The organism is Spongiivirga sp. MCCC 1A20706, assembly GCF_046524175.1.
Lineage (GTDB): Bacteria > Bacteroidota > Bacteroidia > Flavobacteriales > Flavobacteriaceae > Spongiivirga.
This window is the reverse complement of the sequence record NZ_JBEFZF010000001.1, coordinates 576,714-634,384: the sequence shown is the minus strand read 5'-3', so window position 1 is coordinate 634,384 and position 57,671 is coordinate 576,714. Positions and strand designations below refer to the sequence as shown.

58 protein-coding genes (1 of these 58 only partly in view) are annotated in these 57,671 nt (G+C 35.4%); 28 read left to right on the top strand and 30 right to left on the bottom strand.

Annotated features, from left to right (window positions below):
• Positions 1 to 131: 131 nt before the first annotated feature.
• The 5 genes from ABN763_RS02940 to ABN763_RS02920 are packed head-to-tail and all read right to left on the bottom strand — an operon-like array spanning position 132 to position 5,536.
• Entirely contained in the window at positions 132 to 1,157 is a 1,026-nt protein-coding gene (locus ABN763_RS02940; protein ID WP_410483920.1) for a DNA cytosine methyltransferase, read from the bottom strand.
• A gap of 2 nt (positions 1,158 to 1,159) precedes the next feature.
• Complete coding sequence (locus tag ABN763_RS02935) at positions 1,160 to 1,690, bottom strand: hypothetical protein (protein ID WP_410483919.1); 531 nt, start codon at positions 1,688 to 1,690, stop codon at positions 1,160 to 1,162.
• A 6-nt stretch (positions 1,691 to 1,696) separates the two neighbouring features.
• Entirely contained in the window at positions 1,697 to 2,557 is an 861-nt protein-coding gene (locus ABN763_RS02930) for a hypothetical protein (protein ID WP_410483918.1), read from the bottom strand.
• A complete protein-coding gene (locus tag ABN763_RS02925) occupies positions 2,554 to 5,319 on the bottom strand; it encodes a sensor histidine kinase (protein ID WP_410483917.1) in 2,766 nt (921 codons plus the stop codon). Before ABN763_RS02925 ends, ABN763_RS02930 begins: the two co-directional genes overlap by 4 nt.
• Positions 5,309 to 5,536 (bottom strand): helix-turn-helix transcriptional regulator, encoded by a 228-nt coding sequence (locus tag ABN763_RS02920; RefSeq protein WP_410483916.1) that lies wholly within the window; start codon positions 5,534 to 5,536, stop codon positions 5,309 to 5,311. Before ABN763_RS02920 ends, ABN763_RS02925 begins: the two co-directional genes overlap by 11 nt.
• Positions 5,537 to 5,734: 198 nt before the next feature.
• Here ABN763_RS02920 and ABN763_RS02915 point away from each other — a divergent pair, with 198 nt between their 5' ends.
• Entirely contained in the window at positions 5,735 to 5,956 is a 222-nt protein-coding gene (locus ABN763_RS02915; RefSeq protein WP_410483915.1) for a hypothetical protein, read from the top strand.
• A gap of 27 nt (positions 5,957 to 5,983) precedes the next feature.
• Here the strand turns inward: ABN763_RS02915 and ABN763_RS02910 are convergent, their stop codons facing one another.
• Positions 5,984 to 6,820 (bottom strand): tyrosine-type recombinase/integrase, encoded by an 837-nt coding sequence (locus ABN763_RS02910; RefSeq protein ID WP_410483914.1) that lies wholly within the window; start codon positions 6,818 to 6,820, stop codon positions 5,984 to 5,986.
• A gap of 445 nt (positions 6,821 to 7,265) precedes the next feature.
• On the opposite strand from ABN763_RS02910, the gene ABN763_RS02905 reads away from it, so the two are divergent.
• Both ABN763_RS02905 and ABN763_RS02900 read left to right on the top strand, forming a co-directional pair.
• Complete coding sequence (locus tag ABN763_RS02905) at positions 7,266 to 7,556, top strand: hypothetical protein (RefSeq protein WP_410483913.1); 291 nt, start codon at positions 7,266 to 7,268, stop codon at positions 7,554 to 7,556.
• A 1-nt stretch (position 7,557) separates the two neighbouring features.
• Positions 7,558 to 8,694, top strand: coding sequence for a radical SAM protein (locus ABN763_RS02900; RefSeq protein ID WP_410483912.1), 1,137 nt, complete (start codon positions 7,558 to 7,560; stop codon positions 8,692 to 8,694).
• 419 nt (positions 8,695 to 9,113) lie between these two features.
• On the opposite strand, the gene ABN763_RS02895 is transcribed toward ABN763_RS02900, so the two are convergent.
• Entirely contained in the window at positions 9,114 to 9,461 is a 348-nt protein-coding gene (locus ABN763_RS02895; protein WP_410483911.1) for a hypothetical protein, read from the bottom strand.
• A gap of 368 nt (positions 9,462 to 9,829) precedes the next feature.
• Here ABN763_RS02895 and ABN763_RS02890 point away from each other — a divergent pair, with 368 nt between their 5' ends.
• From ABN763_RS02890 to ABN763_RS02880, 3 genes are read left to right on the top strand one after another with little or no spacing between them, the layout of a single operon-like run.
• Positions 9,830 to 11,296, top strand: a complete 1,467-nt coding sequence (locus ABN763_RS02890; protein ID WP_410483910.1) for an ankyrin repeat domain-containing protein — start codon at positions 9,830 to 9,832, stop codon at positions 11,294 to 11,296.
• Between the two features lie 31 nt (positions 11,297 to 11,327).
• Positions 11,328 to 12,377, top strand: coding sequence for a sensor histidine kinase (locus ABN763_RS02885; protein ID WP_410483909.1), 1,050 nt, complete (start codon positions 11,328 to 11,330; stop codon positions 12,375 to 12,377).
• Positions 12,374 to 13,150 (top strand): LytR/AlgR family response regulator transcription factor, encoded by a 777-nt coding sequence (locus ABN763_RS02880; protein WP_410483908.1) that lies wholly within the window; start codon positions 12,374 to 12,376, stop codon positions 13,148 to 13,150. Before ABN763_RS02885 ends, ABN763_RS02880 begins: the two co-directional genes overlap by 4 nt.
• A 232-nt stretch (positions 13,151 to 13,382) precedes the next feature.
• On the opposite strand, the gene ABN763_RS02875 is transcribed toward ABN763_RS02880, so the two are convergent.
• The 3 genes from ABN763_RS02875 to ABN763_RS02865 all read right to left on the bottom strand — a co-directional run bounded on the left by ABN763_RS02875 (position 13,383) and on the right by ABN763_RS02865 (position 16,110).
• On the bottom strand, positions 13,383 to 14,519 hold the full coding sequence (locus ABN763_RS02875; RefSeq protein ID WP_410483907.1) for a serine hydrolase domain-containing protein: 1,137 nt from the start codon (positions 14,517 to 14,519) through the stop codon (positions 13,383 to 13,385).
• 63 nt (positions 14,520 to 14,582) lie between these two features.
• Entirely contained in the window at positions 14,583 to 15,098 is a 516-nt protein-coding gene (locus ABN763_RS02870) for a Crp/Fnr family transcriptional regulator (protein ID WP_410483906.1), read from the bottom strand.
• A gap of 181 nt (positions 15,099 to 15,279) precedes the next feature.
• Positions 15,280 to 16,110, bottom strand: coding sequence for a helix-turn-helix domain-containing protein (locus ABN763_RS02865; RefSeq protein WP_410483905.1), 831 nt, complete (start codon positions 16,108 to 16,110; stop codon positions 15,280 to 15,282).
• Positions 16,111 to 16,217: 107 nt separating this feature from the next.
• On the opposite strand from ABN763_RS02865, the gene ABN763_RS02860 reads away from it, so the two are divergent.
• From ABN763_RS02860 to ABN763_RS02840, 5 genes are all read left to right on the top strand, one after another.
• Positions 16,218 to 16,661, top strand: coding sequence for an SRPBCC family protein (locus ABN763_RS02860; protein ID WP_410483904.1), 444 nt, complete (start codon positions 16,218 to 16,220; stop codon positions 16,659 to 16,661).
• Positions 16,662 to 16,676: 15 nt separating this feature from the next.
• Positions 16,677 to 17,105 carry an SRPBCC family protein gene (locus ABN763_RS02855; RefSeq protein ID WP_410483903.1) on the top strand — a complete coding sequence of 143 codons (429 nt, stop codon included), beginning with the start codon at positions 16,677 to 16,679 and terminating at the stop codon, positions 17,103 to 17,105.
• A gap of 169 nt (positions 17,106 to 17,274) precedes the next feature.
• Positions 17,275 to 17,631 carry a VOC family protein gene (locus ABN763_RS02850; protein WP_410483902.1) on the top strand — a complete coding sequence of 119 codons (357 nt, stop codon included), beginning with the start codon at positions 17,275 to 17,277 and terminating at the stop codon, positions 17,629 to 17,631.
• The gene (locus ABN763_RS02845) at positions 17,628 to 18,056 is read left to right on the top strand and encodes a DUF3052 domain-containing protein (protein WP_410483901.1); all 429 of its coding nucleotides are present in this window, start codon (positions 17,628 to 17,630) and stop codon (positions 18,054 to 18,056) included. Before ABN763_RS02850 ends, ABN763_RS02845 begins: the two co-directional genes overlap by 4 nt.
• An 8-nt stretch (positions 18,057 to 18,064) precedes the next feature.
• Positions 18,065 to 18,547 carry a hypothetical protein gene (locus ABN763_RS02840; protein ID WP_410483900.1) on the top strand — a complete coding sequence of 161 codons (483 nt, stop codon included), beginning with the start codon at positions 18,065 to 18,067 and terminating at the stop codon, positions 18,545 to 18,547.
• Positions 18,548 to 18,778: 231 nt separating this feature from the next.
• Here ABN763_RS02840 and ABN763_RS02835 read toward each other — a convergent pair whose 3' ends face one another.
• Positions 18,779 to 19,204, bottom strand: coding sequence for a hypothetical protein (locus ABN763_RS02835; protein WP_410483899.1), 426 nt, complete (start codon positions 19,202 to 19,204; stop codon positions 18,779 to 18,781).
• 23 nt (positions 19,205 to 19,227) lie between these two features.
• Complete coding sequence (locus ABN763_RS02830; protein ID WP_410483898.1) at positions 19,228 to 19,593, bottom strand: DUF2237 family protein; 366 nt, start codon at positions 19,591 to 19,593, stop codon at positions 19,228 to 19,230.
• Between the two features lie 251 nt (positions 19,594 to 19,844).
• On the opposite strand from ABN763_RS02830, the gene ABN763_RS02825 reads away from it, so the two are divergent.
• A complete protein-coding gene (locus tag ABN763_RS02825) occupies positions 19,845 to 20,297 on the top strand; it encodes a DUF4199 domain-containing protein (protein WP_410483897.1) in 453 nt (150 codons plus the stop codon).
• A gap of 88 nt (positions 20,298 to 20,385) precedes the next feature.
• Positions 20,386 to 20,751: a DoxX family protein gene (locus tag ABN763_RS02820; RefSeq protein ID WP_410483896.1), complete on the top strand. Its 366-nt coding sequence runs from the start codon at positions 20,386 to 20,388 to the stop codon at positions 20,749 to 20,751.
• Here ABN763_RS02820 and ABN763_RS02815 read toward each other — a convergent pair.
• The 3 genes from ABN763_RS02815 to ABN763_RS02805 form a co-directional block, all read right to left on the bottom strand.
• Positions 20,748 to 21,104, bottom strand: coding sequence for a DoxX family protein (locus ABN763_RS02815; RefSeq protein ID WP_410483895.1), 357 nt, complete (start codon positions 21,102 to 21,104; stop codon positions 20,748 to 20,750). The genes ABN763_RS02820 and ABN763_RS02815 overlap by 4 nt on opposite strands.
• Positions 21,105 to 21,420: 316 nt before the next feature.
• A complete protein-coding gene (locus tag ABN763_RS02810; protein ID WP_410483894.1) occupies positions 21,421 to 21,984 on the bottom strand; it encodes a DUF664 domain-containing protein in 564 nt (187 codons plus the stop codon).
• Positions 21,985 to 22,143: 159 nt separating this feature from the next.
• Positions 22,144 to 23,448 carry a hypothetical protein gene (locus ABN763_RS02805; protein WP_410483893.1) on the bottom strand — a complete coding sequence of 435 codons (1,305 nt, stop codon included), beginning with the start codon at positions 23,446 to 23,448 and terminating at the stop codon, positions 22,144 to 22,146.
• 122 nt (positions 23,449 to 23,570) lie between these two features.
• On the opposite strand from ABN763_RS02805, the gene ABN763_RS02800 reads away from it, so the two are divergent.
• Positions 23,571 to 24,677: a hypothetical protein gene (locus tag ABN763_RS02800; protein WP_410483892.1), complete on the top strand. Its 1,107-nt coding sequence runs from the start codon at positions 23,571 to 23,573 to the stop codon at positions 24,675 to 24,677.
• A gap of 133 nt (positions 24,678 to 24,810) precedes the next feature.
• Here the strand turns inward: ABN763_RS02800 and ABN763_RS02795 are convergent, their stop codons facing one another.
• Complete coding sequence (locus ABN763_RS02795) at positions 24,811 to 28,098, bottom strand: M1 family aminopeptidase (protein ID WP_410483891.1); 3,288 nt, start codon at positions 28,096 to 28,098, stop codon at positions 24,811 to 24,813.
• A gap of 14 nt (positions 28,099 to 28,112) precedes the next feature.
• Positions 28,113 to 28,976, bottom strand: a complete 864-nt coding sequence (locus tag ABN763_RS02790) for an ABC transporter ATP-binding protein (protein WP_410483890.1) — start codon at positions 28,974 to 28,976, stop codon at positions 28,113 to 28,115.
• A gap of 203 nt (positions 28,977 to 29,179) precedes the next feature.
• Between ABN763_RS02790 and ABN763_RS02785 the strand changes: the two genes are divergently transcribed.
• Both ABN763_RS02785 and ABN763_RS02780 read left to right on the top strand, forming a co-directional pair.
• A complete protein-coding gene (locus ABN763_RS02785; RefSeq protein WP_410483889.1) occupies positions 29,180 to 29,974 on the top strand; it encodes a sensor histidine kinase in 795 nt (264 codons plus the stop codon).
• Positions 29,971 to 30,657, top strand: a complete 687-nt coding sequence (locus ABN763_RS02780) for a LytR/AlgR family response regulator transcription factor (protein ID WP_410483888.1) — start codon at positions 29,971 to 29,973, stop codon at positions 30,655 to 30,657. The genes ABN763_RS02785 and ABN763_RS02780 overlap by 4 nt, the downstream gene beginning before the upstream one ends.
• 205 nt (positions 30,658 to 30,862) lie before the next feature.
• Here ABN763_RS02780 and ABN763_RS02775 read toward each other — a convergent pair whose 3' ends face one another.
• Together ABN763_RS02775 and ABN763_RS02770 are read right to left on the bottom strand one after the other, a co-directional pair.
• Positions 30,863 to 31,705, bottom strand: coding sequence for a LamG-like jellyroll fold domain-containing protein (locus ABN763_RS02775; protein WP_410483887.1), 843 nt, complete (start codon positions 31,703 to 31,705; stop codon positions 30,863 to 30,865).
• A gap of 58 nt (positions 31,706 to 31,763) precedes the next feature.
• Positions 31,764 to 32,480 (bottom strand): aspartate/glutamate racemase family protein, encoded by a 717-nt coding sequence (locus ABN763_RS02770; protein ID WP_410483886.1) that lies wholly within the window; start codon positions 32,478 to 32,480, stop codon positions 31,764 to 31,766.
• A gap of 128 nt (positions 32,481 to 32,608) precedes the next feature.
• Here ABN763_RS02770 and ABN763_RS02765 point away from each other — a divergent pair, with 128 nt between their 5' ends.
• On the top strand, positions 32,609 to 33,499 hold the full coding sequence (locus tag ABN763_RS02765; RefSeq protein WP_410483885.1) for a LysR family transcriptional regulator: 891 nt from the start codon (positions 32,609 to 32,611) through the stop codon (positions 33,497 to 33,499).
• Positions 33,500 to 33,835: 336 nt separating this feature from the next.
• Positions 33,836 to 34,540, top strand: a complete 705-nt coding sequence (folE, locus tag ABN763_RS02760; RefSeq protein WP_410483884.1) for a GTP cyclohydrolase I FolE — start codon at positions 33,836 to 33,838, stop codon at positions 34,538 to 34,540.
• A gap of 146 nt (positions 34,541 to 34,686) precedes the next feature.
• Here folE and ABN763_RS02755 read toward each other — a convergent pair whose 3' ends face one another.
• Entirely contained in the window at positions 34,687 to 37,503 is a 2,817-nt protein-coding gene (locus ABN763_RS02755) for an alpha/beta hydrolase family protein (protein ID WP_410483883.1), read from the bottom strand.
• 246 nt (positions 37,504 to 37,749) lie between these two features.
• On the opposite strand from ABN763_RS02755, the gene ABN763_RS02750 reads away from it, so the two are divergent.
• A complete protein-coding gene (locus tag ABN763_RS02750; protein WP_410483882.1) occupies positions 37,750 to 39,081 on the top strand; it encodes an alkaline phosphatase D family protein in 1,332 nt (443 codons plus the stop codon).
• 19 nt (positions 39,082 to 39,100) lie between these two features.
• Here ABN763_RS02750 and ABN763_RS02745 read toward each other — a convergent pair whose 3' ends face one another.
• The 6 genes from ABN763_RS02745 to ABN763_RS02720 form a co-directional block, all read right to left on the bottom strand.
• Positions 39,101 to 39,928 (bottom strand): dienelactone hydrolase family protein, encoded by an 828-nt coding sequence (locus ABN763_RS02745; protein ID WP_410483881.1) that lies wholly within the window; start codon positions 39,926 to 39,928, stop codon positions 39,101 to 39,103.
• A 129-nt stretch (positions 39,929 to 40,057) separates the two neighbouring features.
• Complete coding sequence (locus ABN763_RS02740; protein WP_410483880.1) at positions 40,058 to 40,225, bottom strand: hypothetical protein; 168 nt, start codon at positions 40,223 to 40,225, stop codon at positions 40,058 to 40,060.
• Positions 40,226 to 40,237: 12 nt separating this feature from the next.
• Positions 40,238 to 40,912, bottom strand: coding sequence for a DUF6624 domain-containing protein (locus ABN763_RS02735; RefSeq protein ID WP_410483879.1), 675 nt, complete (start codon positions 40,910 to 40,912; stop codon positions 40,238 to 40,240).
• On the bottom strand, positions 40,909 to 41,772 hold the full coding sequence (locus tag ABN763_RS02730) for an alpha/beta hydrolase (RefSeq protein WP_410483878.1): 864 nt from the start codon (positions 41,770 to 41,772) through the stop codon (positions 40,909 to 40,911). The genes ABN763_RS02735 and ABN763_RS02730 overlap by 4 nt, the downstream gene beginning before the upstream one ends.
• Before the next feature lie 185 nt (positions 41,773 to 41,957).
• Positions 41,958 to 42,152 (bottom strand): hypothetical protein, encoded by a 195-nt coding sequence (locus ABN763_RS02725; protein ID WP_410483877.1) that lies wholly within the window; start codon positions 42,150 to 42,152, stop codon positions 41,958 to 41,960.
• Between the two features lie 120 nt (positions 42,153 to 42,272).
• Entirely contained in the window at positions 42,273 to 44,309 is a 2,037-nt protein-coding gene (locus ABN763_RS02720; protein ID WP_410483876.1) for a serine hydrolase, read from the bottom strand.
• Between the two features lie 153 nt (positions 44,310 to 44,462).
• Here ABN763_RS02720 and ABN763_RS02715 point away from each other — a divergent pair, with 153 nt between their 5' ends.
• Both ABN763_RS02715 and ABN763_RS02710 read left to right on the top strand, forming a co-directional pair.
• Positions 44,463 to 46,145, top strand: a complete 1,683-nt coding sequence (locus ABN763_RS02715) for a histidine kinase (protein ID WP_410483875.1) — start codon at positions 44,463 to 44,465, stop codon at positions 46,143 to 46,145.
• A 4-nt stretch (positions 46,146 to 46,149) separates the two neighbouring features.
• Positions 46,150 to 46,848, top strand: a complete 699-nt coding sequence (locus tag ABN763_RS02710) for a LytR/AlgR family response regulator transcription factor (RefSeq protein ID WP_410483874.1) — start codon at positions 46,150 to 46,152, stop codon at positions 46,846 to 46,848.
• An 18-nt stretch (positions 46,849 to 46,866) separates the two neighbouring features.
• Here ABN763_RS02710 and ABN763_RS02705 read toward each other — a convergent pair whose 3' ends face one another.
• Together ABN763_RS02705 and ABN763_RS02700 are read right to left on the bottom strand one after the other, a co-directional pair.
• Positions 46,867 to 47,427, bottom strand: coding sequence for a hypothetical protein (locus ABN763_RS02705; protein ID WP_410483873.1), 561 nt, complete (start codon positions 47,425 to 47,427; stop codon positions 46,867 to 46,869).
• Between the two features lie 19 nt (positions 47,428 to 47,446).
• Positions 47,447 to 49,843 (bottom strand): TIM-barrel domain-containing protein, encoded by a 2,397-nt coding sequence (locus ABN763_RS02700; RefSeq protein WP_410483872.1) that lies wholly within the window; start codon positions 49,841 to 49,843, stop codon positions 47,447 to 47,449.
• Positions 49,844 to 50,005: 162 nt separating this feature from the next.
• On the opposite strand from ABN763_RS02700, the gene ABN763_RS02695 reads away from it, so the two are divergent.
• From ABN763_RS02695 to ABN763_RS02680, 4 genes are all read left to right on the top strand, one after another.
• Positions 50,006 to 51,097 (top strand): helix-turn-helix domain-containing protein, encoded by a 1,092-nt coding sequence (locus ABN763_RS02695; RefSeq protein WP_410483871.1) that lies wholly within the window; start codon positions 50,006 to 50,008, stop codon positions 51,095 to 51,097.
• A gap of 297 nt (positions 51,098 to 51,394) precedes the next feature.
• Positions 51,395 to 52,039, top strand: a complete 645-nt coding sequence (locus ABN763_RS02690; protein WP_410483870.1) for a hypothetical protein — start codon at positions 51,395 to 51,397, stop codon at positions 52,037 to 52,039.
• On the top strand, positions 52,039 to 53,085 hold the full coding sequence (locus tag ABN763_RS02685; protein ID WP_410483869.1) for an alpha/beta fold hydrolase: 1,047 nt from the start codon (positions 52,039 to 52,041) through the stop codon (positions 53,083 to 53,085). The genes ABN763_RS02690 and ABN763_RS02685 overlap by 1 nt, the downstream gene beginning before the upstream one ends.
• On the top strand, positions 53,085 to 54,128 hold the full coding sequence (locus tag ABN763_RS02680) for an alpha/beta fold hydrolase (RefSeq protein WP_410483868.1): 1,044 nt from the start codon (positions 53,085 to 53,087) through the stop codon (positions 54,126 to 54,128). Before ABN763_RS02685 ends, ABN763_RS02680 begins: the two co-directional genes overlap by 1 nt.
• An 83-nt stretch (positions 54,129 to 54,211) precedes the next feature.
• Here ABN763_RS02680 and ABN763_RS02675 read toward each other — a convergent pair whose 3' ends face one another.
• Together ABN763_RS02675 and ABN763_RS02670 are read right to left on the bottom strand one after the other, a co-directional pair.
• Positions 54,212 to 54,910, bottom strand: a complete 699-nt coding sequence (locus ABN763_RS02675) for a LytR/AlgR family response regulator transcription factor (protein WP_410483867.1) — start codon at positions 54,908 to 54,910, stop codon at positions 54,212 to 54,214.
• Position 54,911: 1 nt separating this feature from the next.
• Positions 54,912 to 55,889: a sensor histidine kinase gene (locus ABN763_RS02670; RefSeq protein ID WP_410483866.1), complete on the bottom strand. Its 978-nt coding sequence runs from the start codon at positions 55,887 to 55,889 to the stop codon at positions 54,912 to 54,914.
• Between the two features lie 213 nt (positions 55,890 to 56,102).
• Between ABN763_RS02670 and ABN763_RS02665 the strand changes: the two genes are divergently transcribed.
• The 3 genes in view from ABN763_RS02665 to ABN763_RS02655 are tightly spaced (at most 1 nt apart) and all read left to right on the top strand, a layout consistent with a single transcriptional unit that may run on beyond the window.
• Positions 56,103 to 56,480 (top strand): hypothetical protein, encoded by a 378-nt coding sequence (locus ABN763_RS02665; RefSeq protein ID WP_410483865.1) that lies wholly within the window; start codon positions 56,103 to 56,105, stop codon positions 56,478 to 56,480.
• A complete protein-coding gene (locus tag ABN763_RS02660; protein ID WP_410483864.1) occupies positions 56,437 to 57,348 on the top strand; it encodes an ATP-binding cassette domain-containing protein in 912 nt (303 codons plus the stop codon). The genes ABN763_RS02665 and ABN763_RS02660 overlap by 44 nt, the downstream gene beginning before the upstream one ends.
• Position 57,349: 1 nt before the next feature.
• Positions 57,350 to 57,671: the beginning of a hypothetical protein gene (locus ABN763_RS02655; protein ID WP_410483863.1), read on the top strand. Its footprint extends 1,229 nt past the window's final position; 322 of the gene's 1,551 nt are visible here — the first part of the coding sequence; its start codon is at positions 57,350 to 57,352; its stop codon lies off the right edge, out of view.

Below are 57,671 nucleotides of genomic sequence, written 5' to 3'. Positions count from 1 at the left end.
GTCTTAATAGCTACGCTATTTAGGCGTTTCACGCCTTAACACAAAGCCCAGGGCAATGGTTCTTTGTGCCAAGCCACAAATTCACGCCCTCCCCCCGGCCCGCATTTTCTTCTGGCCATTTCTTTTTATTATTAACCCAGATTCTGAATCAAGTGATTCTTTATGTTTTTTGATTGATAGTAACTGAATCTTGGCGGTAATGCATTACCAATAAGAAGGCCGGTGGCAGTTTTAGAAATATCCGTTGGAATTTTATAGTTTTTTGGAAACGTTTGGAGAAGTGCCGCTTCTCGTGCTGTTATACATCTATTTTCTTCTGGATGTAAAAACCTACCCTTGGATGGATTTAAACACCCCCCGGTTATAGTCGAAGAATAATTCTCCCATTTTAGTCTGCCATAAACATCATTAAAACCTACATTCTCCTTTTTATGACATTCAAGTTCATACTCTTTAGGTAAATCCTTTCTGCTTCCACCGTTTTTTGGGATTAGTTCAATCATTTTTTGAATTCTCGGAATATGATTAGCTACTATTTTATGAGCCTCGTCAGTGGTTTCGTCAATTTTAGGTAGATTACCAATAGCATGCTTTACTTTTTTCTTTTGGACATACACCCTGCTGACATCAAGTTCGCCAAATAGCGAACCAACCAAAACTAATCTTTTCCTATTTTGAGGCACTCCATAATCTTTCACATTAAGAATGTCAAATTTGGGATTATAACCCAACTCGGTCAATTCATTGACAACTTTTTTAAAAAGGTAATAGTTGATTAGTCCTGGCACGTTCTCCATCATGATTGTCAAAGGCTTTAATTCCTTAACAAACCTTAAATATTCAAGAATCAAACTATTCCTATCATCACGAACGCTTTGTTTTCGATTTAATCGTCTTACTGAAGAAAACCCCTGACATGGAGGACAACCCGCAAGCAAGTGAAGTGGTTGGTTTCCTAAAAGTTTTTTTATTTCCTGAGTGTCAATTTGCCGAATATCGTAATCAAATATTTTAGTGTTTGGATGATTTTGTCTGTATCCTTTGACCGCATTCTTATCAATCTCTACTGAGGCTTTGATAATAAAGCCAGCCTTCTTCAGACCTACGGATTGTCCCCCAATACCCGCGAATAAGTCAATTGCATTAAATTTTGCCATAATTAACTTTCCATTTTTTTCAATTCAACCAGATTGGTGTAATTAACTCTTTTGAAATGACTAACAACAGTTTTCCACTGATCAATAGATGTTGCGCCATACCGGTCCGAAAACCAATTTATCCCTACTCTTCCATCCTCACAAAACCATAATTCCCCACCTTGATATGCTTCCATGCCTCCAGTTAAATTAGTATGGCAAACATATTGTTTGGGTCTTCTAGCAGTATTCCTTGTATGCTCTAATATCATTCGCAAGCCCCAGGTGCCTATTACCCATAAGTATTTCTGCTCTTCAAAATCGTCTCTATATTTTCCGCAATCTTTAATCAGTAGTTCAAAGTATTTCTTCTCTATTAAAACTACGTTTTCAGGAAGGCCATTTGAGGTTGCATCATATGCACCAGAATCTAAGTCGTATAATATATCTTCTCCTCTATTTAAAACCTTAGCCTTATCAGTACGAGTATTTCTTCCGAAAGGAGGAATAAGTGGCCCAAACTGATTGATTTCTTCTTCATTAGGTAATGGCATAAAATTTTATTTTTTAATGTATTTTATTCCAGAATTAAGCACTTGATTTATACCCTTCACTCCTACTAACTTCAAGGCATCTGAATATGAAATTTGATGTAAGGGGCCATAGTTTTTTTCATTTAGCTCATTACTTTCTGATAGCAAATTTTCCTTATTCCTATCCAGAAACAAAGGTTCCTCCACCATAGAAAATAGCTGCTCAATCTTCTCTTTAGAGATTTCATATTCAAGCTTATCCAAGTTTTGAATCAAAAAAGCCTTACCAAGCACTGATTCTAAATAAAGAATATCGGAAGCGTCTTCTAAATACCCAGATGGATTAAACTTAATCTCATGGCTAGCAATTTCGATAACATTGCTTTTGCTGAAAAGCCCAAGAACATATTGAATAATAAATTGCTCAGAACTAAAAATTGAACTTATTCTTTCACCTTTTTCCAATAACTGAATTTGGCTGGCGTATTTATCGAATTCCTTCTTGTTAAGAGTTGGAGGGATTGCATCAAAGAATGACGAATAAACAAATGTGAAAGTATCAGTTCTAGATAAAATTTCGAGCAGGTTTTCCCCAGAATCCCCACTTCCAATACTATATTCCCAGTCATAGATTACTACATCAGGCTTAAAAGAATCTTCTTCAATTTTGTTCAACAGTATACCAGGGTGGGTAAATCCAAAAATTTGAATATCGCCATTCTTAAATATGTCTGTGTTTATTAGTTTAACTACTAAGGATTTTAGATTTACTTCACTTTTCCATTCTGAGTCTGATAGGTTTATCAGTTGGCTAAGCCTATCTGAATTAATAACAGAATCCCCTTTTTCTGGAAAACTATCGTCAATTAACGCTATTGTTTTTTTCATTTATCCTTTTCTATATTGCCTGGAGTTCTTGAAAAATCAAGGGTAAATTGAGCTCCACTTTTAAAATCTACTTTGTCTTTTTCAGGAGTAAGATATATATCACCTTTCATCCGATTCATGTAATATCTACATATATACAGGCCCAGACCGCTAGGCGGATTTCTCATACTGGCTCCAGATTTAAATAAATACGGCAAAATCGCATTGTCAATTCCTGGTCCATTATCGGCAACAACAATCTCCCTGAATTCTTTGTTCAGTCTCAAATATATCTTCTTTGAATTGTAATTAGGGTCTGTTTTTTCTAGTGTATCTAGCCAATAAATACTGTTATCTATTAGATTAGACAAAATCTGATTAACAGCTCCATATCTTGCATAAATTGTAAAAGAATTGTCAGATTCAACAGTTAATTCAATTTTGGATGAACTTAACCTGCGTTTAAAAACACTTTTTACAAAATTGATTGACTTAATAATATCAAACTCTTGTTTTTTCTCATTCCTTATCGTTCTTAAAGGGCTTAGATTCTTTAGTTCAGATCTTAATGAACCTGATGCCTTCCGTAAATCTTCTAACTCTGACTTTTTCGGCCTTCCCGATTTAAGAACTCTTATAATACCATTATAAAGATTGGTCGTTGTCTTAGCTAGCTCGTGTATTGAGACCGCAACTGCTTTACCATAACCTGCCTCTTCAACTAACTGCTCTTCAATTTGCGCCATTTGTTTAGCGCTTTTTTCTAATTCTTTAAGAGACCTTTGCAAATCAATAAGTTTTTCTTCTCTTTGATTAGGTTCTTTTAAAGAGGAAATTGAATCGAATAGTTCCATAGGGTCTTTAACTATGTCATACCTATCTATTATGTTTTCAACTAAACTGGAAGTTTGATTTGACACATCATGTATAACAGTAGGTTTTTTGATAATTGTACTGCGAATGTCAGTCAGGCTATCCCTTTTTAGTTTGTAATCCAGTTCCACTCTGAACACTATTGCGGCTACTAAATGTGACAAATCATTAAAAGCTGTATTCTCGATTAAACCCTGTCTATCAGTTTTATCGACTAATTCGATATTCTTTCCTTGTTCAAGTTCAACATATCCCATCATATTGTAATATGATATGTTCGAACCCTTTTTTATATGTCTTTTAGTTAAGTTAAGCCAATCCAATTCAGCCCCCCACTCTGCGGGAAACAAATTAAGCGAATCTCGATAAATAGAAATCCCACCATAATCATCAAGTAATTCTTGTATTTTCTTTGTATTTATTGTGTCAATCCATGGTGATATTCTATACCACAAATCAAGATGAACGTAAAAGCCTCCACATTCAGGTTTGCGATATTCTCCCAAATCAATCTTGAAGGGATTTTTACCGTCTATTGTTTTTCTCAAATCCAAATAATTATCTTCAGCCAGAACCTCACTCGGAAAAGGGATTTGATTTGATTTAGGTGGATTAAACTTTAAGTCAAAATTTAAAATACCTTTTTCATCAACAATACCATCCAAGGTGAAAATTGGATCTGCTAAATCATAAATTGATTCGGAAACAAATTCTCCTATTTGGGGACACTCGACAAATGCATTAAAGTTTGATCCAGTACTTTTTCCTTCTTTTCTATTTTTGAGATTATTGAGGTTTGGAGAGTTCAACTTCTGAATGGAGGCGTAAATTTCCTCAATTATATCTTTGCTTAGATTAAATCCATCTCTTCCCCCATATATTATGATTTGAGTTCCACTATTGCCAGAACCATAATCAATCGATGGTTTTTGCCTAATTAAATCAACAGCAACAGAGTCTAAATCCTTGGATAGCCCCCCCACAATATCAAAATCATCCCAATTTATAGTCAGTACATATTCAAAATCTATATCTGCCGTTTTTGTTTTTATGATTAGGTTTCTACCTAGTCTATGCGTTGCAAACCTTCCAACACCTTTTTCACCTAGGGGTAATCGTCCTTTATTAGCTTTCTTGTATTGTTTCAACCAGCGGTCATAAATTCCAATATCTCCACTTTCCAGGGCCTGCTTTCTCTGCCTTTTAATTTCTTCCTTTACGTTTGTTTTGATTGTTGAAGCGGGGCGTAGCCATCCATTTTCGATTATGTTCTTGTTCATACCGTCGCCGTCGTCAGTAATGACAATCACGGGGCCATCGAAAGTTTTAAACTGGTAATCACCTTCAGATGGGGGTAAATCAGGTACTTTTTCAAATCTTACAGTACAATTGCTAGCATTAGCATCATATGCATTTTTTACTAGTTCAAGTATGCCAACTCTTTCTGAAGCAATAAGTTGCTCGCCTAAAACTTGTACTAAATGCGCGTCAGCTTTAAAATTAAGTTGTGCACCACCATCCAAACATATCCCGTCGTACGTCTTTTGCGGTATCGCCCGTACAGCGTTTTGAGCATTGTATTGAGGGTTATCAATTTTTTCAATTACTTCTCCTTTTTCATTTTTATAAAAGACTGGTTTAGGAAATTTTTGAAAACTTTCAATTTCAGCAAAGTAATATCCTGGCTCCCTTTTATCCTCAAATGGAGGTTTTGTTATCTTTCCGCAACCAAAAAAACTACCACTCTCTTTTACAGGGTCAAAGTAGACGAATTCTACAGGAAGATCTTTAAATTGATTGAGGTAAGATTTGGCGCTAGTTCCTGGAAAATGGTAGTATTTACCAATAAAATCGTTATAGTCACTATCCTCGATTTTTTGAACAAGTGTTAAGTAATTTTTAGTTTGCATTACTTGGTTTTTTGGTAGAAACTAACAGCTCACGGACATCAACATCTAAAATTTGCGCTATTTTAACCAAAGACTCTAAAGAGGGTTGCATATCATTAGTACACCAACGAGAAACTGTAGTTCTATTTTTGTCAACTTTCTCAGCCAACCATTTATTTGTCCTATCTTTCTCAGCAAGAACTACTCGTATTCTATTTATAGGTTTTTTAGTCCTCATTTGAATCGTTTTACACTAAACAAATAGCATTTTAATCAAATTTAATTCTCTAATTTGTATTCTTTATATATCTTTAAACGATTTATAAATATCGTTTTAAATTGATTATGCATCGTATTAAGATGCATTTTATGCTTAAAAAGCACTAAAAAGTAACTGTAAGAAAATGTTTATATGAAGTTTGTGAACTAAAAACAAATGAAAGAACTAGATTTATCCCCAATCCTAACCTATTTAGAAAAATGCCATGAGGGCGACCTTCTCTCCCTAACCAAAAGTTTGGACAAGTCCATTTTTATGTTCCACTTTCTGGCCCAAGATACCTTTACCGATTTTGAAAGACAAAATTGCTGTCATGTGCTCATGGAACTCAAAGAGGCGGTTATGGAAATTTACTTAAACATAGAAAAGAGTATTTAGTCTAGCTTTCCATTCCATACACATTTTCTAGGGTTTAGATTCAATATTATCGCTGTATATCTTATCTAACGGATTTATACATGATTTCAGTTTTGTTTTAGATGCTTTAATATATCGGAAGGTAGAATTAATACTTTTATGTCCTAATATCTTTTGTATCGTGAACAAGTTTTCTCCTTCTTCGGTGAGCATAGTAGCAAATGAATGTCTAAAAGTATGAGGTGTAATCTTTTCCTTGGTTTTTAGAATAAAGTTTGCCTTCCAAATAACTCGATTAACCGTTATTCTATTCATTGGTTCCTCTTTACTCCTACCATAAAAAATATAATCTTTAGGATCATATTGTTTGTAATATTGTTCCAATTGCCTCAACAGCATCGGACTAAGTGGAACGTAACGGTCTTTTTGACCTTTTCCTTTTACTATTCGTATTACCATACGACTGGGGTGTATATCCTGCCTTTTTAATCCAACACACTCCCCTACTCGAATTCCGGTGGAATACAACATTTGAACAATTACTTTATCCCTAAGCGTAGATAATGATTCAATAAATTGGTAAACCTGTTGTGGGGAAAGAACAAATGGCACCCTATTTGGAATTCTTGGGCTTCGGAGTAGCTTTATCTTTTCTGGAGTTTTAGCAATGTTATGATAGAAATAAGTAAAACTAGCTATTGCAACTGCTATTTTATTTGGCCCAAATTTCTTATCAGAAACAAGGAGATAAAGATAATCCTGTATTTGACGCTGATTTAAAACTCTTGGACTACATTGGTAATGACAGCAGATATGGTTCATTTCTTTGATGTAATTGCTTACGGTGTGCTTGCTGTAATTACGATAAGAAAGATGTTTATACATACTTTCTATCATATTTGTATCTATACCTAGATATACTTTTTTTTCATATTTAACTCTATTGATTATTTACTAACTCCAAGATGGTGATTTTTACGAGAAAAACACTTTGTTAAAATATGAACGAGTATTAAGTTATCGTTATCGGAATGGCCAAACCAAGCTGTTTATGTGTTGCATTATACTAGTAGATTACTCTCTGAATTAGAAAGGCAAAATTGCTGTCATGTTTTGAAGGAGCTTAAGGAAGCTGTTCTGGAAATCTATTACAATCAACGTAGTTAACTAGGTTTTGTCGCTTTAATATAACCTATCACACCGCAACAAAAAAATTCATATGAATTGATTTAAGGCTAACAAATAAATCGCAAATACTTATAAGAAATATATTACAATTATTGGAGATATTTTTTTATATTACTGAAACAAACCATAAACAATCTAAGTAATGGGTAAACAAACTTTTAATATTGAAATTGATAGAAAAAATATTTCGAAGGATGATTTTGACAAAATAAAAAATGATTTAGTCAAAGAAATAATAAAAAACTCATGGACACCTGACTCGATAGGCAACAACTCTTTTCATGTTAAAGCTGACTTTTCTAAGCATGCAAAAGGAGGAATCAGTGTTGGCGATATGATAAAAGACGGCCCAATTGCTCCAAAGTTTAATCCAACCCTTTTTGACCCTAGATCACAAACTATTGAAAAGTTAGTCATTACGATAGAAGATTAGCATGCTAGTAAATAGTTATGCCCAAAATGTTATCATATACAAGATTGTTCAAACCTGCAATTTAAATTGCACATATTGTTATGTATACAATAAAGGCGATGATTCTTGGAAAAGTAGACCAAAACAAGCTTCTTTTGAGGTAACCAAAAAATTATGCTCTCGAATAGTTGAACATTATTATCGTCATAATTTAAAACAACTTTATTTAGAGATACATGGAGGCGAACCCTTACTTCTAGGTGTAGAAAAGTTTCGGAAGCATATTGAGATTATAATGAGTGAATGCTCACAATTAAACCTTGATATTTTTGTTCAAACGAATGGTTTGCTTTTAAATGATGAGTGGTTGAAATTATTTTATGATTTTAACATTCCATTTTCTATTAGTATCGACGGTCCTTCAATTGCCAATGATAAAAATCGAGTTTATCGGAATGGTAAGGGCTCCTTTGATGAGTTATTTTCAATTTTGAACAGATTGCAAAAGAATAAGATATTTGACTCACTGTGCCACGGCTATCTATGTGTAATTGACCCTGAAAGTGAAGGTGATTATATTTTCAATTGGTTTTATGATAATAACTTCAAAAAGGTTGACTTACTTCTACCAGATTTAAACCATACTGAAATTGATAATATTTCAATTGAAAAAACATCTCGTTTTTTAATAAAAGCTTTTGACAGATGGTTGGAAATTGGCAAAGAAGCTCCTTCGGTAAGATTTTTCGAATATGCTATTAGGAGTAAAACTGGCTTAAAACCGAATTTGGATGCATTGGGAGGAGATCTTTCTGCCATCAGCGTAATTGAATCAGACGGTAGCATTGGTTGTCATGATGTTATGAGAATAAATGGGGGTATTTATAATAGAGATTTTATGAACATTTCTAAATATCCTCTAGGAGTACATGTAGATTTTTTCAATATTAAAAAAATTCAAAAACCCTGCGCAAAATGCCTGAATTGTAAGCACTTTACTAGCTGCGGAGGAGGATATCTTCCACATCGTTACGATGGAATTGATTTTAACAACCCATCATATTATTGTAATACTCTTTATTCTTTTTTTGAACATGTGGAGAAAAGACTTCTAGAAATGGTGCCTAAGAAGATGTGGTCAAAAATAAATACTGCTTAATTTCGCCATTCCATACACATTTCCCTCCCCTACTTCTCCTTCACTATGTTCAGGACAGGCTACGGCTCGGTCAATAAGTATTCCATTACCTTTTTTGGGAAGCTTTTAGAAGAACTTTTCAATGAACTTTGGTGGAGTACGCTTTGCTTTTCCAAAGCAAAGAAACATAACGCAAGTACATTATAGTACATTTATAGCAAATGGCGTATAGCTTTGCTATTTGATATAAAATCAGTTCTAGCGCTTTAGTGCTATAACGATACCGATTTTATGTCAAAGCCATTTGCGGCAATCTCCTTCTTACATCCTTAGCTATGGACTTACCTCAGTTATACGCATTTTCATACATATTATTCTGATATTCTATTTCTTGAGGCCCTATTAAGTAATAATTTATTGAAGATTATTTATGATAAGTTCTAATCGTATTTGTCAAAAATAAAACTCTTGATTTCATCTATTTCGGGCAATTCGAAATCAATCAATGGGTCGATTAAATCCATTATCTCGTCATTAGTAGAATAGTTATATTCTTCAACAAACTTTATTCTTCTTTCAGCTTTTTTCAGATGTCTAAAACCTCCATATACGTTTTCAGCACCATACTTTTTGCTGACAATCACGGTCACATAATCTTCAATGTCATGGATATTAATATGATCTCTGTACCCAACCCCGGTACTAATAAAAAATAATAAATCTATAGGCGGGTTTGCCCTTAGAAATTGATTCCTACTGTTGATTCTTCCAAAATGCCCATATTTCATTCTGTTTAATAGATTTACTGTATGCCCAACATAAAACTTATCGTTCTCGCAGAATAATGTATATTATCTCATCAAGGTGGCGATAGCCATTAGAAAGTATATGTCTTAAATACTTCATTAAATAATTGATAAGTTTCTAGTATAAATATCCATTGCACACACATTTCACTTCGCTCCAATTGTCGCTGTGTAAAAAGAGTGTTCCAGTAAGATAGTGAAGAAACTGATATGAAATCAGTTCTGTTGCAACGATCCACTTAAAAAAAGGAAATTTAAGATTGAATTTTGTCCACTTCACAAAATTCTTCACCGCATCTACACCGTATTACAATAGTTTTATTCGCTGAACGTATCATACTATCTACAACATGAAAACACTATTTTGTACCATGGTGATTGTAATCAACCATGTATCCTTTTCGCAATCCAAGACCATTTTTGAAACCGCTTGTAAAGGTGATGTCGAGGTCTTGGATTCTCTTTTGCAAACAACCACGATTAACAAGACCAGTAAAAATGGGTCGAATCTCCTGCATTTTGCCACCTATTGTAACAATGATGCAGCCTTAGATTATCTCATACAAAAAGAAATTGATATCAATCACACCAATACCTATGGCGACACGCCACTAATGTATGCGGTACTCAGACGAAACGTAAAAATGACCAAAGCCCTTATTGCTAAAGGTGCTAAAGTGAATACGGTGAATCGTGATAATTTAACACCTTTATACAATGCTGTACAGTCGGATAATAAAGAATTGGTTGACATACTTTTAAATGCCAATGCAGATGTGAATTTGGGTGCTTCGCTTCTCCATAAAGCCGTCATCAATAACAGTTTAGAAGTGGTTAAAAAACTGGTCGATAAGACCGCTAATATGGAGATTACAAACGACTATGGCAATACACCATTAGCACTTGCTATTAGAGAAGATAATCCAGCGATAGCCGAATTTCTTATTACCAAAGGCGCAGACCTTAAAAAGGTGCCAACATATCAATTAACAGGTGCCTACTTGGGTCAAAAGTTGCCGGATAGTGTTCCATTGGTGTTTGCCAAAAGTTTTATTTCTACGGAGAACTTTGTGCATAGTCCCACATTTTCTTCAGATGGAAACGAACTCTATTATACGGTGGAATCTTGGCGCTATCATGGTGGGACCATATTTGGAACCAAGCAAGTTAACGGCATTTGGTCCCTACCTAAACCCATCGATATTGATGGCGATTATAGAGAAATTGACCCCTATTTGTCTAAAGATAATAACACCATGTACTATTGTACTAACAGACCCATTAAAGAAGGAGATTCTGTGCGCAATAATAGTGACCTGTGGATGCTAAAGCGCAATAATGATTCTTGGAGCAAACCGATATTCTTAGGCGAAAAAGTGAATAGCCAAGATCATAATGATTGGTTCCCTACCCTTTCTAACAGCGGTCTGCTCTATTTTTCTACTGGGCCTGACCGTTCGAGCAATATTGTCTATGCCAGCGTTAAAAATGGTATTTTTTCCGAACCTACAGATCTTGGTCCTTTAGTAAATTCAAATAGTAGAGATTACGATCCTGTTGTTGCACCTGACGAACGTTATATCATTTTTTCATCTAATAGAGAAAATGGTTTTGGATCGGTTGATTTGTATATCAGCTTTAAGAATAGCGATGGAAATTGGGAAAAGGCCATCAACATGGGTGATTTAATAAATACTGATACCATCGAATTTGCACCACGTTTATCACCAGATGGAAAATTCTTATTCTTTAACCGAGGCGCCAGTATATATTGGGTTTCCACAAAGTGTATAGATAATTTAAGGGGTAAGCACTAATTTTTTTAAATTACTTAAAAATACCAAAAGTGTGAAAGATAAAACGGGTTACATATGGCATATTGTGGTGGCCGCAATCGTAATTACAATACTTGCCAATATAGGATTGTTTAACCACTTTCATAAACTACATACGACCAAGGATCCAACACCAGAGAACATAGAGCAGTATTACTTTACTATTAGAATAGGGTTTGTTGGTGTTGCCAGTGAACTTTTGATGCTGGTTATTTTTTCGTTTTTTAATTACACATGGAAAAACCATTTTTTTAAGAAAGATCATATCTTCTTTATAGTACTAAGCAATGTAGTCTTACTGGCACTTTTTATTGTAATGGATATGGTGATCTTTAAATATGTTGTAAAAACCCATCCAAATCTAGTGTTCAATTGGTTTTATTTAAAAGATTATCTCATCAACCACTCCTTGGTGCTTTGTATTGCCATTGTTGCGCCTTATATGCTGTTGCGCATGGAAAAAGCAAGGGAAATGGAGATGAACCTAATACAACTAAGAGAGCAAAAATCTATAGCAGAACTAGCGGCGCTAAAGGAACAGATAAGTCCACATTTTTTCTTTAATACCATGAGCACCCTAAGCGCAATTGTTAGGAAAGATACCAAAGCGGCAAGTCTGGAATTTATTGATGACCTATCAAGCACGTATCGCTATTCATTATCCTCTACAAAAGCAGATTTAGTAACGCTTAAGGAAGAATTAGATTTTATTACATCCTATTCGGATTTATTGCAAAAACGATTTGGGGATAAGCTTAAGATTACATTAAACGTATCGGAAGAAACCTACCATAACAAAATACCGCCAATGTCGATTCAACTATTAATCGAGAATGCTTTACAGCACAATGTAATTACTTCCAAAATTCCTTTAGAAATTAGGGTGTATAATGAAAAAGACCATATTTATGTTGTAAACAGTTTGAATGAAAAGGAAGATGTTGAAAGCTTCGGTATTGGTTTAATGAACCTGAACAATCGCTATAAATTAATAGCTAATACCGAAATACGGATTGAAAAGACACAAGATGTATTTTTGGTAGAACTCCCTTTATTAATATGAACGTTGTAATCATAGAAGATGAAACCAGAGTTGCACAAAATTTGTGTGATTTATTATTTGAAATTAATCCGGAAATTAACGTATTAGGGGTATTAGAAACGGTAAAAAGCAGTATCAGTTGGTTTGCTGACAATCATGCTCCTGATATTGCTTTTTTTGATATTAAAATTGCAGATGGTAGTTCTTTTGAAATATTGGAAAAAACGCAGCTCAATTTCCCCATCATCTTCACAACGGCCTTTGATGAGTATGCACTTAAAGCCTTTAAATATAATAGTATTGACTATTTGTTAAAGCCAATTAAAAGGACAGATTTGGAAAAAGCGATTTTGAAATATCAGCATCTGTATTCACAAGATAAGACCATCATAGACCATAATTGGAGGTTGATGGAGGTGATAAAAGAGATGAAAGCATCTGCAAAAACAACTATTTATAAAAGCTCCCTTTTAGTCAACTACAGAAACCAGCTAATTCCATTAGCTGTTGGTGATATTGCGTATTTCTATTTAGAACATCATATGGTTTATTGTAGGACAAAAGAAAACAAGTCATATCAAGTAGCTAAGACTTTAGAAAAATTGGAAAACCAACTAAATCCACAACTGTTTTTCAGGGCAAATAGGCAATTCATTGTTTCAAAGCTTTCTGTCAGATCTGCTACTACAATGGATAAAAGAAAATTAAAACTTGTGTTATCGCCTCCTCATCATTCTGAAGTCATTATAAGCAAACTGAAAGTTACACTCTTTAAAAAGTGGATTAAAAGTTGACTCAAAATAGCAATCATTCTATTCCATGCACATTTTGCCCCACTACTCTTCTACTCTACAAAAAGCGTATTTCATTAGCATTGTATAGTAACTATTGTCCAAACTTTGCCGATGCATCACCTCACTCCTACTTCAAAAGCTCCAGTGAGTACGGATCAAGTATGTGGCGTTCTATATGCAGAGCATTATAGCAAAGTCTATGATAAATCGAGTACCACTATAGCTAAATGGGTTATTGTAAAGCAATATCAACTACCTTGTCAATCAATTCCCCTCTATCAAAAGGAGGTGCCGATTGACCAATATTCGCCGAAATCGTAACTTGATGTTCGGGTGAATACGCCAAAATAGACCCGTAAAACCCTCCATGCCCATAAAAGGTTTCGCCTCCTAATTTCCATTTATAAATACCAAGTCCGTAGGACTTACCAAATTGTGAGGTCTTTGACACATCGAGAATTTTTTTAAGGGACTCACCGTTTTTAAATAGTTGCATGTCAAATAACGCCTCAATAAAAATCGCCATTTCGTTAGTTGTTGAGACAATTCCACCTCCCGCCCATTCATACGAGGTGTTCACGCGTTTTGTAATATTTATTTTATTGAAAAAAGCATCAATTCTTTTACCGGCACCATATTCTTTTTCATAGAATTCAAAATAGGTGTTTTGTAAGTTTAGAGGAGTAAGTATTCTTTCACGAATAACTGCCGCAAGCGGTTTTTGCGCTATATCTTCAATAATAAAGCCCAATAACATATAATTAATATCAGAATAATGGTAGCCCTTGCCCGGGATATTTTTAGGTTTCTTATTTAAATTATATCTAAAATATCGCTTATAAAATTTTTGTGCAGTATACTTTCTTCTAGGATGAAAAAAGACACTTAAGTTAAATCTAGTCTCCGCATCGGTAAAGACATCGGCAATCCCAGAGGTATGATTTAGTAACATTTCAATAGTAATTACATCCTGGTACTTTTTTTTGTTATAAATATGTAATTCATCATACCTGATAAAGTCTAAATGCTTTAGGTATTTTTTTATAGGATCTTCAATGTCAAGTTTGCCTTCTTCACTTAATTGTAGCACAACAGTAGCGACCAGTGTTTTTGTAATGCTCGCAACATTGTATTGATACGAAGCATCTACTGGCGTTTCACTTCTTCCCACTATGCCAACACCATTTTCATAAATAAATCCTTTTTTTCGGTTTTTAAGAGAAAGCAAAAAGCTGCATACAGGTTTTTTACCATCGCAGTTAAGATAAGAAGTCATCAACTTATTCAACTTTTCTTCCTTGCCCGGTTCTTGTGCACCAAGAATAAAGGATGTCAGGACTAGACAAATGAAAAGCACATTTTTCTTCATAGTTAAATAGGATATTTCTTGTTCTAAAACAAAACTATGGGAACTGAGAAATTTTGAATTGACCTAAGTCAACTGAAGTTTTTTTCGAATCCTACTAAGTCGCTCTTTGGTTATTCCTAAATAGGAAGCGATATACATATGAGGTACTAGATCGAGATGCTCAGGATGTCGATGCAGCAACCTTACGTAGCATTCTTCAGCAGTAAATGCTTTGAATTCCAAAAACCGGCCAATCAGGGTTTCTATATAGCTGCTTAGCATATAATTGGTAAAAGCGTCCAATTTTAGGTTCTTTGGTAGTCGGGTTTGAATGTCTTTTTTATAAACTTTAAGCACCGTGCTTTCGCACAAAGCTTCTATGGTATCAAGACTAGGTATACCTTGGATGTATGATAAAGGACAGCAATCAATATCGCCCTCAAAAGAAAATCCGATAGTGACTTCTTTAGCATCGATTTCTCTGAGTCCTCTAAAGGCTCCCTTAATAACAAAGAATATAAAATCACCTGACTCCCCTTCACGTAAGATGATTTCATTTTTATCATAGTTTTTTGAGAATTCCAATGCTTTTAAGCGCATCGATCTCCTTTTTGAAATCAGACTTAACGTGATCTTTAAAATTATTGTTGGGGTGAATAAACATTTACATGTATTTACAGCCAGTTATATCAGCTATGTATTACTACTTTTTTTGTGTTGCATAAAACCAGAACGAACTACAACTATCGTTGACAATAGTCTTTTCAGTTCTAGTTTCTCATTAATGATTCAACGAACCTTCAAAGAACAGATTAGAAACGTAATATGCTGCGTGGTGGCCCGAGTACGTAATAAATTTTTGAAACTCGGTGGGCGACATAGAGGTTTGTTTTTTCATGTCATGAATAAAATGTGATTGATCAAAGTAGCCCTCTGGAACAATACTATCTAACTTGATACCATTTAGCAGCTTAAAAGTGTGGCTTTGCATTCTTACAACTTTTGTATAAGACTTAGCAGACATACCTAAATGTGTTTTAAAGAGCTGCTGTAATCTTCGTTGAGATAAATTAAGCTTTGAATTAATGCTAGTGATTGAAATATTTCCTTCGTTTACAAGTATATCGTTAAGTGATGAAATAACCCGACTATCAATAGGTTTATTCTTATAGTAATCTCTTAATAAAGCTGCCACTTTCCATAACACTACTTCGCTGTCTAAATCCGATGCTATCAATTCTTCCAGGCTTTCCGCAAGATACTTAGAGAAGCAATTAATTGGAACCCTAAGTTCTGAAAATTCATTGGCCGGAATTCCAGTCAAATACGGTATAGCATAAGGCTGTAATTGAATTGTGAGCGCTCTTTTTATAACACGCATGCTCAATTCAAAAGGATACACTGAATTACCCGAAAGATACGATGTGGTTTCAAGCAAATTGCCTTTACAATCTTTAATAGCGAAGCTATTTCCACAAATAACATTAAAGTAAGGATATCCTGTTGGAAATGCTTTGACATTAACGTTTATACCATTAGTCTCCTCAACAATCCACATATGGCGAACTAGTACGTTAAGGGTTTTATCAATTTTTAACGGTATAACTTTCATAAGTTAAAAATACTAATGTAGCGATTAATGATAATATCACGTTTCGTTTTTTTACAATACTGGTATCAAAAAAACAAGTTTTTTTGTTGGCTGATGAAAGTAACAAAATGACAAGCAGAAAAGTAGACACGGTATTGGCGATGGCTGTTGAACCACAGATGATAATAAGTGCATTTACTGATTATGAGTTATTAAAGAGGTGGTGGGGTGTAAGTAAATGTTCAATATCCAAAAAAACAGATGGAATTTACTTTCTTGTCTGGCAAACACCCAATGGAAGTATAAAATATGTTTCTTCTGGAATAATTGATGCCTTTAATCCAACAAACAAACTAAAAATAAAAAACTTCACATATTTATGTGAGGGTCGTCCAATTTTAGAAGGGATGACTTTGGAAATTCTAGTAAAATCTCAGAAAAACGGTATGTCTGAAGTTCATTTGTGTCAAGATGGCTATCAAAACGGTGAACATTGGGATTGGTATTACACTGCTGTTGCGAAGGCATGGCCAGAAATGTTAAACACACTAAAAAAATATCTCGAGCAATAAATACAATTAAGTACCATGAAATATACAATCGAAACGATCATTCAAAAGCCATTACATGAAGTAACCCAACTTTATAATAACATCAATAATAATAGTAAATGGATGCCAGGTCTTATAACTCACGAAACAATTTCGAGTCATAATAGAGAGCCCGGTAGTAAATCGATTTATACATTTAATATGAAGGGTAGAGATTTTACCATAACCGAAACCATTTTGCAAAACAATTTAACCGAAATTATTGCAGAATTTACATCGAACGGTACGGTTAATACGCAGACCACGCAGTTTTCAAAAATAAACGATACAAGTACAAGCTATAAAGTCCATGAATCATTTAAGTTAACGGGATTCATGAAAGTAATTGGTTTTTTAATGCCGGGTTCATTCAAAAAACAAACAAGACAATTTGTCGATGCTTTTAAGGAATTTGCCGAAAGTTAATACCAGTAATAATGAATAAATATCAATCAAAAATACAAGAGTAGTATTGGTTCTTCATGTCTGTACGTAAATTCCTTGAAAAATATCAATATGAATAAGTTAAAACAACTAACAGAAAAGTCTGAAAGCCATATAAAAATTAAACATAACCTCACCAATTAGCACGATAATGGATTCTATTTTAGGATTTACTTTAGCAGTAACGAATATGGACGGTATGGTACATTTTTATTCAAAAGTCTTTGGAATATCTTTTGAACGTATCAATCAATTTGAGACTACACTATACCGCGGAGAATGGAATGGACTTAACATTCTCTTATGCCCAGCTCAAATAGCAAATAATGATGCTAAGCAAAACAGGCACCAATTAGATATTCTCGTTCAAGATATTCAAAAGTCGGTACAATTGATAGAAGGAACCACAGGAGGTTTGCTTGGTGAAATTACTCAGGAAAACTCGTATCAAAGTATTGCTTGTTATGATCCTGATAATAATTCAATTATTTTAAAACAGCATCTATGATGAAAACAGCCGGCTATTCAGGAACACCTTTGGCTAAAAAGCTAGGAATAAAACCCGGGTTCAAGATTCAGATATTTAATAGTCCAAAACCCTACTTAAAATTCTTCTTTGACCTACCGGAAGATATTATTGTAATAGATAGTTGCGAAAAAGAGAAGGTAGACTTTATTCACATCTTTGCAACAACAGTCCTAGAGCTCGAATCTAGCTTTTTGAATGGTAAACCGAACTTAAAAAATAATGGTGTTTTATGGATAAGCTGGCCAAAGAAATCCTCCAATATAGTGACAGAAATTGATAAGTTTTATGTAATGCAGTATGGGCTAACGAATGGATTGGTAGACACGAAAGTAGCGGCAATTGATCAGGATTGGAGCGGACACAAATTTGTTTATAGATTAGCGGATCGGTTAGACCACAATTAAATTGAACAATGAAATATTTTTTTACATTTTTATTACTTAGCTCTTTTAGTATTCATTTATGTTATGCACAGACTTTTTTTGATAAAGTATTAAATCAAAAATGGGTAGGTTCTGGAGAATTATTCGGTAGCAAAGCCTCCTTCCAAATGCAATGGCAGATGATATTGGATGGCAAATTTTGGGAACTCTCATTCCAAAATCAAAGAGAGCAATCAGAAGAGTTCAAGTTCAAAGCTAAAGGAGTTTATCAAATAAAAGATGATGAGCAATTAAAGGGAATATGGTTCGATTCTAGAGGTATTACATTCCCTTTAAAGGGTAATTTTTCTGAAGACTCTCTTACAATTTTTTGGGGGACTCCCGAAACAGAAGAAGGGAAAACCATTTACACCGTTAATCACAATGGTTTAATTTCAGTGATTGATTTTGTTCTAAAAGATAAGGAACTCGTGCCATTCGCCACTGCTTCTTACAGGAAAGCCGAGAATTAATAACCCGTCGTTTAAATAGACTTTACTTATAGAGTTACAAAGGATTGATTTTTAATATGCTCATTACAGTAACTACCGTCCAAACTTTGCCAATGCAAGACTTACCCCTACTAAACGGTCAAGTCACCCCTTGGCTATTTAGACCTGTTCAAGATTCGGGTTACATAGTGCTTATACTGTTAAGACTATCGGGAAACACCGATGCCTCCTATATTTATTCACATGGTACTATTATCCATCATAATATTCTAAGTTCAAAGACTGGTTTTTTAAGTCTATCATTTTATCGATGAACTTTTTGTTGTTTTTGTACATTTTATTCTTTGCTAACTTTATGAAATGTCCTTCTGCGTGAATACTAAATGTTCGCGTGTTGTAAGTAACTAGCCGGTAATACGGAATCACCCAAGCATACCGTTCTAATCGATTGGTAAAATGTACTATGATTCCTTTAGGTCGTAATTCAATGTTAGCATAGTTGATTTCTGAGGCGACACGATTTTTTGGATGTAACTTTTGGCTAAATTCTGCTATCATCAACCTACTCGACCCAATACTGCCCATTTTTATTGTTTCAAAAAAAGAAAACGCTTTCCCTACAAAGTGTTTGCTTTCAGTTTGGTAGTCTTCATTTTTATAAGTGGTATTGAATAACATATATCTTACTTTAAGAATTTAAATTACAATTCGACAGCTTCGTATTTTTTTAAAAGCTCTAAGGAGACATAATCCAAAGTTTTTTGAAGTGTGGCTTTAAGAATTACTTTTGGTGCAACACCTGCTTTTTCTGCTTGTGACCATCTGGATACACATAAACACCATTTAGAACCAACAACTAGACCAGGAAATTGCCATTGTGGTATAGGGGTGGTTAAATCATTTCCCATTGACTTTGTGTATTCTAAAAATTCAGCAGTCATAATAGCGCAAACGGTGTGTGTTCCTGTGTCTTTGGAGATGGTTTTACAGTAGCCATCTCTGAAGTAACCTGTAGCTGGATCGAAGCAACAAGGCTCGAGTTTTGTACCTAACACGTTTAATTCCATTTATAAATGTTGTAAGTGTTAATTTGTGATTATCGATATTTTGTTTAACTTTATACAAATATAATTAAACAAAATAACATTTTTGACTGGTATGAACGGTTCGATGTCATTTTGATAGTTATAAAACAGTTTGACCTAGAGTATTAGTCTTCCTGCTATATTACCTATACTCTTAACACCCCATTGAGGTGTACACAGATTTTGGCACTAAAAAGCCGATGACATTTAATTATTCTTTATCTATTATACCGATGAAAAACTTTCCACTACCCATCCGTTTTGCTCTTGCTACAGCAATAGCATTAATTTCCTATTTTCTAGTTTTATCAATATTTGAATTACATGTAAATATTTACTATAGCTTATTTAATGGTTTTATTACTGGATTTGGCATTTATGAAGCCATACGATACCGAAGACATGAATTAAAAGAGCATTTTAGTTATTTTCAAGGTTTCGCTACAGGTATCATTACGGGTTTTATTGCTACACTACTATTTACTTTATTTTTTGCAGTCTATGCTACGGAAATCAACACCAGCTTTTTAGGCGAATTATCGGCACCATGGTTTAACAATCAAAATTTTAAAGTTATTGCGTTTTTTACAGTCGCAATTATGGGTTTCGCAACTTCGATCGTGTTGACATTATCTTTTATGCAACTTTTTAAGGCTTCAAACAACCCGGTAGTAAAAGCAGTATAATTTTATAAATTAACGCCCTCATTACTAATGGAAAAGGTAAAATAGCAAGATCGCTATCAGGGCGAGTACGAACTTAAAAAACAAGAATATGCACTATTTGACCATTACCCTTCAACTAATAGTTGGCTTAAGTATATTGAATGTTTGGCTAATTCAAAATAAGAAACCTACGCAATGGCGTGGCGGAGATGCAACATCCATTAAGGAGGAATTCAGTGTTTACGGACTACCTGATTGGAGTTTGTACGTAGTAGGATTCTCAAAAGTGCTGCTTGCAATTGGTTTAATACTCGCTATTTGGTTTCCTATTTTGCTTAAGTCTTCAGCTATGGGGTTGGCAACATTATTATTAGGATCAGTTGTGATGCATTTTAAAATTAAAGACCCATTGATCAAATCCTTTCCTGCATTTCTATTTTTATGTCTGTGTCTGTATCTAGTTATAGCCACTTAAATTGTGGCATTATTTTGTAGTATTATCATTAGGATGAAAGCATTAAGTACTGCATATAAGAGCGACGGGGCAGATTGCAGTAGACTATCTTTTATCATTAAGCGGACAGCAAAACCCAACATCATTAAAATTACTAACCCTCCTGACGCGATAATACCTAACACGGGAATGTAGAGATAACCAATAAAAAGGCCAATCGATCCCAACAATTGCAGCGTTCCAACCGTTGAACGCCATTTTGGAAGTCCATAGCGGAAAAATTCTTTTTTCATGTATGAAGAAAAAAAGCAGCTTATCCCAAAAAATAAAAAAGAACTTGATGATAGGATAACTAGAAATAAGAGTATACTCATAAATACTCAAATTACGATTAAAGCTGACTGAAATCAAGTCTTTTATGGAATAATTGTGTGAAATATGAATAATGAGTATTCCATCATAGTTGCCGACGAAACTTTTTTGGAAATAAAAAATCTAAAAAGAAAAGTAGTTATTTATAAATGCCAGCGCACCACCTCGCTCCTACTTCAAAAGGTCTACTAGACCTTCCTCATTCGGCCGTTCCAAAGCAAAGCGCAGAACATTATAATACAAATGTGCTCGTTTATATTTTATTTGGGTTTCGCCCTTTGGTAGCTATAAGGAATGTTTAAATGAACAATTCTTTTTTTATTTAGGCAAGCGGTTCTTTACGGTTGCTATTTGCCCCATATGATTAGCGGAATGTTCCATTACATGGTACCAGATATAATGGTAGTTTAATCCCTCTTCCATAGTTGATGAAAACCAAGCATCGTTTTTGGTTTTGAGTCCATTTAAGGTTTTTGCACGGACTTCATCCCATACATCTAAATAATACCGAATCGGCTTACCCTTCAGTATGTTTTTTACCTTTTTATTCAGTTCACCTGCCACGCCAAGTCTAGTTCCTTCATCTTCTGTCCATTCCCGACCCTCTAAAGTTGCTATCTGGTAGTACGATTCCGTAGACACCAAATGCATGATCAATGATCCTATGCTATTCGCATTAGCATCGTATAAGAAATCAGTTTGCGATTGATCCAAATCCTTAACTTGTTCGGTTATTCTGTTTTTTAAATCTTCTAACATATAGACCATTAAACCAATTTGTGGTGAATACCCTTCAACCGATTTTAATTCTCCTTGCGCGTTCAATAGCATGATTGGTAATAGAAGGAGAAAAAGGCTAGATGTTGTTTTCAAGGATTTCATCGTGTCGTATTCAAATTAATATATGGAGAGGGAAAGATATTTAACTCTACTATTTCTAGTGATTCATTTGGCGAGGTTTTAACATTTTATATATCAATAATGTGGTACTTGTGGACAAGATGGTTTAGGGATACTTAAAGTAACTTGTAAAAGCTCAGTTTACCGAACTTGATCGCTACGATACTTCAAATCATCTGAGAATTTGATTTCACCTTGTCCATCGGTAAGTTCAACATCATCTATCATACCGAGTCCGTTAAAGAAATAACTGATTTCCATGATTCCACCGATAGTGTTCTCATATGTCGTTGAAAAAACTTCCTTACCATTCAATTTTATAATAACATTCTTATCGATTGTGCGGATTTCAAAATCATTCCATTGGTACATATTGGTCGTCATGCTGGTTAGGTCTTGGATTTTGCCATTGTACATCACATCGCCTACCCTCACCGCTAGTTCGCTGCCACAACCTTTATTTCCTATCATGATCCAATAAAAATCATTTGTTCCCTGAAGATGGATATTCATAATAGGGCAGTCCACACTTTCTAAGGGATCCATCTTAAATGAAGCCTTATAGGTCAAATTATTGCCATCGACCTCAAAGTCCTTGACAAAATAGTAGGCCAATTGAAATTCTCGGTGAACATCTATTCCCTTCTTTTCTAGTGTTTCTTTGTCTATACCCAAATAGTCTTTTCTTAACCATAGTTCCTTATCAAAGGTCACAATCCTAGACATCGGCTGCCTAGCCGCTATGAACCAGTTTTCATAAATCACATGAACTGGCATTTCCTTAATAATTTGATTATCGGCAAAGAGTTTTGCAGTAAAATACCCCGGAATGTAATAGATATCCGTTCGCTCTTTATTGCCCTTGAAAATTTCTACCTTTCTAGAAGTATCCCAACTTTGTTGTAAAAAAAAGCGATCGGCATCAATAGCGTCAATGTCATAGGTAAAAACCACTGTATTTGGTAATTGGTTTTTTAGGGTTTTTCTATATCCAAAAGTAACGTCATCAACCTTTTTCTCCGCGTACTGATTATTTTGCAGCGTCTTTGCATCCCCAAGTAGCATAAGTATTATGGGGATTATCAACAGCAATCCGATCGTAGTTTTTCTTATCTTTTTTCCTTGCCCAACGAAGGTACCTTTAGATACTCCATCTTTTTTCTCAACGCTATTTGATAACGATTCAGATTTAAAGGTCTGCCAGTCTTTGTTAAAGGCGGTTTTAGACAAGGCATTTAAGGTAGATATATGGGGAAGGCGTTGGTGGCTATTCGACCAGATTCTTTTTAAAGTGGAAATACTTAATCTACAAGTTGTTTTCTCCTCAATAAAATAGGAAAGAAAATCAAAGTCTTTTTGAGACCATAATGCAGCGTCATGGAGATTAACGTCAGCAACAATTTTTTGCTTGATCTCTTCTAAAAGTGCCCAATCAGATTTTATCATCTTATTGATTTTCAGTTATTTGATTTTTTGGATCAAAAATGAATGCAAAATGATTTGAAAAAGACCATTTCATACACCTATGTATTGATAGTTTAGATTTCATATATAAAAAGATAATCAAAATGAGAATCCGTTACACTAAATTACTATTAATTGCTTCTTTGTCATGCACGGCTGTAAGTGCCCAGCAATCAATTTTTAAACAAGGAGAATACACCATATATTCAGAAGATAATAAAAAGGTAGCTTCTCGAGATACCATTTTTAAGGGAAAGCAATCCATAAAATTAGATGGTAAAAACCGTTCTATTGCCCTGTTAGATGTTATAGACACTGATAATTTTAGAGTGGAAATGGATATCGCTGGACAGATCATGTCAGGGCTAGGATTTCATGTCAAGGATGGGATGAATTATCAATTTATTTACTTCAGACCGGGCATGGGTGGCACCAAAGAGGCTATCCAGTACATTCCTATATATAACGGTGCCTTAAGTTGGGTATTCTACAACTATCCGATTTATGAGAAAACTGCAGATGTACAATCTTTGGAGTGGTTTCATGCCGCTTTTGAGGTGAGAGGGAATAACTTGAAAGTCTTTGTCAATGATGAGCCTGAGCCAAAAATGGATATTTCGATTTTAAAAAATCCCATTTCTGGAGGAAAGCTCTTATTAAGAAGTTTATTCGGACCATCATACTTCGCCAATGTTACCTACCAACCATTAACCAATGCTAGTAATGAAGATAAGGCTTTACCCAATACTGGTTTTCTCACAAAATGGAAGATATCCAAACAGTTTTCAAGAGACACAACGGCCAATCATTTTAACAATATCCTAAACAAGGCTACTGCGCTAAATAATTGGAAAACTATTCATACAGCAGGAGATCATTATGTGAATTTTTCCAGATATTTTGACCACCCACAAGGAGTATTGGTAGCCAAGGCTACTATAGATGCTAATACTAAATCTAATAAAAACCTCCATTTTGATTTTGTAGGACGTGTCAAAATACTTCTGAACGGAAATACGCTCTTCGAGTACAAGAAAATCAAATTTGAACGGGTATTTGATGGTACCTTTTCCATAGGGCTTCCTTTGAAAAAGGGTAAAAATAAACTTGTGGTCATTGCAGAAGGCGATGCGGCTTTTTTTGGAAAAGGCTTTAGATATCTGGGAAGAAACCAACATACCAACTGGGGCTTTATTGCTAGGGTTGACTAATAATGTATAATTATTACTAGGAAATGCAAGAGCGTCTGGAACTACTCAAAAAAAACATTGAACCAACTTTTTAAATAGTATATAGAATCCGATCCGATCGTCACTTTTTATCAAACGTTCATAGTTGTATGTTTTATTCACTTAGTTCTTGTTCTTTATTAGTTTCAAATAAATCATAAACAACATACTGTAAATCTTTCGGTGTTACTGCGTTAAAATATTCGAGTAAGTCCTTAGAAGTAGCATAACGATTGGTTTTCATTTTAAAACGCCCGTGAGCACCATGCCAGTCTTTAATAAAATCCTGTAATGCAATGTTCACTTGCTCCTCTCCTATTAGTTCTTGTAATTTATACATCGCTATGGCACCTTTATTATAGTAAACAAATTCCTGATTTTCTACCATTGCAAGCGAAGGCTCTGATGGTGATTTTATTCGTTTGGTATCATACTCTTCTTTTTGTAACGCTAAAAACTGGTCTACTTTCTCTTTTGGATAATTGGCTTTTAAAACCATTAAGGCTGCATACTGCGACAAGCTTTCTAATATAAAATTACGCCCTTGAACATTTGCCGCTTCAACCTGCATTCCAAACCATTGATGTGCTACTTCGTGAGCGGTGATGAAGAATGCCATATCTACGTCCCTTTGATCATCTATATCTAGAACAAATCCCATCGCTTCCGAAAACGGAATGGTGCCAGGAAATGATTGTGCAAATTCTTGATAGCGCGGAAATTCCATAATGCGTAGTTGCTGATATTGATAAGGACTAAAATTGGTACTGAAGTATGTCAATGAAGCTTTTATTCCAGCCATCATTCTTTCTATATTATAAGTGTGGTTTTTGTGATAATAAATTTCCAATTCCACGGGTTGTGCTAATGAACCTGATGGTGTCCAACTATCCTTTTTCACTTGGTATTCAGCAGAAACAACCGAATAAAAGTTGATGATGGATTGATCTGTTTTATATTGAAAATAGTTACGATCATTTTGGGTCCATTGCTTTATCAATGTGCCAGCAGCAACCGCTTTTTGACTGTTGCTTGTTCCTATGGTGATGTTTAAATTAATACCATCTGAATCACCACCAGAACGGGCGTTTACCAATTCATTCGGGTCATCAATTTTTGCCTTACTCACTCTCGGTGAAAGCCTATAGGCTTTGCGTTCGTACGTATCACTTAGTTCATATTTTCGGTTATACCCGATGGTAGGAAAAATAGTATTGTTGAAAAAAGTTCCGTTGTACACGAATTGTGTGCTCGAATGATCATCTTCGAACCCTTTTGGATGAAAAGACTGTTTAAACGCCATTTGAATTGAAGATTCGGGTTGTAAAACTTCTTTTAGCTCGTAAATGACATAATCATAGGGTGGGTAGGCCGTGTTTTTGGTAGTGCCACCCTCAAAAATAACATCGTTTAATGCAACATGAGACGCTATTAATTTCTGAATATGAATTTCAGTAATGGGTTTGTTTGTAGTGTTTTTAAGTATGTACGTTCCTTGAATTTCGTAGCTTCTTGTTTCGGGATATAGTTCAACAAATAAGTCCACATCAGTAATCTTTGGTTGGGGTAAATATTCAAAAGATTTTAGTGCCTTTTCATAGTCAGCTCTAAACTGCTGTTCTTGAGAATCGGTCCAGTAATCATTTAAAACATTGGTATTATAAAAAATATAGCTACCAAGAACAAGAAACACTACCAATATAAAAATGCTACTGTTTAAAATGGGTTTTGTAATGCGATTTCGAATCGTTTTGATACGTATCGACAGACGAGTTTCGGCTCCCCTATTCATGAGTAGGGCGCTTACTATTAAAAGCATGATTCCAAATAGCAGCCAATAGGCTTTAATCCACAAGTAAGGTTCTAAAAAGTGCCCGTATCCGTTCATTTCGGAATAAATTCCAAGCGTCTTGCCTCCAAATTTGTAGAGACTATGGTTAAATCCTAATACTTCTGAACCCATGTTGACGATGAAAAAAATGAGTGTCAACAAGATGCCAATAAACTTATTTTTACTTACTACTTGAAAGAAAAATGCGATGAAAGTATACAGTACTAAAAAAGGAAGTATTTCGATGAAAAAGCCTGAAAAATAGCTATCTAATTCGAAATGGTAATACCCTCGTACGGCTTGAAATAGCATGCCTATGATGATTAAACTCAACATTAAAATCACATAAATACTGATAAGTGCAACAAACTTACTTGTGAGTTGTACAAGGCTGCTGATTGGTGTAGCATCGTTTAGCATATGCTGTTTGACACTGCGCTCCTTCCAAATTAGTTCGCCAGAATAGAAAAGTAGAATGATAATGAAAAAGTACATGGACATTTCCTGCAGCTCTGCTATGATCAAATGCGTCGCAGGATAGCTATCCACGCCATATACGGTTCCTAAATTCACAGAATTGATCGCAATGATGATGATGCCGCAGATAACAATGGCCCAAAACGATGTTTCTTTTAATAGTGAATGTGTATAGAATTTTGAGAGTTCGTACAGCTGTATGCACTGAGATTTAATGCCACTGTGTATTCCAACTTTGGGTATAACTGGATTTATAGTTAAAGGCGTCCTACTAGCATTGTACTCCTTTCTTAATTTTCTTTTTGAGTTTTTGGCAAGTGTAGCAAATGAAAATTTATGATAACCGAAGAGCAAAGCAATACCACCCAAAGCCACCCAAAATAGCTTGTTATGTAATAGAATTCCGTTTAGGGAAATGCCTAATGCATTGCGTTCTATCGGGGTCCATTCTTTAGCATACTGCGTTAATGTAGTCAGTGAAAAGGGATCAAAAATGCCCTGCAAACACTCATTAGTGATCGCTTTGGTGAGTAGAAATATCACAAATAGCACAACACCTTGGGTGTATACCACCAGCAATTTTTTGCTTAACATCCCTGTTACGAAGAACACACAAGACCCAAAAAATAATGTGGGAATTACTATTATTAAAAATGCCTGAATATAGGTAAAGGCATTAAATGCTAACATGTCTTCAGCTTGATGCCATGGCATTTGCGAACCTATCATCATTCCGAATAACAAGCCACTAAAAATGAATAACATTGTTGTAAAGGAACCTAAAAACCTGCCCAATAAATAGTCACTTTTTTTAATAGGATTGATAAAAAGAAGTGCCTCAGTATTGTATTGATAGTCGCGTAAAACCGGAACACCCATAATCATTGATACCATGATCATAAAAATACCGGTAAGCGCCCCCATTGTTTTTCCGATAACTAAAGGTGCATTTTTTTTCATCACCCCTATTTCTACCCCTTGAAAAATGAAATCAACACCAACAATCGAAAACGACAATAAAAACACAAAAAAAGCATAAGTCTCTGGGCGTTTGATTCTATAGTGAAGTTCAAATTTGAATATTTCGTACCACATGATTTTCCGGTTTATTAGTTTATTTGAGAGAAATAGACTTCTTCTAGGCCTGCATTGATTGGTATAAATCCATCGTTTGGGGGTACATCACTAACAATGTGAATTATCGGTTTTCCCAGAAATAGCTTATCGTTGATTACATGGTATTGACTTTTATACGTTTCTAATTCTGTTCTCGCAATGGATTTTTGGTAAATCTTTCCATTTAATTGTTCGATAAGCTGTAATGGCTCTCCTGTGAGTATCACTTTTCCTTGGTTTATGATTGCCATGTTGGTGCATAGTTCTTTGATGTCATCTACTATATGTGTTGATAAAATGACAATGGTGTTTTCTGCCAGTTCACTTAAAAGGTTATAAAAACGGTTACGTTCTAATGGGTCTAAACCCGCAGTTGGTTCATCTACAATTAATAGTTTAGGATTGTTTAGCAGTGCTTGGGCGATGCCGAAACGCTGTTTCATACCTCCGGAAAAATCACTAAGTTGTTGTTTTCTAACATCGTACAAATTTGTTTTGTAGAGCAAAGCTCTTACGATTTCTTTTCGTTCGACCTTATGGGTAATACCTTTTAATACCGCCAGATGATTGAGCAACACTTCGGCCGACATTCTCGGATATACCCCAAACTGCTGTGGTAAATAACCGAGAAGTTTCCGAATCGTTTCTTTATTCGTTTGTAAGTCGAAGTTATTAAGCAAAATAGTACCGCTGTCTGCGTCTTGTAAGGTCGCTATGGTGCGCATTAGGGTTGATTTTCCGGCGCCATTTGGTCCTAACAATCCGAACATTCCTCTAGGAATTTCTAACGAAACATTTTGAAGTGCTTGAACACCGTTATCATATGTTTTGCACAAATTTTGGATAATAAGATTCATACCGTCATTTTTATAATTGATTTCCCAAACCTACTTCCAAGCCTCGACCATTAAAAGAAAGGGGGACATATTGCTTCATAAAAGTGACCTATATAGTATAGGAAGTGATGAAGTTGTACGTCACAATTTTCGTTAAGTTGATAACCAGTTTTGGACCTCTTGTCAACTAATTTGCTCAAGGAACTTTATTTAAGTAACATTGAATGATGAATTTTAAATTTCCCAATAAGAAGACGATACTATCTATGCGTACTTTTCGCATCGCGCTGGCAGTTATTGGCTTAATCATTGTCGTATTTAATGATACTTTTGGTAAGCTAGAAGGATTTATTGAGTTTCTTTTTCTGTATTTCTTAACCGTTTGTGTTGCAGTATTTCATTGGTTATTTATCAATATTAAACTCATCCTGAACTTAAAAAATGAAAAGGCCAAAACCGAATTGGCACATTTGCAATCCCAGGTAAATCCGCATTTTTTCTTTAACATGCTTAATAACCTCTATGGATTGATCGACAAAGACAGTGAAAAAGCTAAAAAACTGATTTTAGAACTATCCGAAATGATGCGTTATAGTATTTATGAGGGGCAAAAAGAGTATGTTAGCTTACAACAAGAAGTTGATTTTATAAACAACTATATAGAGCTCCATAAAATGCGGTATCATAAAAGTATTAGCGTACATTATGATGTTAGGATAGAAGAAAATGAACACGTAAAAATAATGCCGTTGCTTTTCATTATTCTAGTAGAAAATGCATTTAAGCACGGTGTAGAAGTTTTGAAAGATCATGCATTCATTAATATTGCTATTCACGCTCTACAGAATGAAGTTATTTTGCAAATTGAAAATAATTTTGACATAGAAGTACATACCAAAAAAGGTATTGGATTAGAAAATTTAAAAAAACGGTTAACACTTGGGTACCCTAAAAAACACTCATTGAAAAACTGGATTAACAATGACAATTACAAAGTAAAACTTACACTAACCGTATGATTAGCTATATAATTGTTGATGATGAACATATTGCGCATGATATCATTAAAGGATATTGTGATACATTGCCTTATCTTACTTTTGTTCAGCATTGTTATGATGCTATAGATGCCATGGAGTGCCTGCGGAACAATAAGGTAGATTTAATTTTCCTCGATTTAAATATGCCAAAGCTCAAAGGGTTTGAGTTTTTAAGAGCACTACAACACCCGCCTAAAATAATAGTTACCACGGCATATCAGGAACATGCCCTTGAAGGCTACGAGCTGAATGTAGTCGATTATTTATTAAAACCCTTTAGTTTTGAACGCTTCATAAAAGCAATAAATAAAGTCACCATTGCTGAAGAAAAGAGCTCCATATCTCATATTAAAAAAGAGGTAGAAAGTTTGTTTGTACGCTCCAACAAAAGGCGCATACAAGTAAAATTGAATGATATTTTATTTGTTGAAGCTACAGGGAATTATATAAAAGTAGTGGTTACCAATGATGAAATTCAAGTAAGAGAAAAAATATCTGATATTGTTAATATACTCCCTCAAAGTGAATTTATTCAAGTCCATAAATCATTTGTAGTGGCAAAAAAGCATATTAACGAAATTGAAGGAAATAGAATTTTGATTGCTGATTTTGTGATTCCGATTGGGAAAATGTATAAGAATAATTTAAACATGTTATTTTAAGTATCACTTATTCTAATATTCAAACAATCAATGAATTGCCAGCGGTAACTCTATGACCAATATAGCGTATTATTTGTAATTGCAATTTAAATGATAGCACTAAATGATTTTAGATATTCAAAAATCTTCTATTTGAGTTTGCTAGTTAATTCGCACTTTGTCTACACGCTTTCATTATAGCAGCATATTTGTTAATAGGCTCTTTCTATTCGAACATACTTTTTATTCCATTTTTCAGCACAAAAATCGTTTTTACTTCTTCAGACTTCAGTGGTTTATCGAAAATGGTAAGCTCATCCATAAAACCAATATAACCAAGTCCCAGCATGATTTTTCCATTTTCTGCTTGCCAGGTAAATGGATCATTAACCCCCTTGATAACACCTTGAAATTTACCATCTAAGTATAGCCTAAATTCAGATGCTGTTGTATTAACTTCGGAAAAAACCATAGCCACATGTGTCCAGCTTTCTGATTGAAATGGAGAGGGGTCTACCGTTATGGTGCGCTTGTTCCAATCTGTCTCATCACTATCATTATTCGGGTCCCATACGCCAATATCTCCCATCGCTCCATACCGAAACCTTCTTGGAGTATGATTTGTAAAATCCACCCATAAACCAGCATCACTCCATTTGGAATCGGTAATACATATTGGATCGCAGTAATGTGGTGCCAATGTCTTATTGGGATCTAAACGTAACCAAAATGAGATAGTACCACTCCAAGAGCTACTGCTATAACCTACATTTTTATAGGCCTTGTAAAATACAGCAGCTGTTTTCGCTTGTTTGAAGTGAATGGCGTCACCCACAAGGCCTTGTCGCTTCGCGAGAACAATATTTGTATCATGTAGACCTGCTTTAGCAGCTGCAGTTTTTTTATAATTTTCAGCAGTATAAATATTATTGTCGCCAACGGCAATATCAGCAGATGATTTCCCATCAAAAGAGCTATAAAAAAGAATATGATCTTTCAGTTGTTTATGTTGTGAAACAGCAACGTATGAAGTGAGAAAAAAGAGTATTCTTAATATTGAGAACATCATAACAGTTTGTATATTTTTTGAAGATTAATCGTATTACTTTGTATTGTTGTGACTTATTTTAACAAGGGGTTAGTTTATGGGAGTTACTTACACTCCACGCCACTGCTTTAGAAACATGAATTTTAGCTGTGTCAAAAAGTGGAATGGTTACATCGGATTGTGAAATGAGTAATGGTATTTCTGTACATCCTAAAATCACACCCTCTGCACCTGCCAATTGAGCATTTTTTATGATTTCTATGATCTCTTGTTTTGCCGTTTTTGTGAATATACCTTTTAGTAATTCGCCATAGATGATTTCATTAATACGATTTCTATCTTTAGCATTGGGAATTACAACATCTAGCTCATAGTTTTCCTGAAGAATTTTGGTATAAAAGTCTTTCTCCATCGTATACTTTGTTCCTAAAAGCAGCACTTTTGTTTGGCCTTGTTGTTTGATAGTTGCTCCAGTGGCATCAGCAATATGCAAAAATGGAACCGCCACATCCTCTTTTATTCGATCACTAACAATATGAATTAGGTTTGTGCATAATAGGATGATCTCTGCTCCTGCCCTTTCCAATTGTTTTGCGCTATGAGATATGATGTCTCCTATTGCCTCCCACTGATTAGCAAATGTTAGCTGTTCTATCTCAGCAAAGTCAACCGAAACCATAATAATCTTAGCAGAATGCGAACCGCCTAGTAGTTGGTTGACCTTCTTATTAATAGCCTCATAATAGCCTTTAGAAGATTCCCAACCCATGCCTCCTATTAATCCAATTGTTTTCATACTAATCTTATTTGAAGTGAAATTAATGATAGCTTTGATAAAGCAGCTAAAGTCAAGTTGAATCCTTTTGAAACGATCGTTGATCATTTTTCAACTACTTAGGTTTGGATAGATTGTATCTTTGATTAATGGAGCTAAAATATTTTAGACTGATTAAAACCATCGTTGAAGAAGGTAGTCTCGTCAATGCAACAGAACGGTTGTTTTTGACCAAATCTGCACTAAGTCATCAATTACGCGAATTGGAAGAACGATTAGGCTTTAAGGTATTTATTAGATCACGAAATAAATGGGAATTGACCGAAGAAGGTGCGGAGTTATATAAGCTGGCTAATACGCTATTTAATGCTATCGACAAGAGTTTTGATGTTATAAAATATATCAAAGAAGGATCGCAAGGGACTATCAAATTTAGTGCAGAATGCCAATCGTTTTTTCCTATGATACCATCATTTATTCAAAAAATGGGAATACTATACCCTGAAATTGATATTGATGTGACCCTTGGAGCAACGCATCAAACGATCTCACAGGTACTATCAGGTGAAATAGATATTGCAGTGGTCACCTCAAAACCAGAATCCAATGAACTTTCTAGTATTTTTGTTTATGAAGATGAGATTTTTGCTACTATGCATACGGAGCATGTGTTAAATGATTTAACATATCTGGATGCCAGTCATTTTAGTACTGTTCATTTACTAATCAATTCCTTTCCTATAGAAGGTGTTGCCGTTTACGAACATTTTTTGAAACCAAATAAAATTCATCCATCGAAGATTTCCGCAATCCCTTTTACTGAAATTACCTTATCAATGCTAGAGGCAAACATGGGAATCATGTGTGCTCCTAAATGGCAACTAGACTCTTTTAAATTATCATCAGCATTGGTATTTAAGCGTATCGGGAAAAATGGGTTAAAACGGAGGCATTACCTTGTTGTAAAAAGTGAAAATCGAAATAAAAAATACATTCACGATTTTATATCAAATTTTAAAGAAGACCTTTTAGAAGTTTAAGCCTTTACTGCTTAACACCTAACGCATTATGCCATTTTTCAACCCCAACCCTTATTTTGTTATACATGCGGTAGGCCAATAAGGATAGTTTGAGTTTGGGTATCACGAAAAATAATATCCTGATATGTCTACGTTATAAAGCGAGACAATATATAAGAAACTAACATTTCGGCACTTCATGAATGTTTGGAACAGGAATTGATTAATATTAGATCGATAGGAGTAAAATTCAATTTGTTTAAACTTTAACAAATTTTATTAAACAAAATATGTAATTTTAACATCATAATAGTTAATTGAACTGGGAGTGCTATCACTCCATTGGAATTAAAACATATGAAAAATCAAGAACTTGTCCTAGACCATTACTTAGAAACTACTGAAGTATTAAACGGATTATCCCATGATGAGATTGGTGACGACCACTTATACACCGGAATCGAAACACCCATGAAACCGGATGCTTTCAAACTATCTGATTTCGAGAAAAAAGAAAAAATAGCAAACCTTTTTTCTCAGATCATGGATGTAATGGGATTAGATTTAACGGATGATTCTTTGCAAGGAACTCCAAAGCGAGTTGCCAAAATGTATATTGATGAAATATTTTCAGGCCTGAACCCCGATAATAAACCTAAAGTTGCACTTTTTGATAATAAGTATCAGTATAATCAAATGCTTGTTGAGAAAGACATTACTTTTTACTCTAATTGTGAGCATCATTTTGTGCCAATTATCGGTAAAGCCCATGTAGCTTACATTTCCTCAGGAAAGGTCATCGGACTTTCAAAATTGAATCGCATTGTACAATATTATGCAAAACGGCCTCAGGTACAAGAACGGTTGACCAACCAAATTGCGTTGGAATTACAATCGATTTTAGAAACCGAAGATGTGGCAGTAATTATTGATGCTAAGCACTTATGTGTGTCATCAAGAGGCATCAAAGATGATACTTCTGCTACCGTAACATCATTTTATGGTGGGGCATTTAACACACCTGAAAAAATACAAGAGTTATACAACTACATTAACAACTAAAATGTCCCCTATTTTAATAGTGTATGTAACCGAGATCATACTTTTCTGGTTACTGTAGCCTAAACATTAAGGTGATTGCATTAAGTGATCACCTTTTATATTTTATACTCGATTCGATAGTATTTTTAATTAATTCAAAACACCACTTACTCCTTATCTCCAACATACTCATACCCTTGATTAATTCCCTTTTCGAGTGCTGGCACCCCGCGTTTCATCCAAACCGGCTTGGGTGCTCCCTTTAGATAATGATCAAAGTACTGGGACATTCTCAAATTAAAATCTATACGGTTTTGCAATTTGAGCGGCCAATGGGGTTCGTCGTTATAATTTAAAAACCAGGAAGGTTTACCTAAACGCCGTAGACTGACAAAGAACTCGATTCCCTGATACCAAGGCACATGACCATCAGCATCATTATGCATAATCAATAAAGGGGTATTGATTTTATCGATATTGAAAATAGGTGAATTCTCTACATAACGCTTCGGATATTCCCAGGGAGTACCCCCTATTCTACTTTGAGTATGCTCATATTGGAATTGCCTGCTTAGACCTGTCCACCAGCGGATACCACCATAAGCACTAATCATATTGGGAACTGGAGCTCCGGACTCGGCTGCTTTAAAAATATTGGTTTTAGTTACCAAGTAAGCAATTTGATACCCGCCCCAACTATGACCTTGTACTCCGATCTTATCTTTATTGACAAAACCCTTCTCTATTAATGCGGTAATTCCTGGTATTACGCAGTTAAAGGCACTTTCGCCCGGATATCCATCACGATAATGTACATCAGGATTAAAAATGAGGTACCCGCGACTTGCGTAATACGAATAGTTAATGGTACTTCTACCATAGGAAGGAGCACGATGGCGATGTAACCCATTAGAGCTCTTTTCATAAAAATTCACGATCATCGGGTATTTTTTGGAAGGATCGAAGTCCTCAGGTTTTATCAACATTCCCTTTAATGGTTTGCCATCCAGCGATACCCATTCTACCAATTCCACAGTACCCCAGTTATAGTCATTTTGTTGTGGGTTCGCGTCAGTAATTTGCTTAGGAGAGGAAAAGGACAAGTCTGAACTCCAAAGGTTAGGAAATTCTGTAAAGGATTCTCTTGTAAATACCAGCCGCTGCTTTTTATCTTCTTGCGCCAACTTAGGACGTCCGTAGGAATAAGGTCCTTCGATTAATTGCTTAAGGGATTTCTTTTTGGGGTCATAGCTAGAGAATCCACCATGCTTGGTGGTTTCATTAAAAGTACTCAACAACCAAGTACCTTTGCGAGAAATCCCTTTTTCCTCCTCATTTAATTGCACATACCGATAACGTACATTTTTCGATCGTCCTTTTGTCAGGTTTTTAGATTCGCCCGTATCAGGATTAAAAGCCCAAATATCGAAACGATCATAAATTAAGAACTGTGCATCACCTTCTGTCCACCCTGCAGCGCCATAACTATAAGGGTCATCGGGATAATCGTGTAGTTCGTTATAAAATTGCCGACCCTTTGTCAAAGCAGTGTACTTCAATGTTTTTAGGTTATAAGTAAACCAGGTACTGTCCTTTCGGCTATACCCAAAAAGATATTGGCCTTTAGGACTTAGAGACGATCCGCCATAAACATTACTTCCTAAATCCGTGCGAATACCCGTCTTGAGCTCAACACGCTGTAAATCCATAGGTCGCTGTCCAGTCCATTGGCTTTGTAGCTGGTAGGGCGTGCCATTTCCAACAACTGCATAGGTACTATTACCATTATCGGCATAACTCACGAAATCGTATGTGGGATCAGCAATCTGAATCCAATTCGTACTTTTAAAATCATAGACAGATAAGTACGCCTTTTTCTTGTCTTTTTTCACGTCCAACTCTTGGACCGTATATAGTCTTGGCTCATCATAGGTCCAAACTTCAACATTAACGATTTCTTCCTCTAACAAGGTGGTGTCTTGTACAACTGGAGCAGTCCGCATACCAAAAAATAGACGCTCTTCGTTTTTTGAAAACCAAAGCGGTTCATCCATAGAAACCAATAATCGGGAAGTACTTTCCTCAGAACCTAAAAGTTCTTGGGCTTTCAAATTACCCTGCTTCCAACTATACAATTTGGATTTTTTGATAAGGCTTTTGGTAGAATCCGTATCTACAACAAATCCTATGCGATTCCCTGAATCAGATATTCCCAATTGAGGATACTTCGTTTTGTCATGACTTTCGAACAGCTTAGTACGTGTTCCTTTGTCAACATCATATCGATATACTCCTCCAGGTATATTTTTCTTTTCACCTGAAGTCGCATAGGTTAAAAATCGGCCTTCTTTTGCCATTTTATGCTGATGTACATATTTCAAGGTATCTTCTGCTCCATCAGTTAATCGACGAATGACTAAGTGAAAGCCATTGTCCTTAGACACCTTTTTCATTTTCTTTTCAGCCTTTGTACTATCTTTTTCTTTAGTCTTGGTTGAATCTTTTTTCGTCTTTTTGGGTGCTGCTAGATAATATGCGACAATACCTGACCATTTTTCTGGTAGTGTAAATGACTTAATATTCGGAATTTTTTGCGTAGTTCTACTTTTAATATCATAGATCACCAACGTGTCTTTTGGCAGGTCTTTTTTCTTGATCTTTCTTCGCTTCATTTCCTTAATACTATCTTTCCGAGCGTTGACGGTAAAAACAGCGTATTTAGAATCAAAAGAAAACTGTCCACTTTTCGTTCGTTCGTAGGACATTATGAGATTGCCATTTGTATTTAGAAGCTTCAGCGTTTTATCTTGTTCTCCTTTTTCTAGATGGTACATGATATAGTCACCGGAATTTGAAATTTCTACATTACGAATCCGGTTCCATAGTGCTTTGTCTTTATGTTGCATCACTTTTTTCTGAGCATTGCATACTGAGGTACTACTGAATAGCAGTCCAATTAAGGCTATAATAAATGGTTTTTTCATTTGATGAAGTTTCAAGACTAGTTAGTGTTCTAAAATTATAAAACATTCCAACAATATTGAGTGTTAATAGACCTATAAATAGTTATGAAGTCCTAAATACCATTCTTTGCTTTTAAACACTCAAACCTCTTAAGAGATGTCATGCGATATCACCAGTACACTACATTTAATATTTTCTTTACATTTTATTCATATTAACTGCCCTAGTACTTGTAAATTTACCGTTGTTATTAACATCATTTTTTTATGAAAAAGCAATTACTTTTTATTGCCCTTTTTTTAATTACTAATAGTATTGTCTTTGCGCAAAATTTGGTGCAATCTGGTCCTATGGTGTGTTACTCAACGATGCGAGAGGTATTACTTTGGGTGCAAACTACCAAAGCATCAGAAGTGCACTTCGAATATTTCGACAAGGAAAACCCCAATCAACGTTTAAAAACCGAAAAATTTACCACGGAATCCAACAATGGTTTTGTAGCGAAACTGATAGCAGATCAAATATTACCTGGTAAAAAATATGGGTACGAAGTATTTATTGACGGGGTGAAAGTCGAAAAGGATTATCCTATGGAATTTCAATCGCAAACACTTTGGCAATGGAGAACCGATCCGCCTGAAGTGAATTTTGCTATAGGCAGCTGTAACTATGTAAATGAAAAACGCTTTGACAGACCGGGAAAACCATACGGAAGTGATTTTGACATTTTTAAATCGATTCATAAAAAACAGCCCGATTTTATGCTTTGGTTGGGTGATAATACCTATTTGAGAGAAGTTGATTGGAATTCCAGAACCGGTTTTTTACACCGATATACGCACACAAGATCATTACCCGAAATGCAACCATTATTGGCTTCTACCCATCATTATGCGATTTGGGATGATCATGACTATGGTCCTAATAATGCCGATGGTAGCTTTCAGTTGAAAGAAACGGCTTCTGAAGTATTTAAACTTTTTTGGGGAAATCCCAATTACGATGTTATTAATAAAGGAGGTATTACGGGTTCATTTCAGTGGGCAGATTTAGAATTTTTCTTACTGGACAATCGTTATTTCAGAACGTCAAATAATAATTTTACCACCAAGCGTGAAATGCTGGGTAAGACACAAATAGATTGGCTTATTAATGCACTGGTTTCTAGCCGTGCGCCATTTAAGTTTGTTGCGATAGGTGGACAAGTACTGAATTCTGAAGCGATGTATGAAAACTATGCCACTTTTTCGCAAGAACGAAAGTATTTACTTGATAAGATTCGTGAAGCCAAAATTGAAGGTGTAATTTTTCTCGATGGTGACAGGCACCATACCGCATTGAGTCGTATGCAAGAAAGTGACAGGATGTATCCGCTATATGATCTTACGTGCTCTTCCCTAACTGCGGGATCTAATAACAATAAGGAAGAATTGAACGTCTATAAATTAGAAGAAACCCTAGTTGGGCAACATAATTTTGGAATATTAAACGTTAGTGGTCCACGTAAAGAACGTGTGCTAACTATCAATATATTTGATAAAAACGGAAAAGTACTCTGGACCAAAAAAATTAAAGCACAGGACTTAAAATATAAATAACCGCTATCAAACAGCGCTATTACTTAAAGGCATTGTTCAGCAGTTGTTGGAGGCTTGCCCAGGACTTTTGATCGGCCTCGGCATCATAAGCGAGCGGTAAGTCAAATTTCTTACCATTCGCATCCGCTGCTTTAGAGGTAAAACTGTGCTTCACCCCTGGATACGATATATACTCATAAGTAGCACCAATTGAATCCATTGCAGCTTTAAAAGCAGTTACTGACTCAGGACTTATAAAAGGGTCGTCAGCCCCATTACATACCAATATTTGGGCCTTTAGGTCTTTATTGGGCATAACCGGTACTTGTACTCCACTATGGAATGCCGCAACAGCATCAAGGTCAGCGCCGCTATTGGCCATAGTTAATACGACACTTCCACCAAAACAGTATCCAATGGCAGCAATATTTTCCGGATTTACAGATTCATGTTGTTTTAGCAAATCTAAAGCGGCGTTAAAGCGAGCGGTCGCTTCAGGTAAATTTGTCATTACGCTCATGGCAAACTTTCCTGCATCATTTGGGTGATTAGCTTGTTTGCCATCACCATACATATCTACAGCAATAGCTGTGTAACCAAGCTCTGCTAGCATGTCTGCACGTTCTCTTACATATTCGTTATGGCCCCACCATTCGTGCACGACAATCACACCTGGCCGCTTTTCTTTCTTATTTTCATCAAAAGCAAGATATCCTTTTAATTGAGTAGTGTCAGTAGCGTATGTAATTTCTGCTCCTTTTACTTTTACAACAGCCTTTTCTGGCTTGTCTGCTGTTGCAGATTTTTGTTTGCAAGAAGTGGTAAAAACAATAGCAAAGAATACGATGTAGGTTACTAGCTGCTTCATTATATATGATTTTTTGTAACCTAAAGATACTGATTATCATCATTTAAATAAGAAATGCCAAATGAATTATGATTCGAAACTGTTTAAAATGACAAAAGAACAAGTTATACTTGGCAGGCTGAAGTGATTTCACTTTTTCAGATCTGTTATGCCTTTGAATGCAACACCCACACTAGCGATTGAACCAGCCACTCCAATAAAAGCATTGCCTGAAAATGACAGCAATATTCCAGTTATTAATCCTAATACACCGATTGCGATTCCGAGTTTGGCAGAATTCTTCCTCTTTTTATCCATCATGAATTAGTACTATTCTTTATTCTTGTTTTTTTCAAATTCTTCGGATCTTTTGATTTGCTTTTCAATATCCCATTCTAGATTAAACCTATTTTTTAAATGCTCTGCAATTGGACCTAAACCTATTTCGGCTCTTCTCTTATCAATATTCACAGGATCATATACTGGCCAAACATCAAAGCTTTTAGTTTCTTTATAATATTTTATTTGGCCTCCATAAATTTGAAGATCTCCGCGGTCAGTGGCAATTCTATCTTCTGCCCTAACCAAAAATCTTGGATCGAGTTTTTTATTTATCACTGCCTCTCGCATCATTGGAAGATACGCTACCCGAACCTCTGGGCTTGAATGCTGAAGGACATTACAGATAGTAAGACTACCCTGTTCTCCAATACTATCTTTTGACGGCCAACCATGCGTAGAGAGTAAATCTTTGATTTTTACCTCGTTTATAATGTGATTCTTTTTATAAATTTCATTTTGAATTTTTCGCTTCTCCGATTCCATACCAAATATTGCTGCAAGAGAATCCCTTAATCTAATAGGTTCTTGCTCCGTTCTATATATGGTATCTAAAAATGCGATGAGATATTCGTTAGTAGATTTGTAATTATCTTGTAAATCAACTGTTTTTTTTTTGGAACAGCCTATAATAACGAATACTAATAATAACAAAGCGTATTTCATTCTTTTAAAATGCTGGATAACCAATGTATACTGCGAACTCCAGTCATGGGAAATGCTGTTTGATGATTACCCTCGATAGTTTCGTGTTTTAAAATTAGACTTTTATCGTTTCTTGATCGAAATAAACAAATCAATTCTTCAAAATTGTTCAGCTCTTTTTCTAAAGTACCATAAGAAATAAAAAGGTTGGAATTTAAGCTTTTATGTTTGTTATCCGAAAGAAATGGTGTGTCTTTATTAATGGTCGGACTACCAAGAATGTAATTTTTAAAGGTATCAGGCTGTGTGAGTAATATATATGCACCAAATTCTCCTCCAAGAGAGTACCCAAAATAAGTACGGTTGTTTGAGGCAACGTGATAATTACTTTCTACATACTTGATTACATCATTTCGAATAAAACTTAGATGATTTTTGGCTTGTCCTAAATGATATTTTGCTTGAATTTCGGATTTATGGTGTTCGCTTACGGAGTAATCTCGAAATCTACTTACATGTTCGCCTACCTCATTCATTAAATTGATATCGTTGTCTTTTTGCCAGGAAATTCCAACCAAAAGAGCATCTTCTAAAATGTATTCTGCAGCACCTGATAAGATTTCGATATGCCACATAGCATCGGTAAAATAAATTACCGGATATTGTTTGTCGTTGTTCTTCGAGTATCCTTCAGGTAGTTTAATATACAGTTCGTATTGTCTATTAGCTTGCCTATCTTTTATAGGAACTACCTGGATTTTTGGTAATTCTAGATAAGACTTTTCTATAGCGGTCGAATCAGTTTTCAAAGGATTGTTTTGAGCAAAAACCGTGCTAAGCGATAAGAAAATAGTGAGTATTGGTAAATAGGTGATTTTCATAATTGTCCTTTTGGTTTTAGTACGGTCTTAGTGTTTCTATAATCTAAGCATCCACCGAAAATATGTCAATATTTTCGAAGTCGCCTGAGCCCATATTCCTATTAAAAAAGAGGCACTTACCATCAGGTGAGATGAAAGGCTGTCCAACCCTTGGCGATATAACGGACTCTTGCCATCGATTATTTTTATATTGAAAAACAACAGATTCCTTTTTTATTTTCCGTACTATCTCCAACTTCTCTGATGAAATAAAATTCTTTTAGGTCTGGAGTGAACACACCGCCATATTTCCAACCTGCTGTGGTAACTACTTGGGGAGCAAAAACAACAGGCGTTTCATCCGGAGGACTTTGTCCAAGATAAAGTTCTTCTATTGACATTTGGTCATTGCCTGCTGTTTGATTTTTTTTGGAATTGCAGGCATACAAAAAAAAGCATACCCACAGCTATTAAAATGAAGTTTGTTCTTTCCATCATTTAGATTTTCTTATGACAATTTATTACTTTATAAATGCCGGCAGGATATGCTCTGCAGTTATTTGCAAGGCCCCATTACCATGATTGTTATGCCCTGTAAAAACAACAATCAGATTAAGCTCTTCAATTAAAATGATGTACTGACTACCACCACCCTGAGCAGACGCGCTGAAATAGCTTTTATCACCAACTTTTAAATCTGCATTCCACCAGAAATAACCATATCCCTGATTAGAGACATCTTTTCCACCGCCAAAGACATCATCATCCCCAACATTGACGACTCTACTAATTGCTCTGGTAATAAAGGCTTCCGGAATTAGCTGTTCGCCATTCCATTTACCCTTATTCATCGCCAATATTCCCAACTTCATCATATCTCTTGATGATATGCTCGATCTCCATCCGGCAGCGGGAAGACCATTAAGTTCATCAGTCAACCAGATGTAATTTGTAATGCCTATTTTATTGAAAAGTTCATTTTTAATAAAGTCTTTAGCAGAACCTGGAACAACAGCTTCTATAACTTGCATTATTAAACCAACACCGTCTCCATATTTAAAATTTTGGGACTTTTCAGTAATCGGTGTACTATGTTCGAGCAAGGCTTGAACTTCACCTTGGCCTTTTAATAAGCTTGGAGTTTCTTCGATTTTTTCTTTCTGCTCTTTACTTATTCGAATACCTGTTCGCGAAGTTAGTGCATGGTTCAAGGTGATCTTTTCTACACCATCAACAAATTTTGTGGAATCAAGATCTTTAAGAAAGCTTACTAAAGGCTTGTCTAAATCTTCCATAGTTAGATATCCTAGCTGGATGGCCCGTGCAAATGCTAAGCCGGTATACGTCTTAGTGGCTGACGCTTGTGGATGAGGCATATTGATGCGACCACGTCTAAAGTATGATTCAAACAAGAGCCTGCCATTATGAGCAATAAGAAAGCTGTCAAAGATACTATCTTTACTATCGGCTATCTCCTGAGACAACTTAAGAATCATCGCTTTATCTCCTCCATCAATACCTAATTTACCTACAGGAATACCATCACTTCTATTTTTTGGAGATGCATGAACAATAGCTTCTTTAAGAATAGAAATATCGCGGAAAGAATTTACGTATTCTTTAACTGCTGTATCAGCTAAGCTACTATCGCTTCGTTGTGTTTTGATTTTTAACCATGCGGGACTTGTAGCATTCGGTATTAACTTTCTGACTTCGCCACCATCAATGTTCATTATATAAATACTTTTTTCTCCATTCCTAGTTGATGAAAAAATTAGTTGAGAACCATCAGGAGACCATGATGGATACCAATCATCAAAATCGTTATTTGTCAATCTTTTTTGATTAGAACCATCAATATTCATCACATAAATCTCATGGTTCCCATCTCTGTCTGACATAAAAGCTATTTGCTTGCCATCGGGTGAAACCTCAGGGTGCCAATCTTCAGCTTCATTGTCTGTTAAATGAATGATATTCTTACCATCAATATCTGATATACTTATCTCATTTTTTTTGTCTTTGAATTCAGAGTGAAAGACTATTTTACCTTCAGGAGTAAAATAAGGACCACCACCATTAAGTGATTTGAGTTGAGTTTGTTGGCTGCCATCAGAATTCATAATCCAAAGTTCTTTCTTCCAATTTTTGTCTGTGTCCTTATAAGCTCTAGAAAAGACTATTTTCTTTCCATCGGGCGACCATGTTGGTGAATTATCCCATTTATTTTTTTCATGAGTTAATCGTTTCCTATTAGTACCATCCCTGTTCATTGTGTGAATAGACCATGTTTTTTTGTCATCATATTTGTAATAAAAAGCAAAATGTTTTCCGTCAGGAGACCAAGCCAAATAACCACCTTTCTCGTTGGTGCTTTTTATAGTTGATTTACCATTAGCATTTATTTGATGAATTTCTATAGTACCCGATTCAGTTGATGAATAAGCAATTGTACTGGAAGTTGACTCAGATAGTTGCCCATTCTGGCAATATGCATTGACCGATATTAGAGTCAATACGAATAGGACATTTATTTGCTTTAAATTTTTAGTTTTCATTGAATATTGGGTTGAATGTGTTTTTGTACCTTACAAAAGATGTATTTTTCTTTGATGAATTCAATCTAAATTTTGCCAACTGCTCTATACCCTAATAAACTGCTCTAAGAAGCCATTTTATAATGGTTAGTTTGCGTTAGAAAACCTCATTAAATGAATTTGAGATCTTTACCTTGTTTTCTTTTAGTATTGTTATTTGTGAGTTCATGCACTCAAGAATCTCCCATTTTCAAGAAGTATGAAACTGTATTCAAAATAGGTGATCAACAAGAATGGGCAGCAAAAAAATGGAATAATCAAGACTGGGTAAAAAAAATTGATTGGGTGCCTGACGGACTGATTTTCTGGTCAAGGACTGAGATTGATATTTTAAAAGCCCCAGAAACTTTTCAACCCTATGGTATTCAGCTAGAAGTATACGGTGAATATGAGGTTTTTTGGGATGGCACTTTGATCGGGAGAAATGGGAATCCGGGACAAGAAGCCATACTTGAACCGGAAGGTAAACTATGGGCGACGTTTAGTATCCCAGAACATCTGACCACAAAAGGAGAACATGTATTAGCAATACGATCAAGTCTCTATCATTTTCCAGATCACGTTGGTATTTGGGCTATGGATATCAATTATTATGATGATCTATTGACCAGCCAATTAATCGAAACTTCCTATATACACCTTTTTGCCGGAGCCTTTCTGATCGCCTCTTTCTATTTTTTCTTTCTTTTTTTAGGAAACAAAAAAGAGTATCCGATGCTTGTTTTTAGCATTAGTTGTTTTTTCTTTTTTGCCTTGACAATGACCCAGTTTATTAGGACCACCGTGCCAATCCATTACAGTCTCCATGTGATAAGACTAGAGGTTATTACCAGTTTAATGTTTGGTATTTCTTTTTTAATTCCACTCTATTTTTCTATGCAGTTTCCCTATCCTAAACGGAAGCTTTTTTTAGGTATTTATGTTGGAATTTTATTATACATATTCATCTTTAAACACCATTCTTTCAATTTCACAGCTTATAATATGGTGGTGAGTTTATGGGTGTTTTCTGCTGGGATAGCGATATTTGGAGTATATAAAAAAGCCAAAGGAGCTCTTTTAGTTTTGCTTACCCTTCTTATTTGCGTGGGCATACGTTACTCGGTTTCATTTACTGTCAGCCTTTTTGCAGGTTTTAGCCTTATTCTTTTGAGCATGCTGTATTTACTTTCGCTTAGAATTAAAGAACAACGCTTGGCCTATGAAAATTCACTAGTTCAATCTACGCGCCTGAGATTAGAATTACTAAAAAAGAATATTCAACCTCATTTTCTGATGAACACCTTGACCTCATTAATAGATTGGGTGGAAGAATCCCCAAAGAAAGGAGTTTTGTTCATAGAGGCATTAGCCAAAGAATTTGATCTTTTTAATCAGATTGAGAACCAGACATTAATACCAATTACTCAGGAAATAGAACTTTGTCGTTCGCATTTAAAGATTATGGAATATAGAAAAGAGGTTAACTATTCTTGGGAGGAAGAAGGCATAGATCCCGAAGAAAAAATACCACCGGGAATTCTTCATACGCTGTTGGAAAATGGAATCACGCATAGCTTGCCTCTAGAGGATAATAGCATAAGATTTAAGCTAGGATTCGAGTCAAATAGTGATTTTAAATGCTTTACGTTTTTAACGTTTGCAACTTCTGCAAGAGAAGCAACAAACAATATGAAAGAAGGTACTGGACTTAAATATATCAAGGCACGTCTCACGGAGAGTTATCATGAACAATGGGAATTTACCTCAGAACCTGTACATCATGGATGGAAGAACACCATAAAAATTTATTTGTAAAGAGATGAAGATTTTAATTGTTGAAGATGAATCAAGGATAGCTAAGAGAATAGAACGAATGACTCGTGCCTTTTTTGGGGACAGCTTACGAGTAATAAATCATACAAACACGCTGCATGAGGCAATGAAATTTATCGGGAATAATGAATTGGATCTCGTTCTTTTGGATTTAAACCTTAATGGTGAAAATGGTTTTGATCTACTTACTGCAGCTGTTTCTGAATCGTTTCATACAATAATTATTTCAGCTTATAAAGAGCAAGCAATTACTGCTTTTGAATATGGAGTGCTCGATTTTGTGCCAAAACCTTTTAATAGTACCCGGTTAGACCAAGCTTTAATGAGAGCAGGTTCAAAAGAAAAAACAGGACCCAACATAGTTAAGTTTTTAGCTGTGAAAAAGCGGCATAAAGTACAGCTAATAGCTATTGAAGAAGTAACTTACATAAAAGGCGCCGGTGCCTATACGGAGCTCTTTATGACAAATAAAAGAAAAGAGTTACATGATAAATCGCTCGAAAAACTAGAACAGCTGTTATCGCCTAGTTTTGAACGTATTCACAAATCGTATCTGGTTAAAATGTCTGAAATAAAGGAAATTATAGTAGAATCTGGCAGCAAATATATCGCCGAGCTAAAAAATGGACAGCTTATACCTATTGGAAGAACAAAATATAAGGACCTCAAATCGAAGTGGTTGTAATCTAATCTCAAAAACGGTTCAGTCAACATTGGCTTGGTATAACTCGATAGCTTTCAGGTAGTTTTCAGCCCCATTCATGGTCATATCATTAATAAAGCCATCAAGTTCCGGATGGTGTTTCTTTATCCAAGAGGTTAATGAATCTACTCCTTGTCGCCAAGTATTCCAATCAACATTGGTGCAGTTCAATTCTTCTATTTTTGAAATTTTTCCTGAGCTAAAACTGATTCTATATTGACATGTCATATCGCTATTTTTCAAAAACGTATTACGAACCGAATTTATTTTGACATTGGCAATGACCTGATTGCTCTTTTCTTCTAGTTCCACTAATTTGTAAGAGGGCTTGAATATCGAATCCCATTTAAAGACTTCATAAAAACCCTTCGTATTGTAAGGCATAACATAATCTCCTGAAATAATGGTGATACTATCATTCACAAGTGTTTTCAATTCATTAAAGTCTAATTTATTCCTAGCATTATAATAGGCCGTAATAGTATCTTGATGATTCAATTTTGCGTCCGTACAACCTACCATGAAATAAAGAGAAACTAGAAGTAAAACTATCTTTTTCATAAACTACCTATTTAGTATTTTAATATATTAAAACTGTGATATTTTCCTTAATAGACATATTACCTAAGCCAATAGTAAGTGTATGAGCTCCCTCATCAAAGATACTCGTAGCCGCCTGACCATTGACTTTTACCTCGAGAGCTTTTTTTATCCCATGAAAAACAATTGTATAATCTCTAGAAATACTTGCCCCTTCAAAATTACCATTAGCCTTTTCTATAGTCAATTTTTTTAGGGTATTATCATACTGCATAAGTGTTCTTCGCAATTCTTCATTGGTTTGGTATTTTTCACTTATACCATCATCTTCATACAGCGTAAAACTACCATTGGCGCCAGCATAAACGTGTATCATCAATTCTGAATTATTAGCACTGGCAATACTAGTTGAAGGTGCGATTGTTGGTATAATGGCTCCTGCTTTTATAAAAATAGGATACGCATTATCTACTATTTTGAATGACAATTGTTCTTCTTTTTCATGATATTCATCATTCCAATAGTTGTACCATCCTCCTTTTGGTAACCATACATCAACGAAGTTAGAATTGGATATATTTGGAGTAATTAACATGTTTTCACCCCATAAATATTGAAGATCTCGATTCCATGCCTGTTCATTATCACCATAGTCCAAAATCATAGGTTGAACCATGGGCACTCCTTTTTCATGAGCCAAATAAGCATTTGAATAGGTGTATGGCATCAAGCCATAGCGCAAATCACTGTATTTTCGAGCCACTGCTTGTGATTCCTTCGATCTGTCTAAGGGCCATCGCGAAGCACCCATACCATGTGGTTTCCATATGGGAGAAAAAGCACCCATTGCCATGGCCCATTGCTGATATAGTTGTTCGTCGGGTCCTGTATTCTTATCCCAATCATAAAACCCTCCTGCATCATGCCCCCAGAATGGAAAGCCAGATAACCCCGCCAGTTGCATAGACCGTATTTGAAATTTCATATCCTCGTAAGTAGGATATATATCACCACTCCAAAGGGTTGCGTATCGCTGCGCACCTGCAGTCATGCCGCGTACCCAGACATAGGGGCGCTTCTCTACTCCAATCTGTTTATCCCAACCATCCTTCACTAATGCTTTTGCAATTAAGAAGAACCAATAGTTTCGCATTTCAGCGGAGCTTCTTCCATTGGCTAAAACCATATCTTTCGGTGCCTTCCCCATTTCATCAAACTCATCTATCCAAAGAGCGTCACCTGGATATTTTAGGGTTGGATCTAGTGATTTTTTGTAAAAAATATTCCAAAACCAATTTCTAAATTCAGCATTGGTTAAGTCAGGAGCACTTTCCTTAAAATTGATCCCATCTGTAACAGGAATATTAAACTCTGGTTTCCATCCTTCACTAAACTGTCCAATACACCTATTAAAATCGATCGTCATGCTAAGTCCCTGCTCGTCTGTCCATTTTTTATAGTCAGTAGGATTTGGGTATCTTCCCCTGTCCCACTCAATAAAAGATTCGCATCGCTTTCCTCCGCCTGCACGCCACCTATTATCATTGACAATGTGATCTAAAGGAAACCCCGCTGCTTTATGGGCCTGTATTTTACCTCGCCACCAGGTTTCATTGGATGGTGTTGCCGAATTATGATCATGTCCTTTATCCGAAAGCTGAAGACCAAATATAGATTTTTGGGGTAAACGTGGCTTGCCTGTTAGGGAGACATATTCTTGTAATACTTCCTTCAGGCTTGGACCAAGAATGAAAAAATAATCCATTTGTCCTTCAAAACCAGAAGTTTTAATTCCAAATTCATATGCTCCATCTTCACCAAAATTGAAGTAATTCTCAAAAGTACTATTCAAAAATATACCATACCCTTTACTCGACATAAAGAAGGGTACAATTAAAGGTGCTTGTTCATGTGAATCACTCCCATAGTTTCTGGCATGTTTTTTTCCTTTGAGATCAATACTTGCTTCTCGACCATAATAACTATGTCCTAAACCTGTAAAATGCTCGTTAGGGTCGCTAACAAATGATCGGATCAAGTCGTCTGCATTATCAATAGAACCTGGCTTTTCTCTTAATATTGATTGCCCTAAATAATGATAATCGAGCGTTAAGTTTTCTTTATCTATGAATAGTTGTAAGTTTTCTTGACCAACCATCCCTACTTCATAAGTGTTCTTAGTTTCCTTAATAGTAAGCCCCCCATCAAAATCATGAGAAGCGACCATTTCATAATGATCATTTGGAAAAAACTCCTCGTCGAACTGCGCATATTGGACTCTGATCATTTTATTACCATAAGGTATCAGTCGAAGTTTGATACCTTCAGTATTGGAAATTAAAATACTATTACCTTGAATTTTGTAAGTTTTATTAGTACAGGCGCTTAGAAAAAGTACTAAAAACAGTAACAAATAAAGATATGTTAGTCGCTGCATAAAAGACGTGTCGTAGTGTTAAACCTTAAATTTAAACTAAAGTTAGAACATAAATAAAAAGTCAATACAACTATAAAAATATCTTAAAGTATTTGTTGTTATCATATATAAAATAGTATCTATGCGTGGCGGCTATTTTAGTGGACTAAATTTGTACAACTATTGATTAAAACAATATTTGACTTCGCAATAATTGCGGGTAGTATTATAGGATACTTCATTGGTATTGCGTTACTAACAGTTACTTTTTATAAAGGGCGTGCTAATAAATATCTTGCCGCCTCTCTATTTTTGCAATCAACTATTACGTTTGCAGGATGGTTTGATCTAGACAATTTCGTCTTTGAGTTTATTCTAAATATTACATTAGAATTTCTGTTTGCGGCTACCTTGTTCACATATTTTCTTATTCAAATAAAGCATGAGTACTTAACAAAAAAATGGTTTAAATGGTTGTATGCTCCATTTATACTTTCTGTAGGTATTGAATGTTATTTTATCACAAGTTCCATTTTTGGTTTTTATAGTGAGCATTTCGATACCCTGATATATTATCTTAAGGATAGCACATCATTTCTTTTCAATGTGATTCTTATTTTTTGGGGAAGAATATTAATAAAAAAGAGTTCTGCCGTTTCTAAAATGGAAAAACGATGGTTATTGAGATTCAACTTTTATATTTTCTGCCTTATTTTAATCTGGCTTGTATCTAAAATAGAGTTTTATCTTTTCGATTCTGATCATATTATCGATTTTCTACTAATCATAGTTTCCCTTTTTTCATGGTGGGTTTTGTATAATGGGATTTTCAAGTTACAGGTAGCAATTCAAAAAAACGAACTACACGATTATCTTGTTGCACAAGGAAGCATTAATACAAGACCAAAAAAGAAAGTAAACGAAACCACCGTTTCTAAAATCAGTGCACAACTCTATGCGTTAATGGATGAAGAGGAGTTATATAAAAATCCTCTTTTAAGTCGGAGCGAGCTAGCAACTCGCCTAGGGACTAGTGAAGTGTACCTGTCCCAAATATTAAATCAGGAAATGAATAAAAGCTTGAGCCAATTTGTTAATGAATACCGAATTGATGCTGCTAAAAATCTCTTACACAATCCTGTGTTTAACAAATACTCTGTTGAGTCGATAGGCTTGGAAGCCGGGTTTAAATCTAAGAGTGCTTTTTATAGTACCTTTAGAACCCATATGGGAATCTCACCAGGAGCATATAGAAAGGGTAAACAAACGTCCTAATTTGTATACCGTTACTTTTTTAGCACCTCTCCCGCTGTTTTTTTACGCGTTGTATTTTTTGATATCGATACTTTTATTTTCAGAAATAGAAAAAGAGTTTTAATGAAATGCACACATACTAGTACCTCAAGGTACACTTTATCATCACCGCTATTTATTGACTCCTCTTTAACAAACAATCATAAAATGTAGTCGACGTCAGCCTATTTTTTTGTGAGAGTTTTATCGTTTTATTACCATCACCTTAAGATTTTCATGAACATTTACCACATAGTTTTACGGCACTAAACAATCTATATGAAACAAAAATTACTCGCACTTACTGTATTCATCCTTTTCTTCTTTGACATAGGATATGGACAAAATCAAGAAAACAAAGGAATTCAAAAAAGGGAGCTATCTACATCCTTTTTCGACAGAACCGAATTTAGAATAGGATACTCAGGCACTATTTTTTGGAGTAACGGATTAACCATTGGTGCAGAATATGTCTGGAAAGAATATGATAAAACAAAAGAACGGAGGGGCAGTCAAAGAACCAATACACATCAGTTTTTATTGAATGGAAATTTAGGATTTGCCACCAATTTTGCATCCAAAACAGATACCGGAGCTTTCGCCAATTTCGGAATCACATGGCGTCGTACCAATAAAAAAGGAAAACAATTTAGTATTGAATTGAATCCACTAGGGTATTACCGCTCCTTTTTACCGGAGACTTTTGAAGTGAATGGCGATAATGTAGACAAGGTGTTTTTACCCGGACGAGGGTACTACGCTCCTTCCCTATCTGTTGGAATAGGAAAACAGCGTAAAGGAAAAGTACGTTCAGGAAGTTACTTTAATATTAACTATAGTCCGCGCTTTAACTACAACGCCGGCACACTCCCGACCTTTTCATTGCAATATGGTTTCCGGTTTAATTTTAATAACAAGAAATAATGAAAAAAATATACCTATTAACAGTTGGGCTAATTGCAATTTTAAGTCTTGCTTCTTGTGCTAATGAAGACAATCTAAATGACCTGAACGAAACCATTTTTGTGCGTCATAAAAATGCAGACATGCCGGCTTACATTAGAGGAAATGCCTCTGAAAAAGTCTTTTTAGTGACCTTAAACGGCGGACCCGGAGGTATCGGTTTGGAATTGACAGGTAATGCCTTAGATGCCATTGAAAAGCAATATGGTGTTGTCTATTTCGATCAGCGTGGCTCTGGAATGTCACAAGGCAGCTATGATGCAGAAGATATTAGTGTTGATTTGATGGCAGAGGATGTACTGGCCTTGGTTAAGGTGTTAAAACGCAAGTATGGTAGTGACTCTAAATTTTTCTTACTCGGACATAGCTGGGGCGGCACACTAGGAACTGCCACTCTAGTAAAAGATCAAAGTGACTTTGCCGGATGGATTGAAGTTGACGGCGCTAATAATCCTGCAGGATTATATGACTTATATAAAGAAACATTTACAAATACGGCAAATGAACAAATTGCCTTGGGGAACAGCGTTGATTTCTGGGAATCTGTTTTAGAACTTGTTGCAGAAGTAGATGCTGAGTCAAACATAGATGATTTCTTAGAACTTAATAGTAAAGCGTTTGACTTAGAGGAACGATTACAGGATGATGGTTTTATAAATGAACCTGATGGCGCTTCAGATGAAAGTAATAAGGTGATTTTTCAATATAACATCTTAACTGCAATCTGGAATAGTGATCGGATTGCGGACATACTAATATATGATCAAAAGCTATTTCAAACGGTGGATTTTACCGATCAACTTTCGGAAATTACCATTCCTTCATTGTACATTTCAGGGCGGTATGATATGATAGTACCCCTAGCTTCTTCTCAAAGAGCATTTGAAAACAATGGCTCAGAAGTAAAAGAATTACTCATATTTGAACAATCTGGTCATTCTCCCGGCTCTAGTGAAACCGAGCGTTTTGCTGCTGAAGTATTGCGTTTTATGAATACTCATAAATAATGAAAAAGCTGAGTTCAACATATATAGCAACGTTGATCCTACTATTTGTTGTCATCTGCTATAGTTCTTGTTCAAATGATGATAGTCTGAATAATTTAAGTGAAACCATTTACGTACGCCATAAAAATGCCGATATGCCGGCCCATATTCATGGTAACGCAACAAACAAGATATTTTTAATCACCTTGCATGGTGGCCCCGGCGGACTTGGCTTGGGAATGCGTTATCCCAGTTTTATAAATCGCATTGAACCCAATTATGCCGTTGTTTATTTTGATCAACGAGGTGCTGGAATGGCGCAGGGTAGTTATGCTGAAGAAGATGTTTCTATCGAGCTTCTTGGCGAGGATATTATAGCCTTAAAAAATGTATTAAAAGCCAAATACGGTCAGGATTCACGTTTCTTTTTAATGGGACATAGTTATGGCGGCACCGTAGGGACTGCTGCTCTTTTAAAAAGCCAAGAGGACTTTTTAGGTTGGATTGAAGTTGGTGGTTCTAATCATCCTTACGGGGTTTATTTTGCCAATATTGAAAATCATGTACGTGTAGCTGATGAACAAATAGCACTAGGAAATAGCGTTGCTTATTGGGAATCGGTCAAACAACTTGTAAGTGAAGTCGACAATACGACTAGAAATCAAGAAGACTTTAATAAGTTAAATTCCGAGGCTGGTTTTGCTCAAGAAAAACTAGAAGCAGACGGTGTCATCAATCGACCTACCAATCAGAGTGACGTCTTTTTTGATTATAACTTGCTGACTGCCTTATGGAATATTTACCAAATACAGTCCATTGAACAAGATTATTTTGGTGACTTTAATCTAAACGATCAAATTTCAGAAATCACGATTCCCACCCTGTTACTCTGGGGTAAATATGATATGGTAGTACCACCATCACTTGGTGTCACGGCCTTTGAAAATATTGGATCAACCGATAAGGAGCTCTTTATTTTTGAACGTTCTGGACATTCCCCTATGGAACACGAACCTTTGTTGTTTACGGATACCGTGTTGGAGTTTATGAATCGGAATAAATAGTACACGATCTTGAGATAAATTTTTGAATAACAAGATCAGGTCGAGCGCAGTAGAGATCTCTCTTTTAGTGATATACGTTTCATTTATATCCTATCCAAAACAGCTTTTCTATAGGACTTCCCAATGGGTAGTTTGCTATCGTTTTGTAGTACTACCTGATTGCCATCTATAAGCTTTAATTGGTCGAAATTAATGGCATAAGACTTATGAATTCTCAGAAAATTATCGGGTAATTTCAATAGAAAATCAGATAAGGTTTGCGGAGCCAATACCTTGTTTTCAGCATAAATTTTAATGTAATTCCCATAAGCTTCAATATGGGTAATAGCATCATAATCAAGCTTAATGATCTTCTTGTCGCTCTTTACAAATATCGATTTATTTACCTCTTCCTTGTCCTCTGAAATGGGATTTATTGCAAGGTTTGGTTTTTGCTGCACTTTATTAACCGCCTGTAAAAAACGCTCAAACGAAAAAGGTTTTAATAGATAATCAGTTACCGACAGTTCGAAGCCTTCGACAGCATACTCAGGGTAAGCAGTGGTGATAATAACACTTGGTTTTTGCTGTAAGGTTTTTAGTAAACTTAATCCAGTAAGTTTTGGCATATTGATATCTAGAAACAAAAGATCAATAGGCTTATCTTGTAATACTTCCATCACTTCAAATGCATTTTTGCAAGAAGATACCAATGCTAAATTTGGAATCGACTCCATATAATTTTCGAGTATCTGACGGGCTATCGGCTCATCATCTGCAATGATGCATTGTAGTACTTTCATGCTATAAATCTAGTATTAATTCAACTTCATAGCGCCCCCCAGTCTCAAGTATGCTAAGTTGGTGTTTATTAGGATACATTAAAGCTAATCGCTTTTTTACATTCTGCAATCCAATTCCACTTCTGCCCTTTTCTAGGTAATGATCATTTTGTTTGGCGTTCATATTGAATGTATTATGAGACTTAAAAACGAGTTGTCCATCTTTGGCTGAAACAGCAACATAAACCTGGCTTCTTTCATGATCAATGTCCAAGTGTTTAAATGCATTTTCGACGAAAACAATCAATAACATAGGGGCTATTTTGATGGTGCTGTCACTCACCCTATTTTCAAATACAATTTCAGTTTTATCTTCCAGTCTGATTTTTTCTAAATCCATATAGTTTTTCAAATAACTAAGTTCTTTTTCTAGAGGAACATAGGTTTCTTTGGTCTCATATAAACTGTAGCGTAACAAATCGGATAGCTTTAACATCAAATTAGGTAATTTATCAGATTTCACTACAGACAAACCATACAAATTATTGAGCGTATTAAATAAGAAATGTGGATTTAACTGCGCTTTTAAAAGCTTCAATTCCGCTTCCTTTTCTTGTTGACGGAGTACAAAGCTATCTCGCGCTATTTTCATGGCAGAGGCAAAAGCAAGTGCTAATAATAAAATGCCAAAAAAGTTTACGAACATACTCAGCTCCAATGTTTGCCCTAATGAAGATTTTATAATGAATACTGAAATGATGGTGAACACAGTCGTGTTTAGTAAAAACAAACTGATAAAGACAGGAAATTTTTTTCTTAAGAACGGTAGGATATACAGATTGTTTATATAAACGGTCGGCGCTAATAATAAGATAATGTAGAAGGAAACCAAAATGCTATCATCAGCTTGAATGGTAGCGGCCAGTATTAAAAACAGCACAAACCAGATAAAGGCATTCTGTATTATTTTGTTATCTATCCACGAATCTAGTTTCGACATTCTTTATTCAATTAGCTACTCAAAAATAGCATCTAACCTGCTTTTCTTTAATTTTTAATGATAAAAGCGCACCATTTCAATTTGAATGTACCGTTTTTCATGATTATAGGGCAATCGATCTAATATCATTTTTTAGAAGCCATTGATCATTCTTTTTTTTAGCTGCCGCAGAAATGGTTGAGTTTTGAATCAAATAGTTAAAAACATATAGATATGAAAACTTTACAACACATTACACTAGTAGCTTTTCTATGTATACAAGCTATGGTATTTGGTCAAACAGAAAATGCAGAAGCGAATGCCAATCAGGAAAAAGCAAAAACCACTATTGAAACAGAAAAATTTAAAGATGCCATCGGTACTTTTTTATTGGTAGAAGGTGACTTCGAACTGCAAATCGTACAAAAAGAAGAAAAGATGTACATCATTACTGAGTTCTCAAATGACATCCTGATTCAAAAAAATGACTCCACACTTTGCGAACCAACACGAGGTGTCGATTTATCGTTGATTGCTGGTAATACGAATGGACTACACTACTCTCAAAATGGATACGAGACCATTCTTAAAAGGGTCGAAGAAAAAAAGTAGTACCATGCAATTAGAACTTCAAAACGTATCGAAACGATATAATAAGAATGCCTTTGGATTGCGAGATTTTTCAATCAGCATTGAAAAAGGCATTCTTGGCTTACTAGGACCTAACGGCGCAGGAAAGTCAACTTTGTTGCGAATGATTGCTACCGTTAATAAGCCGACCACAGGCATTATTAGTTTAAACAAGAACAATATCGTAAAGGACCCTAATTATATGCGCAAGCAGTTAGGCTTCTTACCGCAGGATTTCGGAGTCTATCCTAATTTGAATGCGGTGGAGTTCCTGACCTATATGGCGGCTCTTAAAGGCTTAGGTGGTAAAAATTTAAAACCAAGAATTCTAGAGTTACTCGAAGGTTTGAATCTACTAGCGGTGGCAAAGAAACCCATTGGGAGTTATTCTGGTGGAATGAAACAGCGTGTAGGTATTGCCCAGACCTTATTGAATAATCCTAAAATTGTCATTTTTGATGAGCCTACCGTAGGATTAGATCCTGAAGAACGGGTACGCTTTAGAAACTTGATTTCTGACTTGGCAAATGATTGCATTGTGATCCTGTCTTCCCATATTGTATCCGACATTGATACGATTGCAGATCAGGTAGCAGTCATGAAAAATGGGACTTTACTGTCGTATGGCAGCCCGGAAGACATCATTGATCGAGTAACAGGGAAAGTCTTTGAAATCACATTAGAAAAAGAAGCGGTTCTCAATTTTTCGAAAATACATACCGTCATCAGTAGCGCCAGAAAAAATGGAAAAATACACTTGCGGTATATCGCAGATAAGCAAATAGAAAATGCCGTTGTGCAAGCACCAAACCTGGAAGATGCCTACCTATACCTTACCAAAAACAACTAATATGAACTCATTTTTTACCATTGTTAAAGGGGATTATTTACAACGTACCCGAAGCTATGCATTTTTAATTACACTTTGTGCCAGTGTAGCGATTGCCTATACTTTTGTACCAGAACCGAATGCTAGCTACTCGACCATTCGCATTGCTGACCATGTAGGAACGTATAACTCCGCTTGGTTTGGATATGTCACGGCCATTATGACTAGTATATTCCTGTCGCTTTTTGGGTATTACCTGGTGAATAGTGGTATCAAGAAAGATATTGACACCAAAGTGGGACATATTATAGCCTCCACTCCTATTTCAAATGTTCACTATTTAT

Bases quoted from the DNA above. Each gene is read 5' to 3' on its own strand.
- ABN763_RS02940 (WP_410483920.1), bottom strand. From the start codon at position 1,157: ATGGCAAAATTTAATGCAATTGACTTATTCGCGGGTATTGGGGGACAA.
- ABN763_RS02935 (WP_410483919.1), bottom strand. From the start codon at position 1,690: ATGCCATTACCTAATGAAGAAGAAATCAATCAGTTTGGGCCACTTATT.
- ABN763_RS02930 (WP_410483918.1), bottom strand. From the start codon at position 2,557: ATGAAAAAAACAATAGCGTTAATTGACGATAGTTTTCCAGAAAAAGGG.
- ABN763_RS02925 (WP_410483917.1), bottom strand. From the start codon at position 5,319: ATGCAAACTAAAAATTACTTAACACTTGTTCAAAAAATCGAGGATAGT.
- ABN763_RS02920 (WP_410483916.1), bottom strand. From the start codon at position 5,536: ATGAGGACTAAAAAACCTATAAATAGAATACGAGTAGTTCTTGCTGAG.
- ABN763_RS02915 (WP_410483915.1), top strand. From the start codon at position 5,735: ATGAAAGAACTAGATTTATCCCCAATCCTAACCTATTTAGAAAAATGC.
- ABN763_RS02910 (WP_410483914.1), bottom strand. From the start codon at position 6,820: ATGTATAAACATCTTTCTTATCGTAATTACAGCAAGCACACCGTAAGC.
- ABN763_RS02905 (WP_410483913.1), top strand. From the start codon at position 7,266: ATGGGTAAACAAACTTTTAATATTGAAATTGATAGAAAAAATATTTCG.
- ABN763_RS02900 (WP_410483912.1), top strand. From the start codon at position 7,558: ATGCTAGTAAATAGTTATGCCCAAAATGTTATCATATACAAGATTGTT.
- ABN763_RS02895 (WP_410483911.1), bottom strand. From the start codon at position 9,461: ATGAAATATGGGCATTTTGGAAGAATCAACAGTAGGAATCAATTTCTA.
- ABN763_RS02890 (WP_410483910.1), top strand. From the start codon at position 9,830: ATGAAAACACTATTTTGTACCATGGTGATTGTAATCAACCATGTATCC.
- ABN763_RS02880 (WP_410483908.1), top strand. From the start codon at position 12,374: ATGAACGTTGTAATCATAGAAGATGAAACCAGAGTTGCACAAAATTTG.
- ABN763_RS02875 (WP_410483907.1), bottom strand. From the start codon at position 14,519: ATGAAGAAAAATGTGCTTTTCATTTGTCTAGTCCTGACATCCTTTATT.
- ABN763_RS02870 (WP_410483906.1), bottom strand. From the start codon at position 15,098: ATGCGCTTAAAAGCATTGGAATTCTCAAAAAACTATGATAAAAATGAA.
- ABN763_RS02865 (WP_410483905.1), bottom strand. From the start codon at position 16,110: ATGAAAGTTATACCGTTAAAAATTGATAAAACCCTTAACGTACTAGTT.
- ABN763_RS02860 (WP_410483904.1), top strand. From the start codon at position 16,218: ATGACAAGCAGAAAAGTAGACACGGTATTGGCGATGGCTGTTGAACCA.
- ABN763_RS02855 (WP_410483903.1), top strand. From the start codon at position 16,677: ATGAAATATACAATCGAAACGATCATTCAAAAGCCATTACATGAAGTA.
- ABN763_RS02850 (WP_410483902.1), top strand. From the start codon at position 17,275: ATGGATTCTATTTTAGGATTTACTTTAGCAGTAACGAATATGGACGGT.
- ABN763_RS02845 (WP_410483901.1), top strand. From the start codon at position 17,628: ATGATGAAAACAGCCGGCTATTCAGGAACACCTTTGGCTAAAAAGCTA.
- ABN763_RS02840 (WP_410483900.1), top strand. From the start codon at position 18,065: ATGAAATATTTTTTTACATTTTTATTACTTAGCTCTTTTAGTATTCAT.
- ABN763_RS02835 (WP_410483899.1), bottom strand. From the start codon at position 19,204: ATGTTATTCAATACCACTTATAAAAATGAAGACTACCAAACTGAAAGC.
- ABN763_RS02830 (WP_410483898.1), bottom strand. From the start codon at position 19,593: ATGGAATTAAACGTGTTAGGTACAAAACTCGAGCCTTGTTGCTTCGAT.
- ABN763_RS02825 (WP_410483897.1), top strand. From the start codon at position 19,845: ATGAAAAACTTTCCACTACCCATCCGTTTTGCTCTTGCTACAGCAATA.
- ABN763_RS02820 (WP_410483896.1), top strand. From the start codon at position 20,386: ATGCACTATTTGACCATTACCCTTCAACTAATAGTTGGCTTAAGTATA.
- ABN763_RS02815 (WP_410483895.1), bottom strand. From the start codon at position 21,104: ATGAGTATACTCTTATTTCTAGTTATCCTATCATCAAGTTCTTTTTTA.
- ABN763_RS02810 (WP_410483894.1), bottom strand. From the start codon at position 21,984: ATGAAATCCTTGAAAACAACATCTAGCCTTTTTCTCCTTCTATTACCA.
- ABN763_RS02805 (WP_410483893.1), bottom strand. From the start codon at position 23,448: ATGATAAAATCTGATTGGGCACTTTTAGAAGAGATCAAGCAAAAAATT.
- ABN763_RS02800 (WP_410483892.1), top strand. From the start codon at position 23,571: ATGAGAATCCGTTACACTAAATTACTATTAATTGCTTCTTTGTCATGC.
- ABN763_RS02795 (WP_410483891.1), bottom strand. From the start codon at position 28,098: ATGTGGTACGAAATATTCAAATTTGAACTTCACTATAGAATCAAACGC.
- ABN763_RS02790 (WP_410483890.1), bottom strand. From the start codon at position 28,976: ATGAATCTTATTATCCAAAATTTGTGCAAAACATATGATAACGGTGTT.
- ABN763_RS02785 (WP_410483889.1), top strand. From the start codon at position 29,180: ATGATGAATTTTAAATTTCCCAATAAGAAGACGATACTATCTATGCGT.
- ABN763_RS02780 (WP_410483888.1), top strand. From the start codon at position 29,971: ATGATTAGCTATATAATTGTTGATGATGAACATATTGCGCATGATATC.
- ABN763_RS02775 (WP_410483887.1), bottom strand. From the start codon at position 31,705: ATGATGTTCTCAATATTAAGAATACTCTTTTTTCTCACTTCATACGTT.
- ABN763_RS02770 (WP_410483886.1), bottom strand. From the start codon at position 32,480: ATGAAAACAATTGGATTAATAGGAGGCATGGGTTGGGAATCTTCTAAA.
- ABN763_RS02765 (WP_410483885.1), top strand. From the start codon at position 32,609: ATGGAGCTAAAATATTTTAGACTGATTAAAACCATCGTTGAAGAAGGT.
- folE (WP_410483884.1), top strand. From the start codon at position 33,836: ATGAAAAATCAAGAACTTGTCCTAGACCATTACTTAGAAACTACTGAA.
- ABN763_RS02755 (WP_410483883.1), bottom strand. From the start codon at position 37,503: ATGAAAAAACCATTTATTATAGCCTTAATTGGACTGCTATTCAGTAGT.
- ABN763_RS02750 (WP_410483882.1), top strand. From the start codon at position 37,750: ATGAAAAAGCAATTACTTTTTATTGCCCTTTTTTTAATTACTAATAGT.
- ABN763_RS02745 (WP_410483881.1), bottom strand. From the start codon at position 39,928: ATGAAGCAGCTAGTAACCTACATCGTATTCTTTGCTATTGTTTTTACC.
- ABN763_RS02740 (WP_410483880.1), bottom strand. From the start codon at position 40,225: ATGGATAAAAAGAGGAAGAATTCTGCCAAACTCGGAATCGCAATCGGT.
- ABN763_RS02735 (WP_410483879.1), bottom strand. From the start codon at position 40,912: ATGAAATACGCTTTGTTATTATTAGTATTCGTTATTATAGGCTGTTCC.
- ABN763_RS02730 (WP_410483878.1), bottom strand. From the start codon at position 41,772: ATGAAAATCACCTATTTACCAATACTCACTATTTTCTTATCGCTTAGC.
- ABN763_RS02725 (WP_410483877.1), bottom strand. From the start codon at position 42,152: ATGTCAATAGAAGAACTTTATCTTGGACAAAGTCCTCCGGATGAAACG.
- ABN763_RS02720 (WP_410483876.1), bottom strand. From the start codon at position 44,309: ATGAAAACTAAAAATTTAAAGCAAATAAATGTCCTATTCGTATTGACT.
- ABN763_RS02715 (WP_410483875.1), top strand. From the start codon at position 44,463: ATGAATTTGAGATCTTTACCTTGTTTTCTTTTAGTATTGTTATTTGTG.
- ABN763_RS02710 (WP_410483874.1), top strand. From the start codon at position 46,150: ATGAAGATTTTAATTGTTGAAGATGAATCAAGGATAGCTAAGAGAATA.
- ABN763_RS02705 (WP_410483873.1), bottom strand. From the start codon at position 47,427: ATGAAAAAGATAGTTTTACTTCTAGTTTCTCTTTATTTCATGGTAGGT.
- ABN763_RS02700 (WP_410483872.1), bottom strand. From the start codon at position 49,843: ATGCAGCGACTAACATATCTTTATTTGTTACTGTTTTTAGTACTTTTT.
- ABN763_RS02690 (WP_410483870.1), top strand. From the start codon at position 51,395: ATGAAACAAAAATTACTCGCACTTACTGTATTCATCCTTTTCTTCTTT.
- ABN763_RS02685 (WP_410483869.1), top strand. From the start codon at position 52,039: ATGAAAAAAATATACCTATTAACAGTTGGGCTAATTGCAATTTTAAGT.
- ABN763_RS02680 (WP_410483868.1), top strand. From the start codon at position 53,085: ATGAAAAAGCTGAGTTCAACATATATAGCAACGTTGATCCTACTATTT.
- ABN763_RS02675 (WP_410483867.1), bottom strand. From the start codon at position 54,910: ATGAAAGTACTACAATGCATCATTGCAGATGATGAGCCGATAGCCCGT.
- ABN763_RS02670 (WP_410483866.1), bottom strand. From the start codon at position 55,889: ATGTCGAAACTAGATTCGTGGATAGATAACAAAATAATACAGAATGCC.
- ABN763_RS02665 (WP_410483865.1), top strand. From the start codon at position 56,103: ATGAAAACTTTACAACACATTACACTAGTAGCTTTTCTATGTATACAA.
- ABN763_RS02660 (WP_410483864.1), top strand. From the start codon at position 56,437: ATGGATACGAGACCATTCTTAAAAGGGTCGAAGAAAAAAAGTAGTACC.